This window comes from Vibrio sp. HDW18, from assembly GCF_011306175.1.
Lineage (GTDB): Bacteria > Pseudomonadota > Gammaproteobacteria > Enterobacterales > Vibrionaceae > Vibrio > Vibrio chanodichtyis.
This window is the reverse complement of sequence record NZ_CP049913.1, coordinates 2,363,558-2,421,228: the sequence shown is the minus strand read 5'-3', so window position 1 is coordinate 2,421,228 and position 57,671 is coordinate 2,363,558. Positions and strand designations below refer to the sequence as shown.

Annotated in this window: 47 protein-coding genes and 1 pseudogene (2 of these 48 running past the window's edge); 24 read left to right on the top strand and 24 right to left on the bottom strand. The window is 46.8% G+C overall.

All coding sequences use genetic code 11. The features are described 5' to 3' along the window. The 8 genes from nspC to G7083_RS11445 all read right to left on the bottom strand — a co-directional run. A protein-coding gene (gene nspC / locus G7083_RS11480; RefSeq protein WP_166014898.1) for a carboxynorspermidine decarboxylase crosses the window boundary here: on the bottom strand, nucleotides 1-890 show its 5' portion. The gene continues 244 nt to the left of window position 1, outside the view; only the first 890 of its 1,134 coding nucleotides appear in the window; the start codon lies at nucleotides 888-890; the stop codon falls past the left edge of the window. A gap of 115 nt (nucleotides 891-1,005) precedes the next feature. Further along, nucleotides 1,006-2,250: a carboxynorspermidine synthase gene (locus G7083_RS11475; protein ID WP_166014897.1), complete on the bottom strand. Its 1,245-nt coding sequence runs from the start codon at nucleotides 2,248-2,250 to the stop codon at nucleotides 1,006-1,008. Between the two features lie 13 nt (nucleotides 2,251-2,263). Continuing rightward, nucleotides 2,264-5,149: a pyridoxal phosphate-dependent class III aminotransferase gene (locus G7083_RS11470; RefSeq protein ID WP_166014896.1), complete on the bottom strand. Its 2,886-nt coding sequence runs from the start codon at nucleotides 5,147-5,149 to the stop codon at nucleotides 2,264-2,266. A gap of 621 nt (nucleotides 5,150-5,770) precedes the next feature. Continuing rightward, on the bottom strand, nucleotides 5,771-6,922 hold the full coding sequence (nhaA, locus tag G7083_RS11465) for a Na+/H+ antiporter NhaA (protein WP_166014895.1): 1,152 nt from the start codon (nucleotides 6,920-6,922) through the stop codon (nucleotides 5,771-5,773). A 238-nt stretch (nucleotides 6,923-7,160) separates the two neighbouring features. Then, nucleotides 7,161-8,279 carry a lipocalin-like domain-containing protein gene (locus G7083_RS11460; protein WP_166014894.1) on the bottom strand — a complete coding sequence of 373 codons (1,119 nt, stop codon included), beginning with the start codon at nucleotides 8,277-8,279 and terminating at the stop codon, nucleotides 7,161-7,163. Next, nucleotides 8,280-10,748: an ABC transporter permease gene (locus G7083_RS11455; protein WP_166014893.1), complete on the bottom strand. Its 2,469-nt coding sequence runs from the start codon at nucleotides 10,746-10,748 to the stop codon at nucleotides 8,280-8,282. Then, a complete protein-coding gene (locus G7083_RS11450) occupies nucleotides 10,729-11,400 on the bottom strand; it encodes an ABC transporter ATP-binding protein (protein WP_166014892.1) in 672 nt (223 codons plus the stop codon). Before G7083_RS11450 ends, G7083_RS11455 begins: the two co-directional genes overlap by 20 nt. Before the next feature lie 125 nt (nucleotides 11,401-11,525). Further along, entirely contained in the window at nucleotides 11,526-12,902 is a 1,377-nt protein-coding gene (locus G7083_RS11445; RefSeq protein ID WP_166014891.1) for an MATE family efflux transporter, read from the bottom strand. A 127-nt stretch (nucleotides 12,903-13,029) separates the two neighbouring features. Between G7083_RS11445 and G7083_RS11440 the strand changes: the two genes are divergently transcribed. Beyond that, complete coding sequence (locus tag G7083_RS11440) at nucleotides 13,030-14,469, top strand: DUF2867 domain-containing protein (protein ID WP_166014890.1); 1,440 nt, start codon at nucleotides 13,030-13,032, stop codon at nucleotides 14,467-14,469. A 52-nt stretch (nucleotides 14,470-14,521) separates the two neighbouring features. On the opposite strand, the gene G7083_RS11435 is transcribed toward G7083_RS11440, so the two are convergent. From G7083_RS11435 to rsuA, 3 genes are all read right to left on the bottom strand, one after another. After that, on the bottom strand, nucleotides 14,522-15,181 hold the full coding sequence (locus G7083_RS11435; protein WP_166014889.1) for a DUF2913 family protein: 660 nt from the start codon (nucleotides 15,179-15,181) through the stop codon (nucleotides 14,522-14,524). Continuing rightward, complete coding sequence (locus G7083_RS11430) at nucleotides 15,181-16,386, bottom strand: Bcr/CflA family multidrug efflux MFS transporter (protein WP_166014888.1); 1,206 nt, start codon at nucleotides 16,384-16,386, stop codon at nucleotides 15,181-15,183. The genes G7083_RS11435 and G7083_RS11430 overlap by 1 nt, the downstream gene beginning before the upstream one ends. A gap of 281 nt (nucleotides 16,387-16,667) precedes the next feature. Beyond that, the gene (rsuA, locus tag G7083_RS11425; protein ID WP_166014887.1) at nucleotides 16,668-17,363 is read right to left on the bottom strand and encodes a 16S rRNA pseudouridine(516) synthase RsuA; all 696 of its coding nucleotides are present in this window, start codon (nucleotides 17,361-17,363) and stop codon (nucleotides 16,668-16,670) included. A 133-nt stretch (nucleotides 17,364-17,496) separates the two neighbouring features. Here rsuA and G7083_RS11420 point away from each other — a divergent pair, with 133 nt between their 5' ends. From G7083_RS11420 to G7083_RS11410, 3 genes are all read left to right on the top strand, one after another. Beyond that, complete coding sequence (locus G7083_RS11420) at nucleotides 17,497-19,272, top strand: DEAD/DEAH box helicase (RefSeq protein ID WP_166014886.1); 1,776 nt, start codon at nucleotides 17,497-17,499, stop codon at nucleotides 19,270-19,272. Nucleotides 19,273-19,456: 184 nt separating this feature from the next. Further along, nucleotides 19,457-19,735 carry a 50S ribosomal protein L25 gene (gene rplY / locus G7083_RS11415; protein WP_166014885.1) on the top strand — a complete coding sequence of 93 codons (279 nt, stop codon included), beginning with the start codon at nucleotides 19,457-19,459 and terminating at the stop codon, nucleotides 19,733-19,735. A gap of 317 nt (nucleotides 19,736-20,052) precedes the next feature. Further along, nucleotides 20,053-21,744: a methyl-accepting chemotaxis protein gene (locus tag G7083_RS11410; protein ID WP_166015051.1), complete on the top strand. Its 1,692-nt coding sequence runs from the start codon at nucleotides 20,053-20,055 to the stop codon at nucleotides 21,742-21,744. Nucleotides 21,745-21,818: 74 nt separating this feature from the next. On the opposite strand, the gene G7083_RS11405 is transcribed toward G7083_RS11410, so the two are convergent. From G7083_RS11405 to G7083_RS11390, 4 genes and pseudogenes are all read right to left on the bottom strand, one after another. Beyond that, nucleotides 21,819-23,471: a response regulator gene (locus G7083_RS11405; RefSeq protein WP_166014884.1), complete on the bottom strand. Its 1,653-nt coding sequence runs from the start codon at nucleotides 23,469-23,471 to the stop codon at nucleotides 21,819-21,821. A gap of 11 nt (nucleotides 23,472-23,482) precedes the next feature. Then, nucleotides 23,483-25,234: an EAL domain-containing protein gene (locus G7083_RS11400; protein WP_277347131.1), complete on the bottom strand. Its 1,752-nt coding sequence runs from the start codon at nucleotides 25,232-25,234 to the stop codon at nucleotides 23,483-23,485. Between the two features lie 13 nt (nucleotides 25,235-25,247). Continuing rightward, nucleotides 25,248-28,678, bottom strand: a pseudogene (locus G7083_RS11395) (transporter substrate-binding domain-containing protein). 417 nt (nucleotides 28,679-29,095) lie between these two features. Further along, on the bottom strand, nucleotides 29,096-29,959 hold the full coding sequence (locus G7083_RS11390) for a DMT family transporter (protein WP_166014882.1): 864 nt from the start codon (nucleotides 29,957-29,959) through the stop codon (nucleotides 29,096-29,098). A 334-nt stretch (nucleotides 29,960-30,293) separates the two neighbouring features. On the opposite strand from G7083_RS11390, the gene G7083_RS11385 reads away from it, so the two are divergent. The 6 genes from G7083_RS11385 (at nucleotide 30,294) to G7083_RS11360 (ending at nucleotide 35,709) form a co-directional block, all read left to right on the top strand. Beyond that, nucleotides 30,294-31,547 (top strand): aromatic amino acid transport family protein, encoded by a 1,254-nt coding sequence (locus tag G7083_RS11385; RefSeq protein WP_166014881.1) that lies wholly within the window; start codon nucleotides 30,294-30,296, stop codon nucleotides 31,545-31,547. A gap of 216 nt (nucleotides 31,548-31,763) precedes the next feature. Continuing rightward, nucleotides 31,764-32,714 (top strand): HlyD family efflux transporter periplasmic adaptor subunit, encoded by a 951-nt coding sequence (locus G7083_RS11380; protein ID WP_166014880.1) that lies wholly within the window; start codon nucleotides 31,764-31,766, stop codon nucleotides 32,712-32,714. A gap of 26 nt (nucleotides 32,715-32,740) precedes the next feature. Continuing rightward, nucleotides 32,741-33,667, top strand: coding sequence for an ABC transporter ATP-binding protein (locus G7083_RS11375; protein ID WP_166014879.1), 927 nt, complete (start codon nucleotides 32,741-32,743; stop codon nucleotides 33,665-33,667). Then, nucleotides 33,664-34,761, top strand: a complete 1,098-nt coding sequence (locus G7083_RS11370; protein WP_166014878.1) for an ABC transporter permease — start codon at nucleotides 33,664-33,666, stop codon at nucleotides 34,759-34,761. Before G7083_RS11375 ends, G7083_RS11370 begins: the two co-directional genes overlap by 4 nt. A gap of 164 nt (nucleotides 34,762-34,925) precedes the next feature. Continuing rightward, on the top strand, nucleotides 34,926-35,141 hold the full coding sequence (locus tag G7083_RS11365; RefSeq protein WP_166014877.1) for a hypothetical protein: 216 nt from the start codon (nucleotides 34,926-34,928) through the stop codon (nucleotides 35,139-35,141). 124 nt (nucleotides 35,142-35,265) lie between these two features. Beyond that, nucleotides 35,266-35,709, top strand: coding sequence for an META domain-containing protein (locus G7083_RS11360; RefSeq protein ID WP_166014876.1), 444 nt, complete (start codon nucleotides 35,266-35,268; stop codon nucleotides 35,707-35,709). Between the two features lie 242 nt (nucleotides 35,710-35,951). Here G7083_RS11360 and G7083_RS11355 read toward each other — a convergent pair whose 3' ends face one another. Together G7083_RS11355 and G7083_RS11350 are read right to left on the bottom strand one after the other, a co-directional pair. Then, nucleotides 35,952-36,695, bottom strand: a complete 744-nt coding sequence (locus G7083_RS11355) for a TIGR01621 family pseudouridine synthase (RefSeq protein ID WP_166014875.1) — start codon at nucleotides 36,693-36,695, stop codon at nucleotides 35,952-35,954. Between the two features lie 141 nt (nucleotides 36,696-36,836). Beyond that, nucleotides 36,837-38,171 carry a sodium-dependent transporter gene (locus G7083_RS11350; RefSeq protein WP_166014874.1) on the bottom strand — a complete coding sequence of 445 codons (1,335 nt, stop codon included), beginning with the start codon at nucleotides 38,169-38,171 and terminating at the stop codon, nucleotides 36,837-36,839. A gap of 281 nt (nucleotides 38,172-38,452) precedes the next feature. Between G7083_RS11350 and cls the strand changes: the two genes are divergently transcribed. Next, on the top strand, nucleotides 38,453-39,907 hold the full coding sequence (cls, locus tag G7083_RS11345; protein ID WP_166014873.1) for a cardiolipin synthase: 1,455 nt from the start codon (nucleotides 38,453-38,455) through the stop codon (nucleotides 39,905-39,907). Between the two features lie 80 nt (nucleotides 39,908-39,987). Then, complete coding sequence (locus G7083_RS11340; RefSeq protein ID WP_166014872.1) at nucleotides 39,988-41,178, top strand: cystathionine beta-lyase; 1,191 nt, start codon at nucleotides 39,988-39,990, stop codon at nucleotides 41,176-41,178. Between the two features lie 115 nt (nucleotides 41,179-41,293). Here G7083_RS11340 and G7083_RS11335 read toward each other — a convergent pair whose 3' ends face one another. Further along, nucleotides 41,294-41,893, bottom strand: a complete 600-nt coding sequence (locus tag G7083_RS11335; RefSeq protein ID WP_166014871.1) for a DNA-3-methyladenine glycosylase I — start codon at nucleotides 41,891-41,893, stop codon at nucleotides 41,294-41,296. A 375-nt stretch (nucleotides 41,894-42,268) separates the two neighbouring features. Here G7083_RS11335 and G7083_RS11330 point away from each other — a divergent pair, with 375 nt between their 5' ends. Genes G7083_RS11330 through G7083_RS11310 form a run of 5 tightly spaced genes read left to right on the top strand, consistent with a single transcriptional unit; the run spans nucleotide 42,269 to nucleotide 47,507 of the window. Further along, nucleotides 42,269-43,891 (top strand): ABC transporter substrate-binding protein, encoded by a 1,623-nt coding sequence (locus G7083_RS11330; RefSeq protein ID WP_166014870.1) that lies wholly within the window; start codon nucleotides 42,269-42,271, stop codon nucleotides 43,889-43,891. After that, complete coding sequence (locus G7083_RS11325; protein ID WP_166014869.1) at nucleotides 43,891-44,853, top strand: ABC transporter permease subunit; 963 nt, start codon at nucleotides 43,891-43,893, stop codon at nucleotides 44,851-44,853. Before G7083_RS11330 ends, G7083_RS11325 begins: the two co-directional genes overlap by 1 nt. After that, entirely contained in the window at nucleotides 44,840-45,727 is an 888-nt protein-coding gene (sapC, locus tag G7083_RS11320; RefSeq protein ID WP_166014868.1) for a putrescine export ABC transporter permease SapC, read from the top strand. Before G7083_RS11325 ends, sapC begins: the two co-directional genes overlap by 14 nt. Continuing rightward, nucleotides 45,727-46,722, top strand: a complete 996-nt coding sequence (locus G7083_RS11315; RefSeq protein ID WP_166014867.1) for an oligopeptide/dipeptide ABC transporter ATP-binding protein — start codon at nucleotides 45,727-45,729, stop codon at nucleotides 46,720-46,722. Before sapC ends, G7083_RS11315 begins: the two co-directional genes overlap by 1 nt. Then, a complete protein-coding gene (locus tag G7083_RS11310) occupies nucleotides 46,719-47,507 on the top strand; it encodes an ATP-binding cassette domain-containing protein (protein ID WP_166014866.1) in 789 nt (262 codons plus the stop codon). The genes G7083_RS11315 and G7083_RS11310 overlap by 4 nt, the downstream gene beginning before the upstream one ends. Nucleotides 47,508-47,614: 107 nt before the next feature. Here the strand turns inward: G7083_RS11310 and G7083_RS11305 are convergent, their stop codons facing one another. From G7083_RS11305 to focA, 3 genes are all read right to left on the bottom strand, one after another. Beyond that, entirely contained in the window at nucleotides 47,615-48,004 is a 390-nt protein-coding gene (locus G7083_RS11305) for a DUF2750 domain-containing protein (RefSeq protein WP_166014865.1), read from the bottom strand. A 140-nt stretch (nucleotides 48,005-48,144) separates the two neighbouring features. Next, on the bottom strand, nucleotides 48,145-49,050 hold the full coding sequence (locus G7083_RS11300) for a manganese-dependent inorganic pyrophosphatase (protein WP_166014864.1): 906 nt from the start codon (nucleotides 49,048-49,050) through the stop codon (nucleotides 48,145-48,147). Nucleotides 49,051-49,411: 361 nt separating this feature from the next. Beyond that, complete coding sequence (gene focA, locus G7083_RS11295) at nucleotides 49,412-50,254, bottom strand: formate transporter FocA (RefSeq protein ID WP_166014863.1); 843 nt, start codon at nucleotides 50,252-50,254, stop codon at nucleotides 49,412-49,414. A gap of 283 nt (nucleotides 50,255-50,537) precedes the next feature. On the opposite strand from focA, the gene G7083_RS11290 reads away from it, so the two are divergent. The 6 genes from G7083_RS11290 (at nucleotide 50,538) to gspS2 (ending at nucleotide 53,559) form a co-directional block, all read left to right on the top strand. Beyond that, entirely contained in the window at nucleotides 50,538-50,771 is a 234-nt protein-coding gene (locus tag G7083_RS11290) for a TIGR02647 family protein (RefSeq protein ID WP_166014862.1), read from the top strand. A 132-nt stretch (nucleotides 50,772-50,903) separates the two neighbouring features. After that, entirely contained in the window at nucleotides 50,904-51,545 is a 642-nt protein-coding gene (locus tag G7083_RS11285; protein ID WP_166014861.1) for a YdcF family protein, read from the top strand. 149 nt (nucleotides 51,546-51,694) lie between these two features. Next, complete coding sequence (locus G7083_RS11280; RefSeq protein WP_166014860.1) at nucleotides 51,695-52,231, top strand: septation protein A; 537 nt, start codon at nucleotides 51,695-51,697, stop codon at nucleotides 52,229-52,231. 137 nt (nucleotides 52,232-52,368) lie between these two features. Continuing rightward, nucleotides 52,369-52,770 carry an acyl-CoA thioester hydrolase YciA gene (gene yciA, locus G7083_RS11275; protein WP_166014859.1) on the top strand — a complete coding sequence of 134 codons (402 nt, stop codon included), beginning with the start codon at nucleotides 52,369-52,371 and terminating at the stop codon, nucleotides 52,768-52,770. 92 nt (nucleotides 52,771-52,862) lie between these two features. Continuing rightward, nucleotides 52,863-53,159 (top strand): YciI family protein, encoded by a 297-nt coding sequence (locus G7083_RS11270; protein ID WP_166014858.1) that lies wholly within the window; start codon nucleotides 52,863-52,865, stop codon nucleotides 53,157-53,159. Between the two features lies 1 nt (nucleotide 53,160). Then, nucleotides 53,161-53,559: a GspS/AspS pilotin family protein gene (gspS2, locus tag G7083_RS11265; RefSeq protein ID WP_166014857.1), complete on the top strand. Its 399-nt coding sequence runs from the start codon at nucleotides 53,161-53,163 to the stop codon at nucleotides 53,557-53,559. Nucleotides 53,560-53,663: 104 nt separating this feature from the next. Here gspS2 and metE read toward each other — a convergent pair whose 3' ends face one another. Then, complete coding sequence (metE, locus tag G7083_RS11260) at nucleotides 53,664-55,949, bottom strand: 5-methyltetrahydropteroyltriglutamate--homocysteine S-methyltransferase (RefSeq protein WP_166014856.1); 2,286 nt, start codon at nucleotides 55,947-55,949, stop codon at nucleotides 53,664-53,666. A 392-nt stretch (nucleotides 55,950-56,341) separates the two neighbouring features. On the opposite strand from metE, the gene metR reads away from it, so the two are divergent. Continuing rightward, nucleotides 56,342-57,253: an HTH-type transcriptional regulator MetR gene (gene metR / locus G7083_RS11255; protein ID WP_166014855.1), complete on the top strand. Its 912-nt coding sequence runs from the start codon at nucleotides 56,342-56,344 to the stop codon at nucleotides 57,251-57,253. A gap of 24 nt (nucleotides 57,254-57,277) precedes the next feature. Here the strand turns inward: metR and G7083_RS11250 are convergent, their stop codons facing one another. Then, a complete protein-coding gene (locus tag G7083_RS11250) occupies nucleotides 57,278-57,478 on the bottom strand; it encodes a DUF4250 domain-containing protein (RefSeq protein ID WP_166014854.1) in 201 nt (66 codons plus the stop codon). Nucleotides 57,479-57,592: 114 nt separating this feature from the next. Next, nucleotides 57,593-57,671 carry the 3' portion of a hypothetical protein gene (locus G7083_RS11245; protein ID WP_166014853.1) on the bottom strand. 605 nt of this gene lie beyond the right edge of the window, so the window shows 79 of its 684 coding nt (coding positions 606-684); its start codon lies beyond the right edge, outside the window; its stop codon occupies nucleotides 57,593-57,595.

Below are 57,671 nucleotides of genomic sequence, written 5' to 3'. Positions count from 1 at the left end.
ATCACATATTCATATTGACCTTGCTCACTGGCTTCCAATACGGAGGCTGGCTCTTTATAAATCAGGGTATCTAAGCGGTGTGCTTCGGTCGCTGAATCCACGATCGCAGTTTGCATACCATTTTCAACAATATCCACCACGGTCACTACCAGATCAGTGGTCTTGGTGATCACTGCTTCGCCTGGCTCCAAATACAGCTGTACCGCGTGACGCTGTGCAAACGCTTTGAGTGCCGCGCCTAATTTATCCACATCGTAACCCGGCCAAGTAAAGAATACGCCGCCACCCAGGCTGACCCAATCTAACTTATCTAGGTAGTGCCCAAAACGTTGTGAAATCGCATCCAGTAGCCCAATAAAGGCATCCACATCTTTGTTTTCACAATTCATGTGGAACATTACGCCATCAATGCTGGCAAATACATTTTCATCAATATGATCCGCTTGCACACCAAGGCGGGAAAACTGACGCGCTGGGTTGGCTAAATCTTGGCTTGCATAGCTCACCCCGGGATTGATACGTAAACCCAGTGATGCTTTACCTTCGACTAAATGGCGGTAAGCCGCCAGTTGAGATTGTGAGTTGAAGATCATCTTATCGCAGATATCAACCACTTCTTTGACATCATCTTCACTGTAACCCACTGAATAAGCGTGGGTTTCACCACCAAATGTTTCATAACCCAATTTCACTTCAAACGGGCCTGAGCTAGTGGTGCCATCAAGATAAGGTTTGATGATGTCAAACACCCCCCAAGTTGAAAAGCACTTCAGCGCCAACACCATCTTCACACCAGAGATCTGCTTCAGATACTTGGCGATTTCAAGATTAGCGATCAGTTTGGCTTCATCAATCATGAAGTATGGGGTTTTTAATTGATTTTTTTGCATATCAGTTCCTATTTGCTACGCGATTTCCATCGCGGCTCAACGGTAGCCAAAATGGAAAAACAGCTATAACCATTATGGATATAGCTGTTGGAAGTTATAACTGTTTGGATATCGGTTATTGCAAAATTTGAATATCCGGTTGGCCAGGTTCAAGTTCCATCACATCCCAGTTGAGACCAAGCGTAGGCATGGTTTCCAGGAAAGGATCCGGATTCAACTGCTCCATGTTAAAGACCCCAGGCTCCGCCCATTCGCCACGGAAAAACTGTAACGCAGCGGTGATGGCTGGCACACCTGTGGTGTAAGCAATCGCTTGATGCTCAACATCCTGATAGGCCACTTGATGATCAGCATGGTTGTAGATAAATACACTACGTGCTTGACCATCTTTTTTACCTTGCACCCAAGTACCAATACAAGTCAGGCCTGTATAGCCCGGAGCCAACGAAGTGGGATCGGGCAACATGGCTTTTAACACCTGTAGCGGCTTAACCACCGTACCATCTTGCAAGGTCAACGGCGCTGGATTTAACAAACCGATATCGCGCATCACATTGAAATAATTGAGGTAGCGATCGCCAAAACCCATCCAAAACTCAATACGCTTAGCCGGAATAAACTCTTTTAACGAGCGCAATTCGTCGTGCGACATTGAGTAAACTTTGAATTTGCCACATTTAGGAAAATCAAACTCCAGCATACGAGTGTGGCAAGCGGCACGCTGCCACTCGCCTTGATCCCAATAGATGGAGTCTCCTTGAATTTCCAACAAGTTGGTTTCAGGGTCAAAGTTGGTGGCGAATTTCTTGCCATGATCGCCCGCATTAATGTCCAACACATCAATGGTGTCGATTTCGTCAAACAAATATTTGGCCGCGTAGGCAGCAAATACACTGACCACACCGGGATCAAACCCCGCGCTTAAAATCGCGGTGATCCCTGCTTGCTTAAATTTGTCACGAAACGCCCATTGTGCGTCATACGCTTCAGGAACTTGCTGGCCTTCGGAGCATAAGTCGACCGAAACTGAAGTGTCTAAATAAGATACTTTGGCTTGGTAGCAAGCTTGCATAATCGCAACATTGACCCAAGGTGGCCCAGCATTGATGACTAAATCCGGCTTAACTTGATTAATCAGTTGCACCAATGATTCGCTATCATCAACGTTAACCTGACGCGCTTCTAGTTTCTTGGTCGAGTCTTTCAGGTTGTTTTTACCTTTAATCGACTCAATGATTTTTTCACACTTCGCAATCGAGCGAGATGCAATCGTAATATCACCCAGTACGTCGTTGTTTTGTGCAGCTTTATGTGCCACTACCCAACCAACACCGCCTGCACCAATCTGTAGAATAGACATAATTCCTTTACCTTTAGTTCGCTAGTTCAGCGGTTAGCGTTTCAATTTTCGCCAGTAGCGATTCGAAATCCGACATCTGCAAGCATGGGTTCAATATGGTGAATTTTAAAGCGGTTTTGCCATCCACAATCGTTTCACCCAGCACGGCTACACCGCGCACCAATGCCTGTAGACGCACCACTTTATTAAGCTCATCCAGATCGGACGCCTTCTCATTGACCGTGCGGAACAATACCGTCGATAGTGAAGGTTCGGCTAACAGTTCAAAGCTTGGATGCTGACGCACCAATTCCGCCACCTCTAGCGTTTGAGCCAACAAATGATCATACATCGCACCCAGTTGTTGCGGGCCGACGTTTTGCATGGTCATAAACACTTTTAGCGCATCAAAACGTTTGGTGGTTGAAATCGACTTATCCACCAAGTTTGGCAACGTATCATGCTCACGGTTTAAGTAGTCTGCATGATGTAGCAGGTACTTAAAGTTATGCTTGTCTTTAAGCAACAACGCGCCACAGCTAATGGTTTGGAAAAACAGCTTATGGAAATCGACACTGATCGATTGCGCACGCTCAATCCCAGTTAGACGATCTTTATGGCTGCTAAGGATTAACGCACCACCATAAGCACTGTCAACGTGCATCCACAGTGTGTGTTTTTCTGCAACATCAGCAATCGTCGCTAAATCATCGATCGCACCGTGATCGGTCGTACCTGCAGTTCCCACAATCGCAAACGGAATGAGACCTTCCGCTTTTGCTTGTGTAACAACCGCTTCCAACTGACTCACATCCATCGTGCCGTTTGGCAATGCATCAACCGCCAGAATGGCTTTCTCGCCCAGTCCCATCCAAGATGCGGATTTTTGCACGGTGAAATGCGATTTCTTCGAGCACACAATACGCAGTTTATCCGCATAGTCAGGCAGACCCAATTTCTGAATTGAGTGGCCACTGAGGCGATCGGCAATCCAATCACGCGCCAGCATTAGACCCATTTGGTTACTCTGCGTGCCGCCACTGGTGAAAATACCGTCCGCTTGTGCGCCCTGCTGATATTTTTCACACATCCAATCAATCACTTTCTGCTCAACGAAGGTCGCAGCAGAAGATTGATCCCATGAGTCCATGGATTGGTTGAGTGAGGCAATCATCGCCTCCGCGACCACCGATGGCATCAAAGGTGGCGTGTGCAGATGCGCAATACAGTCAGGATGCTGCACCATGATCGAGTTTTTCGCCACCAGCTCCGCGGTTTCAGAAATTACGGCTTTTAAGGAAGCATTTTTGTTATCCAGATCCACCGCGTAAATCGCTTCTTCCAGCGCTTTCGGATCGATACCTGAATAAGGGGCTTTCACCTCTTCAAACACCGCTTTCATCGCTGCCGTGGTATGGTTCATCACTTGTGCGAACTCTTGACTACCCATGTGGCCGGTATGAATGAAGTGTTTTTTCCACTCTTGGTTAGCCGGCTCAGGATCTTTTTTACCGCCACCAGCGGCCAACATCGCTTCTTCTAATACGCGTAGCGCAAAATCCAACTGCTCAAACGAGATAATGACCGGAGGAAGGAAACGGATCACCGAGCCATCACGCCCGCCTTTTTCAACCATCAAACCGCGTTCAAGCGCTGCACGTTGAATAGCAAGGGTCAGTTGTGGGGCTGATTTTGGCTCGCCAAATTGGTTCAGTTCACCACTTGGATCTTTAATTTCCAGACCCAGCATCAAACCTTTACCACGCACTTCGGCGATGCAGTTAACTCGGCTTTGGATTTTTTCCAGACCGGCACGCAAATATTGACCCGCAACGCGTGCATGCTCAACTAGGTTATCACGTTGAATAATTTCCAACGCTTTAGCACCTGAAACCATGGCTAATTGGTTGCCACGGAAAGTACCGGTGTGCTCGCCTGGTCGCCATGTGTCGTGCTTTTTGTTGATCACTAAGATCGACATTGGCAAACCGCCACCGATAGCTTTGGATAAACACAGGACATCCGGAATAATACCCGATTCTTCAAACGCGAAGTTGTGACCGGTTTTGCCGACACCGCATTGAATTTCATCGAAAATCAGTAAAATGCCGTGTTCATCACAGATACGACGCAGTTCACGCAACCAGAAGGCTGGCGCAGGGATCACCCCGCCTTCACCTTGTACTGGTTCAACAATGATCGCAGCCGGTTTCATGATCCCCGCTTCATCATCGTTCAGCAGACGCTCAATGTAGCGAATGCTGGCTTTTGCGCCTTCATCGTCACCTAAACCAAACGGGCAGCGCAAGCTGTAAGGGAATGGCATAAAGTGCACATCCGACATTAGCCCAGTACGACGTGCTTTGGTATTTAGGTTGCCCATCATACCCATAGTACCGTTAGTCATCCCATGGTATGCGCCGCGGAAAGCAAACATGGTGTTACGACCAGTGGTTTGCTTGGCCAGTTTAATCGCCGCTTCAACCGCATCGGCACCCGATGGCCCACAGAACTGGATCACACAATCATCAGCCAACGCTTTTGGTAGAAAGCCTTTTACCGTTTTGATGAAATGGGTTTTCGCTTGTGTGGCAATATCCAGCGTCTGATACGGCAATCCCGAATCGAGCTGTGATTTCAGCGCCTGATTGATTTCTGGATGGTTATAGCCAAGCACTAGTGTGCCCGCACCAGCTAAACAGTCCAAGAAAATCTGTCCACGAGTATCCTCAACTAAACAGCCGTAAGCTTGTTTAATCGCGATTGGAATGCGGCGTGGGTATGAACGCACTTCCGATTCGTGTGCAGCTTGATCCAGCAGCACTTGATCAGGAGTGAGATCGTAAAGACCGTCTAATAACGGTACTTGAGTTGAAAATAAAGTTGCGATGTGGTTATCGACTTCAAAGGCTGTACTCATCTTGTTTCCCCTTGAGATGATTTATTTTCGCTTTTCTTGAGAAGGTAGTGAAAAAACGAATAGCAAAATGGCCCGTGTTTGCTAAAGCAAACCGGAATTTGGGTCATGGTTGATATGACGAAATTGTGCTAAATCAGGTGATCAAGGTTCTGTAATACTGCGATCCTGTTGAACAGGACAAAGAGGAAGTACAAAGCTGATTAGTATGCATAAGTTAAGTGAGTTCAATGTTGGGTTTCCCATGCACATGCTGCTTCGCAGCAAGAGTATCCCGTCTATCGACAAAAGGACTTGTCGATACCTACCCTACGTGATGTCACAATCAGCCTGAATGGTCACCACGCGTGTCCCCCAGAAGCTCAGTCTGAGATTGGCGCGAACATTAGCATAAAAGGAAAGTCAAGCGCAATCGTTTTTAATACTTATTCGCATCAGTCATAGGGTCTAATTGATACAAAAAGTTATAAGCCCGCACATGACTTATTTTGCCTAAGTGGACTCAAGTTATCCCCGTTCCGGTTGGCTATCATCAAAGACAACAAATTGTAGGATATTCAAAAAAATCAGCCATAAAAAAGCCCCCGCTTGGCGGAGGCTAGAGTTGTTAAATCGTGATAAGAATTACTGCGCAGCTTTCAGCGGTAATGAGAGACGCAATAGAGCGTAGCCCAATAATGCCGCAGTGGTAGACCCCATTAAGATCCCTAAGCGAGCGTAAGTATCATACGCTTGATTCGCTTCACCAAACGCCAACGATGAAATGAAAATCGACATCGTAAAGCCAATTCCACACAATACTGATACCGCAAAAATATGCTTAAAATTGATCCCTTCTGGTAGCTTCGCTACACCCAGCTTGACCGCAGCCCAGCTAAAGCTAAAGATCCCAATCGGTTTACCTAAGAATAGTCCGCACGCGACTCCAAGCGGTAACATTGAAGTCAAGCCTGCGATAGAAACACCTTGTAGTGAGATTCCCGCATTGGCAAAGGCAAACACCGGCAGAATCGCGAACGCAACATACGGATGCAGCGCATGCTCAAGGTGTTTCAGCGGAGAATGACCGTCTTTAGCGCCTTTGAGTGGAATAGCAAAACCAATCACCACACCAGCCAATGTGGCATGCACACCGGATTTCAATACTGCGAACCACAAAATCAAACCCGCGATAATGTAAAAACTCAGTTTGGTCACGCCCTTAGCGTTGAAAATAAATAACAGACCGGTCATCAGCAAACCCACAGCCAGAGCAATGATGGATAAATCACTGCTGTAGAATAGGGCAATAATTACCACCACACCGAGATCATCAATAATCGCCAGCGCAAGCAGAAATACTTTTAAGCTAATCGGAACCCGTTTACCGAGTAGCGCCATAATACCGAGCGCAAAGGCAATATCGGTTGCCGCGGGGATCGCCCAACCTTGAATCGCTTCTGGATCATTAAAGTTGAACAGCACATAGATTAATGCGGGGGCAAGCATACCGCCAACCGCAGCAATCGCTGGGAAAATCGCCGTTTCACGGGATTTGAGCGCGCCTTCTAACAACTCACGCTTTACTTCTAAGCCAATCAACAAGAAAAATACGGCCATTAAACCATCATTGATCCAATGTGATATTGACATACCCAGCACATAGGTATGTAGCAAGGCTTGGTATCCATCACCCATCGCTGAATTGGCAATCATCATGGCTATAGCAGCCGCAATCACAAGTAAAATGCCACCCGCAGATTCCATTTTGAAGAAATCTCGAATCATGTCAGGCATAAGTTTGTCCTTAAATTATGTTAATAATTGATTAACAACAGAAGCCCAAGAGTTTAGCTAGGCTTAGCTCGATGGAAAAATCGATTGTAATGAGGCATTGATTCGGTTTTTCCGAATGAACATTGATTTTAGTGTGAAATTTGACCGATATTATCGCAACACAATTCCTTGCCGTATTCACCACAAAAATCGTTCACACGCTTTCAGCGCGAAATCCCATCACCGTGATGTATCCCAATCAGTAGCCGGATAACTGTATAAAACCTGTTTGCGTATGTGAGCCTAAAATTTTAATCCGCCCCTCCCAGTAAGGGATCAGAAACGAGTGCCAAGCCTCTTTATCCAGTGGCTCAATCGTCACATTGATTTGCAACTTAGGGATCACCAGCCGCCAACGCAGTGGCAGACGTTTACCATTACTGAGTACCGATACAGAAAGTGCTTCGAGTTGAATATCTTGATCAGTTAACACCACGCTCGGAGCATGGCGCGAATGAAACATACCATAAACATAATCCGCGACGCCTTGATAGCGGACACGGTTAACTGTTAACCACTGCTCATCACTGAGTGGGATCACCAAGCGATCACTACCGATCTGTGCGTTGGCAACCAAATCACTGCCCCACTCTTTACTCAACCATGCTCGGCCAGTGACACGCCGTACCGGTTGCGTACCACTGAGGGCTAACTCTCCTTGCAGCACAATATTGGGTTGTTCAAATTGATAGCTGGCCAGCGCCAGTAAATCTTGCCGGACTTGATATCCCTGCTCACCCGCTAAGCGATAGGCCCCTTGAGCTAATAATTGTAGATTAAGGCTAAATTTATCCGTTACCAGTTGTAAATGGCCCGGAAACGGCCCAATACCAAGTGAGCGCCACGACCAATTATCAATCCACATCCGAAAAGGCTGCTTACCAATTCCAGCTTGGCCAATTCCACCACGAGCCATTTTTTGATCGCGCAACGCGATCTTTTGGCCATTAATCACAACCGAAGAGAAATAAAGCTGCGGGGTCTGCCAGCCGACACTATTGCGATCATCCTGCGCTAAACGCAGAAAATTCCACTGTACACTCAGTGACTTACCTTGTTCATCTTCCAGCAAGGCATATAGCGTCCACCACTCTTGGGCAAATTCAGGGCGCGAAAAAAAATCGCTCGGTAAACGTACCGGATGATTAGGCAGCACAGGTTCAAATACCGCTGGAGAAGTAGCACGTTGAGCATACGCAGTATTGTATCCTTGATTAAGATTTTCATCTTGCTCATAACCTACCCAGCAGCTCACGGCCAAGAGTATCGCGAGCGCAATCGCGAGCCATTGATAACCACGTTTATGCAGACCAAGCATTTATAGCGCCTCTCGCAATGATTTCATCGGTGATTTTCGCGCCAAGCGAATGACCGGCAAGGCTCCTGCTAGCATCAAAGCGACCATCGCCCAGCCGATAGTATGCAGATACTCTCCGGGCACAATTTGCAATGGCATCGTCCAACCAAATGAGGGTTTAATTACCAAATCAATCACCAAGTGAGCCAGAGTCAGCCCCAGTGGCAATGCGATCAAAAATGAAATCGCGCCAAACACCAATAACTGCATGCCACCGATCAACACTAACTCTTTGCCAGAAACACCAAGACAACGCAGTAATGAGATATGCCGTAAACGAGAAGTTTCACCGGCTAAAGTCGAGAAGAAGATCCCGCACACCGCAATCAACAAGGTAATGTTGCCGAGCGTACTAGCGATCGAAAAAGTACGATCAAACACGCGCATGGCATGACTATGTAGATGAATGTTATCGACCACCCGATCGGCGCTGAGCCTAAAAATAGCATTCAAACGTTGCTTAATTCTTTCACCGGCCGCCCCCTCACCCGTTACCCCTTCGTTCAGCACCACGGCTAACACCACATTGCCAGAGCCAGCAAACGCGTTGATCCAGTTCTGATGTGAGACCATCACTTGATAGTACGGATTTCCGTAATCGTAATAAACGCCGAGTACGGTCCAATTTGCCCCGATTGGCTCAGGCAGATCGAGCGAATCTCCGGGACGAATACCGAGTTTAAGCGCCATTGATTCACTGACCATCACGCCACGGGAATGATGTAAATGATACCAGTAGTTCATCACACCAAGTTTTACCGTCAGTGAGTCTAATTCACCTTCTGAAGGGCCAGTACTGACGATTTGTACCGAATCATGTTGCGAAGTAAAATCTTTTTGCCAGCGCTGCCATACCGAGTTCACCTCAGGTTGTATTTCCAGCCAATCACTCATCAGCGCTGAAACACTATTACTAGGATAGAGATAGAGATCTGCCGCTAGCCGCTGGCTTAGCCAGCGATCAGTGGTATCGCGAAAACTACCAACCATGGTTTCCACGCCGATATTGGCCGCCAACGCCACCATAAAGGCCATCGTGGCAACGCCGCGATAACTCATACTCGCTGCCGCATCGGCAAAGAACCAACGAACTTTAACCCAGCGTAAAGTGTAAGAAAAACTGGTGAACAACGTCCAAATTAGATATGGCGTAATCAGTGCCACGCTCAACAAAATTAAACCGATGATGGTAAAACCGGATTGCTGAGTTTGCGCGACGTGATAAAGGGCTATCGCCACCATCACCAACACACAAGCCAACAACGCTTGTAACTTGAATTCCTTACCAGCAAAACGCACCAGTGAAAGGCGGGCGGATAAACGAATCGGTTGCGAGCGCAATAAACGCACTAAAGGCCAAGCGCAAGAAGCCACTGCGGCAAATAGCGCCATCAATAAACTGTAGCTACTCCACGACCAGTTCCAAGCAATCGCCAAATCTATATTCGCGTTATACAAATAGCCCAAACTGCTTGCCACTGCAGGGATTAACTGATTGGCCAACAATAAACCGAATACATTGCCACATAGCCAGCACAGCAAAACTAGAAGCAATAATTCAACCAGCATTGCCTGCATGAGCTGCCAACCACTGACCCCGAGCTGTCTGAGCATTCCCACCAACGGCTGTCGTTGTACCATCGACAGTGACATCGCCTGATAAAAAATAAAGATGCCAACCAAAAAAGCCAACATTCCCATGGCGGTTAAATTGAGATGAAAAGCTTGGGTTAACGACTCTAATTCTGAACGGGTACTACGGGTTAAGGTTAAGCCATTGGGCAAATTTTGTTTCAGCCTATCCAGCTTGGCGGGCGGCATATCAGCACAGGCGATCACCGTCAGTCCTGAGCCTTTTTTCAATCTGCGCACCAAAGACAGATCGGCAATCACTCGCATCCCGGAGACTTGATTGTGGGCATCAATGGTAATCGGCCCAAGACTTGAATCATCCTCCAAAGCAATATGATCACCCTCTTGCCAGCCCTGTAATTTAGCCAACTCTTGGCTGACCATCACCGGATAAGGCGGCTGCATCAGACGCAATCCTGTTTGCTGGTTTAAGGTCTTACCACTGTCAAGTGAGAGTAAAGCAACAGGATCGACCCCTTGGAGCATGATATCCAGTCCTGCGCGGGTACTGATCCGATAATCATCAAAAGGTACACATTGCTCAAAGCCATCACGGCGCAATTGAATATAAAAACCTTGTGGAATTTTATTGGCGATCAGTTTAGAGCGGATTCGATAAGGCAGAGGGTTAGCAAACAATCTTTCGCCATGCTCATAGCTTTGTCTGGCATGGTGATTAATCGCGGTCACCCCAACCAATAACGAAACACCGAGTGTCAAGCCGAGCCAGACGAGAAAAATCTGTAATGGATAGCGTCGATAATGCCCAAGTAGTGCCTTAACTACGGGCCATAACATGCAGTTGTCCTCCTTGCAGGCGAATACAGCCATCCATATGCTGCGCCACTGTCTCACTGTGCGTGACAAGCAGCAGCGCACAGTTTAATTCACGGGTTAAGCTGGTTAATAAGCGCATCACCGCTTCGGCATTGCGCTCATCAAGACTACCGGTTGGCTCATCAGCGAGCAGGATCTTCGGCTCCATATACAAAGCCCGTGCAATCGCGGCACGTTGTTGCTGACCACCAGACACTTCTTCTGGGTAACGGCCAAGCAACGGCATTAAATCGAGTGCGGAAAGAATTTGTCGCCACAGTTCAGCATCTTCAGGCAACCCTTTAAGCTGGCGACAGAAACGGATGTTATCGGCAAGATTTAAGGTCGGTAGTAAATTATATTGTTGGAAAATCTGCCCGATATTACCACGCCGAAAGGCGGTACGCTGGCGCTCAGAGGTGCTATGCATTGGAAATCCGGGAAACCAAATTTCCCCAGAATCAGCACTATCAAGACCAGCAATCAAATTGAGCAGTGTACTTTTACCTGAGCCGCTTTCGCCCATCAGTGCTAACTGCTCCCCGAGGTTCAGTCTCAACTCAGCGCCCTGCAAAACCGGATGAAATTCATCGCCGTCTACATAGCCTTTGCATAGGTCGATTAGTTGTAGCATCAAACCACTCATTGCCGATAATGGAACTGGAACCAGAATCTACACCAAAACCCTAAGTGGAGAAAGTATTTTGGCTAGCCGATCACACCTTATGCATTAATTTGCAAATATCCAACAATTAATCTTTATTTTTCAATCAGATTTCTCATCCATTTTTTACTTTGCATACGGTGTAATGAACTCCCCCATTTCACCAACTCTTCGGTAAGAAACAGCCAATAAATCCATTCTGGATCAACTTTCAGCACCAACGCGGCAAACGCCGCCAGTGGGATACCGATACACCACTGCGCCACTATATCTTGAGCGAGACAGTATTTTACATCTCCCCCAGCACGCAGTGCACCGACAATCACCATCATCGGCAGTGAGCGCAGCACGATCCCGATACACATGATCACGATAAATTTCTCTGACAGCGCACGCGTCTCTGGACTCAACGCACTAAAGGCATCCAGTACTGGGGTTTGCACAGTATAAAGCGTGATCGCGACCAGAACTCCGACAATCACACTGCAGATTGTCACACCGATGGCTTGATAATAAACGGCTTGATAATTTTTTGCTCCCAGTTGATTGCCGACCAAGACCGAGGCGGCACTCGACATCCCAATCAATAAACTCAGTGAAATCGATTCAACCGGCGTCATCACCGATAATGCCGCGAGTCCCTGCACCCCAGTTTGTCCCATGATCGCATGGTAGGTAAATAGACCTGCAGCCCAAGCTAAAAAGTTAAAGGTGGTCGGTAGTGACAAGCGCAAAAAACGGCTAATTTTCGGCCAATCCAACACCGCTTTTATATCCAGCCAACCAAACGCCATTAAATGCTGTTTGCCATATAGATAACTGTACAAACAAGCAACTTCGATGGCACAACTCAACAAAGTAGCAATTGCCGCGCCTTCAATCCCCATCGCAGGAAAGCCGCAATGACCAAAAATCAACATCCAGTTCAGCACCACGTTGGCCACAATGCCGATACCGCTGAAAAATGTGCTCACACCGGGTTTATGCATCGCCCGTAGCCCTACCGCCATGCTGCTGACACATGCCACCGCAAACATGGTCAAAGCAGTGATGATCAAATACTGGCTGCCCAGTGCATTCACCTGCTCAGACTCGGTGGTGAGTGACATAATTTGCTGTGGAAAAAATAAAAACAGCAATACGGTAAACAACGCGAAGAAATTGGCGACTAACCAGGTCAGCGCGGTACTTTCACGTACCCCTTTGCGATCGCCAGCCCCCCAATATTGCGCCGTTAATAATGCCCCACCAGTGGTGACCCCAACCAGCATAATGGTGGTCACGAAAGTGGCACGCGCGGCTACACCGACCGCGGCAATTTCTGCTTCACCTAGCTGACCGAGCATCAAAACATCAACTAAACCACGGCTGGAGAACATGATATTTTGCAAGGTGATCGGCAGCGCTATCGCGATCAAACGGCGAAAAAAATCCCCTCGCATGTGGGATAAAACGTGAGAGACAACAGACACAAGATCACTCCAAAGCGTGATGCTCGTCCTTTTTCTAGGTTAGTGAAGGACATAGCAAGCAGAAAAAAACTGCGGCTATTATACTCATGTGAGCATAGTCACAACAAACGATTAAACAGGCGGGTAGATGAAAAAAGTATTAGTACTGGGAGCATCCGGTTATGTGGGAGCACAACTGCTGCCACGACTGCTAGAAGCAGGCTATCAAATCACTGCAGCTTCGCGCAGCATAGATGATCTCAATGCCCGTTTACCCACGCATCCTAACCTGACACTTCTGCGTTTAGATCTCGCCGATCGCCAGCAAACACTCGCCACCATTCCCGACTACGATTTGGTGTTTTTCTTAGTGCACGGTATGGCGCACGGCGGTGATTTTGTCGATTACGAACTGTCATTGGCCCACAACGTCAAACAGGCTCTCGATGTTAGCCATAGTCGGGTACAACAGGTCATTTATTTAAGTTCACTGCAGCCACAATCTCATCGATCTCCCCATCTGCAAGCGCGTTATGAAACAGGACAAATTTTACGTCAGTCTCATGTCCCAATCACTGAACTTAGAGCCGGAGTGATCATTGGTGCCGGTTCCGCTGCCTTCGAAATCATGCGTGATTTTGTGTATAACCTGCCCATATTAATCACCCCACAATCGGTCGACGCGCAAGCCAATCCGATTGCACTGAGCAACCTGAATACCTATCTACTCCAGTTTGCACAAGAGCAGCCCGCAACCCATCAAATTTTCGAGCTAGGTGGACCGGAGATATTGAGTTATCGCGAACAATTTCGCCAACTATGCCAACTGACAGGCAAACCCTTTCGGCTATGGTCAACTCGCTGGCTTACTCCTTATATCGCTTCACACTGGTTAGGGATAGTAACCTCAGTACCCAGCGCGATTGGTCGCTCTCTACTGGCCGGATTGACGCACGATTTCATCGCAGATAACCGCGCGATTAGCGCACGCTATCCACAAACCTTGTTGTCTTATCGTGACGCCGTCACTCAAGCCATCAATAGTGAGGGAACCTTCGTACGTAGCCAAATTTGGGGATTTGATCCTAACGCCATTCAACGCTGGCAACCGGGGTTTGGTTATTATCCTAAGCGAGCCGGAGCCAGTATCCACACCGAATTAAGCAGCCACGCATTATGGCAAGTGATCCAAACGATTGGTCAGCGCGATCAAGGCTATTTTTTTGCTAATGGCTTGTGGCGAATTCGTGAATGGTTAGATGTACTATTTGGTGGTAAGCCACCGATCCGACATCACCCTGCTGGTGCGGAATTGGAGGTTGGCGATTTTATCGATTCGTGGAAAGTGATCCGCTGCCAACCGCAGCAATTTTTGTCATTATTATTTGGTATGAAAGGCCCAGGTTTAGGCCGCTTAGAATTTATGATTGAAGATCTCGGTACTCAACGACGCCTTAGCATCACGGCGTGGTGGCATCCACAAGGTTGGCTAGGCTTGCTGTATTGGTATGCCATGATGCCAGCGCACCTGTTTATTTTTCGCGGTATGGTACGCGCTATTATCAAAAAATCCCGCCACCATCAGTGACGGGATCTCACATACCTGAACTTAACCAAAAGATGACTCAGATTAGAAAGCGTTATTCAACTCGAAAAGAGAGTGGAATTTCAGCCAACTGGGTGCCATGGTTGGCCGGAAAAATCAGGTACTCGCCGTGATATTTAACATTCGATTTATAATCGGTCTGCTTATGTACCATAAATCCAGCCGCAAACGCTTTTTCGATAAAAGCCGCATGGTGACCACGTACAAACCAATTCATCGGTTTAACCAACACTTCTCCGTCAAAACATGCTTCACATTGTACAGAGCACAGTGCCAGTGAATTTTGGCCATCAGTAAAAATCTGCACTTTCCCCGCATTGACCAACGGCTCAGAGGTTGAAACTTCCCAATCCGCTTGCTCCATCTCATCCAGAAAAGCTTCAATCTGCTGATCGGTGATCGGTTTATTGTCTTGTTCAGCAAAAAAATGCGCATAATACGCCGAAATCCGTTGAAAGGTTGGCAACAGTTGCGACTGGTTGCCTTTCGAACGCCCCGCTTTTTGCCACTGAGTCAAATCATCGCCCACACAGCGGTCAAAACGCTGGGCCTTGAGCGCTTTGGTTACCCAATGCACTAAAAAATGGTTATTCGCCACCGGTGCATTGGCTAGTTTGCCTGCTTTATGCTCCGCCGCGAGTTCCGCCAGTGCCGTATTGACCACTTGTTGAATTTCTAAATAGTAATTTGCCATTATGCATTTTTTCCTAACATCCAATAGAAGGCACCCGATAATACCGAGCAGGCCGCCATCACCAAGATCATCGGCCAAGTTTGCGTACCGGGTAGTGCTGAGACCACCACCCCAATCACCGATCCGGTACCAAAACGCAGTGTGCCGGCTAACGATGAAGCGGTGCCCGCCATGCGTGGGTATCGGCTCAGCAATAGCCCCATTGAATTACTGCCAATGGTCGAGATAGTGCCCACAAACAGCACCACAAACGGTACAATTCCCCACAAGCCCCAATTCAGTAACCAACCAATAAACAGACCAATCCCAGCCAGCAGTTGGATCAACAGTGCAAAGCGCAGCATATTGTGCGAGCCGACTTTTTTCACAAAGCGACCATTGAGGCTGGTCATCGCGATCATTGCGATAATATTGAGCCCAAACAGATATCCGAATTGATCAGGGCTAACACCATAAATATCAATATAAACAAACGCACCAGCGGTTAAGAAAGCGAACATGCCAGCAAACGAAAAAGCACCGGAGAAAATCAGCCCCATCGCGACCGGATTTTTGCACAGGTCAAAGTAGTTGCGCATGGTATTACGAAAACGTAGCGGTTGACGGTTCTCTTCGCTCAGCGTTTCTGGGATCTTCCACAGCACCATCGCAATCACTAGCACGGCAAACAGCGCTAACACCCAGAAAATCGAGCGCCAACCAAACCAGACCGCTAAATGACCACCGATCATCGGCGCGGCTAACGGGGCCAGCGTGATCACTAAGGTGACAAACGACATCGCGCGGATAAAATCTTCGCGATCAAACATATCGCGTACCACGGCTTGGATCACCACCGCGGCCGCGGCACCGGCAAAACCTTGTGCGGCACGAATATAGGTTAATGCTTCGATACCATTAGTGGTGGCGCTGGCCACGGCACCAATCCCAAACAGAAAAATCCCGCATAGCATCACCGGACGACGACCAAAACTGTCGGCCATCGGGCCATGCAGCAGTTGCCCGATGGCAAAACCGGCGGTATACGCGGTCAGGGTAATTTGTACTGCACCAGCATTAACGCCAAAATCACGGGCAATGGTCGGCATAGCAGGTAAATACATATCGATCGCGAGTGGCGTCAAAGCACCAAGCGCACCGAGCACAATATAAAGTAACAAGCTCATTTGAGGTGCTTGTTGAGCGTTGAGAGTTGGGGCTGACATAATTCTCCGTCAAGCTAACTGGTGGTATTAAAAATCATGTTTTAACATGTTATACCCTTGGTACTTGAAGCTGCAGCGGTGTTGGCTAGGTTCCTTCACCCCAATCACATAGTTTACCTATGCTCATGGGGACTCATTCACTTGCCGCCTACCTGCAACTCCAAGTGGTTTGGGTATAATTATGGTCAAAAACATCGCCATTCACCTGTTTTAATTGAGCAATCATCGATTTCAAAAAACCGTTTTTGTTGCCAAACTAGAGCGATTTTTCCTAACCAAAACTATTTCCAAACCGAAGCGATTTCAGATTCCGTTAAATAACGATACTCACCCGGCTCAAGTTGCTCATCCAACATAATTTGACCAATCCGCTCACGGTGCAAGCCGATCACTTTATTACCTAATGCTGCAAACATCCGTTTCACTTGGTGGTATTTGCCTTCGTGAATGGTGAGCAGAACCTCGGTGGCACTGATTATCTCTAACTGAGCGGGCAAGGTCAGTTCGCGTTCGTTGCGCAGTTCAATGCCTTGTGCAAATTGCTCAGCATAATCGGCTTGGATCGGATCAGCCAGCCACACACGATAAGTTTTTTCACATTTGTGTTTGGGCGATGTCACGCGGTGCGACCATTGCCCATCATCGGTGATCAGCAGCAAGCCTGTGGTATCAACATCCAAACGTCCAGCGAAGTGCAGATCGTGAATATTCACTTCATCGAGCAAGATAAAGGCGGTTTGATTAAACCCATCCTCGTGCGAGCACACCACACCCTCAGGCTTGTGCATCATAATATAGCGCGGGCCCTGAACGCTGATTTCACGCGCTTGCCACTCAACCCGCGAGTTCGGTTTAAGCTTAAACGCACCACTTTTTTGCACCACTGTATCAACGGTTACTTCACCGCTTTTGAGAAGCATCGTCGCTTCTTTACGCGTAGTACCGAGCGCATCACACAGGAATTTATCTAAACGCATGCTTACCTCATTGGCTGGAAGTCGGTTATTATACAGACCTGACAGCATAATTACCCAGCGCAATTACTTGCGATACACATCAAGCGGTGCAAAACCCGCCAATTGCCAACCTAACCTCGGTAACCCCCTGCGGATGTATACGTTACGACCTTATCAAACAGACTCGGTTAAAGCCGTAGTGCACTATTTTCGCCAGCATTCGACACCAGCAGTGATCGTACTACCGACCGGAGCGGGCAAAAGCTTAGTGATTGCTGAACTCGCCCGCCTTGCTCGGGGACGAGTCTTAGTGCTGGCGCATGTGAAAGAGTTAGTCGAACAAAACCACGCTAAATATGAAGGCTATGGTTTAAGTGGTGCGATTTTTTCCGCGGGTCTTGGCCGCAAAGAAACCGATCAATCGGTGGTGTTTGCTTCGGTGCAATCGGTGGTACGTAACTTAGCCGAATTTACCGATCCGTTCTCTTTGTTGGTGATTGATGAGTGTCATCGGGTACCGGATGATAAAAACAGCAGCTACCAAAAAGTCATTCAGCATCTTCTAGAGCTCAATCCTAATATGAAAGTGCTAGGACTGACCGCCACCCCTTATCGGCTCGGCATGGGCTGGATTTATCAATACCATACCCGAGGTTTGGTGCGCAGCGCCGAAACGCGTTTTTTTCGCGACTGTATTTTCGAACTGCCGATTCATTATCTACTCGATGAGGGCTTTCTTACTCCTGCCAAACTGATTGATACTCCGGTGATGAGTTACGATTTCTCACAGTTGAAACCCGCCAACACCGGCCGTTATCGTGAATCTGAACTCGATTTCGTGATCGAGCAATCACAGCGTGCGACCCCACAAATCATCGCGCAGATCATTGAGCTTGCTCACCAGCGCAAAGGGGTAATGATTTTTGCTGCCACTGTGCGTCATGCTGAAGAAATTTATCGATTACTACCGGATCAGCAAGCCGCATTAGTGATTGGTGATACGCCAACCCCAGAGCGCGATCGCATCATTCAAGCTTTTAAGCTGTGCCAAATAAAGTTTTTAGTCAATGTTTCTGTGCTCACCACCGGCTTTGATGCGCCGCACGTGGATTTAATTGCAATTTTACGCCCGACCGAATCAGTCAGCTTGTATCAACAAATTGTCGGGCGAGGATTACGGCTCGCCGAAGGCAAAACCGACTGTTTAGTGCTCGATTACGCTGGCAATCAATATGATTTGTATCAACCTGAAGTGGGCGATCCTAAGCCGGATTCAGACAGTGAAATTATCACCATCCCCTGTCCGGCTTGCGGTTTTAATAATAACTTTTGGGGCAAACTGGATGCTAACGGCTTTTTGCTTGAGCACTATGGTCGCCGCTGCCAAGGCTATTTCACCGATGAAGAGAGCGGCGAGCGCGAACATTGTGGCTATCGTTTTCGGGCCAAATACTGCAATCAGTGCGGAGCGGATAATGACATTGCCGCGCGCATCTGCCATGAATGCGATGCTACGCTAGTCGATCCGGATAAAAAACTCAAAGACGCGCTGAATCTCAAAGATGCCTTGGTGTTTGAATGCCTTGAGATGAGCTTGCTGGTGCATAAAGACGTGCAAGGCAAGAGTCAGTTACAAGTCACTTATCACGGAGACAATGGGCTGCAAGTTCACCACTTTTGGCCATTAACCACTGCGCGCCAAAAACAGCGATTTCGCGATCAATTTGTGCGTCCGCATTTGGCAGATAAACATCGCCCTTTTGATGCGGCAACGCCAAGTAAAGTGGTGGATCATCAGCACCGCTTTCGTCCACCGTTATTTGTGATTGCCCGTAAATCCGGTCGTTTTTGGGTAATACGCGATCACGTTTTTGCCGATGAGTTTACCTCCGACATCGATCACCCATTACGCTCAAGTCTAACCGCTTAACCGAACAAGACTGGCATTGGGGTAGCACACTGCGTAAATCGAGTTTTTTAGTTGCTCAATGGTTGGATGAATGCTAGTATCCGCGCTCGTTTCTCGCCCGTTCAAATGGGTTAGAAATTTGACGACATAGACAAGGTCGCATTGTCTTGTCACTCTGTTTTTTACTAATTTGAGAGTAAATACTATGAAATTCGAAGCAGTATTACGTACTGACCTAGGTAAAGGTGCGAGCCGCCGCCTACGTCACACTGGTTACTTCCCAGCGATCGTTTACGGTGGTGAAGCAGCTCCAGTGTCTATTTCACTGAACCACGATGAAGTGATGAACCAAATGGACAAGCCTGAGTTTTACCAAGCTATCGTTCTGGTTATCGACGGCCAAGAAGTGAAAGTGAAACCACAAGATGTTCAACGTCACGCTTATAAGCCAAAAGTTGAGCACATGGACTTCATCCGTATCTAATTCCCTACCTAGGAATTAATCGGAGCAAATCCAACCTTTTGCATAAATAAGATCATCGGTCTTACCAACCGAAAAGTCTAAAAATTCGAAACCCCGATAGCTACCAACTATCGGGGTTTCACCGTATTGGCCCGCAGCACTGGCATAACAGCACGATTACTGACATAGCTGAAATCGCGATCAATGCCACCTTAATGCCTTGATATGCCTCGCATAATTAATTGCCACATGCTCACACCGACTCGTTTGCAATAAAAGTGCAATGAAAATGCAATATTATCTTTACACCTTAACTTTTTTTACGGAACTGAATAATGATGACCCCCAACTCATTAAACCATTCTGCCACCAAGTTACCCCACTCACTGCACAGTGTTGCTTTTCGCTTAAAACTTATCGTCGTATTAATTATTGTATCGATCCTATTTTTAGGCTATGAAGGGCTCGCCGGCATGCGCAGCGCGGCCAATACCATTGAGATCATGCATGGGAAAAACATGCTGAACACCATCCGTGCTGGGCGTATTTTAGATGAGATCGAAACGGCGCGTAGCCAGTTGTTACTCTCCTTCCAACATGATCCGAGCTCAAAATTTGCCACTATGCACAATCACGCCGTTGAGATGCACAGTGATGCCATTACTCAGTCACTAAGCCATCTGCAACAAATGATTGAAACGGACATTTTAGCCAGTGAGCTGAGCGTGGAAGAACGCTCACTCGCGATCCGCTTAAAAGAGCAAATCATCATGGTGACTGAGCAAGGTTTTACCCCAGCACTCAATCAATTGGCCCAACAAGAGTTCGATGCCGCCAATCTGATTTTGCTGCAGCGCATCAACCCCTTACTCAGTGACATTAAGCAAAGTGCCAACGCATTTCTGACCCTACAAATTAGCGAAGGTAACCGCTATTTAGCGGCAGCCGAGCGAGATATTGACCAATTTAGTTGGGAGGTCGGCTTGCTCGGAGGATTGGCACTGATTGTCACCACCACCTTGGCACTGCTCATCACCCATCGCGTTAACCATGCAGTGGTGGAGCTGGCAAGTTCAGTCAACCATATTGCCAATGGCGACCTTACTCAGCGCATTCCAGTCACGGGCAACGATGAGTTTTCGACAATTAGTCAATACGTCAACCGGATTGTGGAAAGCTTCCAAAAGGTGATTGGCAGCAACCGCCACTCGATCGCAACCTTAGCCAGCGCCGCCGAAGAAAATGCCGCGGTAACCTTGCAAGCCAAGCAAAGTATTGTCGAGCAACAGGCACAAACCCAGCAGATCGCAGCCGCCATTCATCAATTTACCGCCACCGTGCATGAAGTCGCCCAAAATGCAGGCTTAGCCGCGCAAGCCTCAGAGCAAGCGGAACTGGCCGCACAACAAGGCCACCAAGTGGTTGGTGACAATATCTCTATGATTGAAGGACTGGCAGCCGATTTACAAAAAATGCGCTCCGCGATCCAGATGCTAGCGGCGGATTCAGAAGCGATAGGTAGTGTGATAGATGTGATTCAAAGTATTTCTGAACAAACTAATTTACTCGCGTTGAATGCGGCGATTGAAGCGGCGCGGGCGGGTGAGCAAGGGCGTGGTTTTGCCGTGGTCGCCGATGAAGTTCGCACGCTCGCTAGTCGAACCCAAGACTCGACTAAGCAAATTTTAGAGACGGTGCAACGTTTGCAGCAAAGTAGTCGTGATTCAACCCAATGGATTGAACAAGGTGTTGACTCCGCAAGCAAAGCGGTCGAAAAGGCCCGCTTAGCTGGTAGTGCGCTCAATGCCATCACCAGTAACGTGGATCGAATCTCAAGTATGAATCTGCAAATTGCTGCCGCCTCGGAGCAGCAAACCGCCGTGACCGAAGAGATTAATAAAAATATCATCGCCATCAGCGATATTTCCGACCAAACCGCAGCAGGAGCCGAACAAAGCTCAGCGGCAACAGTCGAATTAGCGCGATTAGCGGAAGAGATGCAGCAACAAGTCGAACGCTATAGAGCTTAATCATTTAACATATAAAAAGGCCGAAACATAACGGATTCGGCCTTAAAACTCGATTAGCTCAACAAATCATAAAGTTAAATATTCTCCTGCTCAGTACGGTGCCCCATCCGGAATGTGATGGCTTTTTTATACAATTCACTGTACTTGGCATTGACTAATTCTTCTTCGCTCATTAACTGCAGGATTGTACGGTGACAGTTTTTCAGTAACTCATCGGTTTCCGTACCCGTGAGTTTAGTTGGCCAATAGCGAGATAAAATGGTGATCACTTTCATACAAACCGTACGTAACGTCGGGCAACGATTTAAGATTTCAATATAAATATCCAGAAGCGAATCTATCGTTTGTTGTTTATTGCATAACGCTTGATAACGCTGTTCCAGCCATTGCAATTTATCCTCATTAGTTTGTTTCAATGCTTTACCCAATGCGATTTTGCTTTCCAGCAAAATCCCACCCTCTTGATTCAGTAATGCTTCATTACACCAACCGATGCATTTGGCAAATTCAGAATCAAATCCCATCACATTCAGCAGCCAAGTGAAATGATAGCGATCTTCAAATAACTCAAACGGTTTGGCACGATAAATCTTATTTAAGATATCCACCGATATGCCCAGTTCCCCCTCTTCCATCGCCAGATGCGCGGCAACCAATTCTAACTGAGGCATTAGCTCCTCATGCTGGCCCTTATCATACAGCCCTTTCAATATCGATTTTGCTTGTGACAACCATTGATCGCGCAGGGTCGGCTCTGCCTGACGCACGGCATACAATAAAATACGAATTAAATTAAGCTGCATATGGTGGGTATTGCGATAGGTTTCTTTATTTATCTCGGTATACAAACGATAACGCTCCAACGCAGAGATCGTATCGCCTACCGATAGACAAAGATTAGCCAGTACCCATTCACGATCCGAGTGCCCTGGCACAATTTGGTTGGCAATCTGTAAATGATGGATCGCATCTGGAATGGAGTTATTACTTAAACTGATACTGGCTGCTTCCACCCGAGCGCGCACATTATTGGGAGTACTGGCTAGCAGTTCTTGGATCACTTGCGTCGCTTCGACATGACGTCCAGTTTGTTTTAGCGCATTCGCCAGCCCGATTTTCGCCCAATCAAAGTCTTTGTGCTCTAAGGTTTCCAAATAGACTTCACGTGCACAATCAAAGCGCCGTAATTGGGTTAAAAAATCGCCGCGAAATTTTTGAATCACATAATAATAATCGTTGTTAAATGGCTCCAGTTCATCACACAAACTCAAACCGAGTTCAGCCTCTCCATCTGCCTCTGCTTTATATAACGCTTGCAGCGCATGTTTGCGCGCTATTGCTTGGGTGAGGCGATCTTGTAAAGTCAGAATATTAAACGGCTTCAGTATATATTCATCGGGTTTCATTTCTAAAATCGAGTGCACCACATAAGATGAGCTCTCGCCAGTCACGAGGACAAATACCGCTTCCTGTTTAAGCAGCTTATAGTGCTTCAACTCTTCAAAAATTTGCTTACCATTCAATTCCTTACCAAAGTTATAATCACAAATAAAAATATCAAACTTCTGACGCCCAGCCATAAATACTGCCGCACGTGGGCTTTTACTACATACCACATTCGGCTCTAAAAACCCCAACTTGAGCAACATACTGCGCAAACTGGTGAGCACGATGGGAGCATCGTCAATAACCAAAACTTTGAGTTCAGAAAATGAAGGAATTGCCATATCTCTAATATCTATTTAATTGTTACAAATCGCACCAACTCAACGGCTGATTTAATACCTAATTTCGTCATAACTCGGGTCTTGTAGGTACTGACGGTTTTTTGGTTAATATCCAGTTGCAGGGCAATTTGTTTGTTGGACAGCCCTTCGACGAGCATCTTAGCCACCGTCAGCTCTCGTTCTGAAAGCTGCTCGAGTTCATTTGAGGTACTGAGTAAGTGTGAGTTACAGCGTTCGGCTTGCTGCAAGATACGATTGGCGGTTTCCGCTAAGGTGCTCGCTTTCACAATCGTTGCACTCCCCTCACGGGATAAATCCTCCACAACTAAGCTATCTTGCAACTCCATAAACACCCCTTGATAATCAAGATCAAGGTAGTCACAAAAATCATCTACTTCAAGCGCCGATAGCAGCTTACTTTCCACCACCAGCACATTGATCGGTAAATCACGCAATATATGCTGAGCTTGTTCAACATCCTGCGCGATAAACACTTGGCTAACATTGACGGCTTTGCGCAGAATTTTTTGTAAGGCCTGTGCACTGGTCATTTGACTGTCGACCAACAAAATTTGCCAGCCATTATCCATGCTCTGACCATCTAAGTGCTGATGACGATTTTTGCTATACAGCTCACTCAGTTGTGCAATCGGCATCGGCTTAGCTGCGTAATAACCTTGGCAAGTATCGACCCCAAGATGGCGTAAATATTGCCAAGTTTCTTCAGTTTCAACCCCTTCCACCACACAATGTAACCCCAAAGATTGCGCCAACAAAAGGCACATATTAGTCAATTGCTGATGTTTGTAATTGGTGGCTAGATCGTGCACAAAACTACGGTCAATTTTCAGCTCAGTAAACGGTAATTGCGCCAGTTGCGCTAATGAAGCGTAGCCTGTGCCAAAATCATCAATCGACAAACCGACACCATACATGCGCAGTCGAGCCAGATTGGCAAGCGAGGTCATGGTGCCGTTATAAACTTCATGTTCGGTCAGCTCTAAAGTCAGCTGGCTAGGCGCAAAATGGTGTTGTTCACAAATCGCAAGGATCGGATCGCAAATCGCTTGCTGCAAATTAGATTGGCTAATGTTGATCGAAAGCTGCAAATCAGCGGCAATGCTTGCCAATGCGGAAATCGACTTTTCGAGTACGGTTAAAAATAGCTGATCATGCAAACCACATTGCTCAATCAGAGGTAAAAACACCGCAGGGCTAAGCGTACCGTGCACTGGATGCTGATAACGCACCAACGCTTCGACGCCGACCATCGCCCCAGTGCGAAAATCAAACTGCGGTTGATAATAATTAAAAATATAATCATGCTCAAAAGCGTGTTTTATGTCATCCTTAGTTAGACTCAGCGTTGAGTAGCGTTCACGCTCATCCTCCGCTTGAACTTGCTTATTAAAGCTGTCGATCACTCGCTGTAGCGAATCCAAGGCATAAGGTTTGGCTAAACAATCCACATAAGGAAAGCCGGCCAAACTGCACATATTGCGGGTCAGCTCAAGAATGGCATCCTCAACCGCACTCACCACCACTACCCCTAAATTGGGCACTTGTTGGCTCAGTTGTGATAACAAACTGATGCCATCCATTTGTGGCATACGAATATCACAAAACATCAAATCAACGCTCACGGTGTTACATAAGGCTAGCGCGGCCATTCCATTTTCAGCCCAAATCACCTCATGCAATCCAAGTTGCCTTAATTTAAGTTTCAGACTAGTTGCCTGGATCCGATCATCTTCCACTATCAGTATTTTCATCACGTTATTCGCTCTGATGCTGATTAAGCCACTGCTGTGCCTGCTCGACGACTTCATACATGGCATTGATCAATTGCTGTTTGTCTACCACCAGTTGTTGTGGTGCGTTTTGTTTTTCCACGGTTTTTGCGAGTTCTGCCAGTTGTGATAGTTGCAAAGCTCCCGCAGCGCCTTTGATCCTGTGCGCAAGCGCTTTAACATCACAGTCAGCTTGATTCAATAATGCGATGTCCTGAGTAAAAGAATCTACCACCACCGATGCCATCTCTTGCTGTTCATCCGGCTCATAGGCATCTAACCACGCGCTCGCTACAACGCCCACCACTTGAGTTGTCAAATAAAGGCTCAAGGTTTCTCTGAGTGTCATCAAGCTGTACGGCTTATAAATCACTTTATCCATACCCGACTGCTCAGCCTGCTCGGCCGCCAAACGCGAATCCTCCGCGGTACAACCAATCACACCCCTTGGAATTGAGGGATCTCTTGTTTGACTTTGCGGGTCAAGCTAAAACCATCCAACTCTGGCATGTGGCAGTCAGTAATCAATAAATCATACTGCTCGGGTTGTGCGGCGAGCTTGTCGAATGCTTGGCGACCATCGCTGACTAAGGTTGCGCTAATGCCCAGTTGATTTAACTGTTTTCTCATCAATAACCGGTTAATGGGATCATCATCGGCAACTAAAATGTGACCTTGTAGCTGAGTGGATTCAGATGGTTCGCCGATAGCATTCATCGTAGCACGAACTTTGTTAAGCAAAAGGTCTGGATAAATATTATGGCTACTCTTTTCAACCCAATACTGACTACCTGTAACTCGAAGACCTAACGCTTGAGCCCACAACAGATAAGGAGATTGGTGCGAGATTGCCAGAGTTTGATGTTGGCATTCGTCACAGGGTGCAACGGACACTGGCAAAGTGACTTTGATTTGAGTTCCCTGGCCAAATTGACTATCAATTTCAATATTACCTTGCATCAGTTCAATCAAGTTCGAGACTATCGACATCCCTAGTCCTGTCCCACCAAATCGGCGCGTAATACTGCTATCGGCTTGCACAAAGGGAGTGAAAATTGAATCAATTTGAGCTTGAGTCATACCATAACCGGTATCTTCTACCACTATACTAAGGTGTTGATCGGCCACCTCAATTTTGACTACTACCCGCCCTCGCTCAGTAAACTTAAGTGCATTAGAGAGTAAATTGGTGACGATTTGGTTAAAACGTAATGCATCGAAATTGACCAATAATAATGCACTAGGAGCCCAAATTAGTTCAAACTCAACTTGTTTGATTTTAGCACTGGCTTCAAAGCCACGTAATAAAGGGCCAAGTTCATCCGCTAAATTGTATTGGGCAATATCGAGTTGCAATTGCTGTGCCTCAATTTTAGAAAAATCTAGAATATCATTGACATGCGAATTTAATCGCTCAGCCGAGCTGATCGCATTGGTCAATAGTAATTGACTCTCACTATTTTTTAAACGAGAGGTCAACAATTCCATTAAACCCAACATTGCCGCAATCGGGGTACGCAACTCATGGCTAATTACCGCCATAAAATGGTTGCGTGCTTCTACGGCTTGCAGTGCTTGCTGATTAGAATCACGCAATGCCAGCTCTGTTTGTTTGAGTTCAGAAATATCGTTAAATAGGGTTAAATATACTTGCTGCTGAGTGAGCGGATAATAAATCGCCCGCCGCATGACATGAAAATGGCATCCACGGATGACACAGTTGGTCTCTGGCACTTGAATGACCATCGAGTATTCAGCATCTACCTCTGTCGGTAAGCCCATAAAAGCGCATTCTGGCCGTTGCTGTATACACGCATCATTACAACAGGCTTGATAACTGTTTCGATAGGCCGCATTGGCTAATATCACTTCCCCTTTTTGGTCGGAAATAAAAATCATATTTGGGATCGCATCAAGTAACCCCATCAACCAGCGTAATTGACCGAATGATAATTGAGCCACTTGCTCTGAGCTACGCAATTTTATACGCATATGATAAAGAGAAATGCTTAGTATAAGACCGAAACTCAGCACAATACATAACATCACCAACGCAGAAATTAACACCTGCTGTTTATCGTAACCCACATGTACCGTCACACGATCATAATTAGCTTTAACTGCATCAATCTCTGCTTGACTAAAGGTCGCCAATAGCTTTTGCAGCATACTTTGTAAAGCGTATGCATCCTTACCGACCAACATCGTAATGTCGGCTCTTAAATTTTGACCCGCACTCGGGGGTAGCTGCGTGAATGAATCTTGCTTTCCATCAAGCAACATCTGATTAATTAAAACTTTATTAAGCAAAGCATGCGTCACTTGACCACTATTTAATGCTTGTTCTAACTCATTCAGTGTGCGGTAAATTTTAATATTCTCCAAATCCATTTGATTAGCGAGCTGGAGATTAAATTTTCCGCTGCGATCAAGTATACCCGTAATTTGGATCGCATACGGTTTGGTAGTTTTAATATGACCGAATTCAAGCTCTGTATATTTACCTATGTCAATAAAATCTCGCCTATCGATATAGTCCATATTATAAAATGGCACGAAATCCACTTTACCAATCCGCAAAAGTTCATCGATATCTCGACCATAAGCAGGAACAAATTCAAATTTTAAGATACTTTTAGATTCCATTAAATCGATTAGATCATGTATGTAACCTTTGTATTTTTTCTCTTTTTCATCCCAATAGGATATCGGAAAAAGATCATCCTGCACACTATAGCGTAAAATTGTGTCATTCTTTTTACTACGTAATGATTTCAAAGCCACCTGATCATTAACAAAATAAACATTAGATGAATTTAATTTGTTATTGGTTAATCCATTTTTATCCGCCTCCATCACTTTATTAATTGCAGAAAGTAATAATGGCTCATTGATATTGATTAACACCCGATTAATTTGCGAGCCTAAATCTTGATCAAAAACAACCTTACCTAAAGTAAAACCGCTTTTACTTAAAAAGTGATTTAATGAAGCATAATTAGCAATCGTCGCATCGGCCACACCTTGATGGATCATTTCAACTGAACTGATGTAATTTGGTGCGATAATCATTTTCGGATAACCGCGTTTTTTTAGTATTTCACAATACGACGTATCTTTAATACAAACCCATCTTAAATTGGCGAGTGGTCTTTGGGCCATACTCTTTTCGCGTAACCAGATTACCAGTAAATTTTCATATAATGGCTCAGAAAATAAAAATTGACCTTCCCGCATCGGTGTATGCGCAAAACCGACCACCATGTCGGCATAGCCCCTTTTTACCGCGTTGAGTACCGCCTCTACAGAATTAAAGACCTTATAATCAATCGCCACCCCGAGTTCTTGGGCAAGTGCTGTGGCAAAATCATGTTCAATTCCTATCGGTTCTTGCACAGAACCGCCCCAAAAAGGCATCCATACGTCGTTCAGCACCGCGATGGTAATCGTGGATTTCTTTTTGAGATACTCGCGCTCGCTAGGATCCAGGTAGTCTGCAGCAACAGCAGTTGTCACAAGAAGACTTAACAACAATGTAAAGAAATATCGTTTCAACTATTACCAACCTATGGCAGAGATCACATTTATACCCAACATCATAATGTAATAGTCATAAAATGAGCAATGGTATTATTTGAAAAACATGAGAGTAAATTGAATTAATTTAAAGACATAGAACGCCTAACAAGAATTTTCCTACAAATAACAAAGGCCAATAAATCAAAAACAAAACATTAGCCAGAAACGCTAATTTTAATTAACAAGCTCATCTTTAATTTAAGCTATCTGGCGCTGCTTTTTTGTAATCGCTCTAACTCATCAGAACAATATTCACTAACGTAATCTTAATAAACCCAATCGATAGAACAGTAAAGAGACTAATAAGAATCCACAGCCAAGCAGCTTATTCAATGGCATGCTTTCATGATAAATCACCACGCTCAGCACTAAAGTCCATACTGGCTCAAGCAGCATTAGTAGTGCGGCATTGGTTGGGTTCGCGCTTTTCTGACCGATGGTTTGCAATAAATAGCGCAAACTGGTCGCCAGTAGCACACTCAGTGCAAACCATTGCCAAGTGATCATACTCACGGTTGTCGGCCAGCTCTCGGTGAACCACGATAAAGCGATGCCTAAACATCCTGTAGTGAACAATTGTAGTGTGGTCAATAGCATTGGCGGCAGTTGGCTAGAGAAGCGGCTATTAAAATTAAAGTGCAGTGCCAAGCAACAGGACGCGGCTAAAAACCATAATTGATTGGCGGCAAATTGCCATGTGCCATTCCAAGCTAATAGAAATAGCCCTATCACGGCAACGGGCAATGAAAGCCAAAACGCGCGGATCGGGCGCTGACCAAAAATAGGCCAAGCGAGCAGCGGGACAAACAGCATCGACAGGCTCATAATAAATGCGCCTTCACCTAAGGTAGCGCTGAGCGAAATGGCATGGATCCAACAAAACAGTGAAATCGCCAGTAACAAGCCAACCCCGATCGATTGCAGACACGCCTGACGTGAAGCTTGTTTCAATGCTGAAAAACAAAATGGTAGCAAGCAAAGTGAGGCTGCAATAAAGCGCAAGCCAATGAAACCAAAAGGGGGAAGTTCTTGAATGGCTTGCTTGGAGAAAACCCAACCACCAGCGGCCAACAAGGTGGTAACAACCAGCAGTAGCTCAGCGGGAAAACGTGTACGCATTAATCGCTTATTCAATCGGTGAGTCGTGGGACTGATTGTGCGCTAAATCGACGCTGCATACCAGTATTGGTACCCCGTTTAGTCTCCTCATACTGGCATTTGTACGAAAACCAAGCAAACAATCAAATTTACTAAAAAATATGATTTTTTAGCATTAAAAACCAGAATAAAGTCAATAATCAAGAACAATTATCCAACTTTTTCAAATTTTCACAATTTGAAAACTAACAGTAAGACAAAATGGCAGTGCTTATCACCAGTAACACAAAATGATCATAACCACTAATAGGAGTAGGATCCGCCACATTATTATTTTTAGATAAGTGATTTTTTAGTGAAAGACTCTCAGGAAGTAACCCATTTTAGTGCTGAGCAGACCGCACAATGGACCCAACACGACACCTATTGGCTGCTGAGCCTATTCGGTACCGCCGTCGGAGCCGGCATTTTATTCTTACCGATCAATATTGGTTTAGGCGGTTTTTGGCCTTTGGTTCTGATGGCGCTATTAGCGTTCCCAATGACCTATTTATCACACCGTGGGCTGGCGCGCTTTGTGCTTTCATCGCGACGTCCTAATGCCGATTTTACCGATGTGGTGGAAGAGCATTTTGGTCAAAATGCCGGGCGTTTAATCTCGCTGCTCTATTTTCTATCGATTTTTCCAATTTTGCTGATCTATGGCGTTGGTTTGACCAACACTGTGGATAGCTTTTTAGTCAATCAAGCAGAAATGGTATCACCGCCACGCGCCCTACTGTCTGGGGTACTGGTATTTGCTTTAATCGCGATTATGCTCAGTGGTGAAAAAATTATGCTGCGCACTTTTGCGGTGATGGTCTACCCGCTCGCGGCGATTCTCGCGCTACTTTCGCTGTATTTAATTCCTTATTGGTCAATGCCAAGCTGGGATTTTCCACCAACCAGTACATTTTTGCACACCGTTTGGCTGGCAATCCCGGTGGTGGTGTTCTCTTTCAGCCATGCCGCGGCCATTTCTAGCTTTGCCAATATTCAGCGCCGTCATTATGGTGCACAGGCTGAATACAAATCCGAACAAATTTTGCGTAATACCAGCGTAGTATTGATTCTGTTTGTGCTGCTGTTCGTCATCTCTTGCGTACTGGCATTGTCGCCACAAGCCCTGCAACAAGCCAAAGCGCAAAATGTTTCAGTGCTGACTTATCTGGCCAACGTAACCGATAACCCGTTTATCGCCACACTTGGCCCATTGGTCGCTTTTATTGCGATTACCTCATCTTTCTTAGGCCATTTCCTTGGTGCTCGTGAAAGCTTATCGGGGCTACTCACTAAAAACTGCCGCGTGTCACTGCGCTTGGCGGAGCGGATCACTATCGCCTTTTTGTTTATCACTATTTGGATTGCCGCCATCATCAACCCAAGCATTCTGGGGATGATGGAAGCGCTATCGGGCCCAGTTATCGCGATGATTCTATTTATCATGCCAATGATCGCGGTATTTAAAGTCGCTGCACTACAGCAGTACCAAAAACATATCAGTACCTTATTTATCTTGTTGATCGGTCTACTAGCGGTGTCGGCTCTGCTGTACAGCTTACTGGGTTAACACTTTATTTCGCTAGCCGATTAAGCGAAATCCTCTCCTCGACTCACACTTAGCGGCTCCCATCAGGGAGCCGAATTTTACCGCACCAGATTTTGATGGCATCAATCGAGTTCAATTGATCACCAAGATCGATCACAAAGTTGCGCAAAATCCGAGCATAGTGTTTTTCACACCACCTACACTCAAGTTAATGATTAAAGAGTAGATGGTGAAACAATGAATCGATTTCTGACCATTACCACATTATGCTCGCTACTACTGCTCACAGCTTGCTCACCAGATACCCCACCCCAAGCGTTAGGCACCTTGGAGCGTGATCGCATCACTTTTCGCGCCACCAGTAATGAGTGGATCCGAGCGCAACCCTTAGCACAAGGCTCCCCTGTCAAAGCCGGTGATATTTTGCTTAAGCTTGATAACCGTAGACAATCGATTTTGCTCAACCAAGCACTTGCTGAGCAAACAAAAGCTCAAGCCGCGCTCAATAAACTCATCCATGGTGAACGGCCAGAAGATATTGCCGCCGCCAAGGCTCGTGTCGCCAAAGCCCAAGCTTTCTATCAAGAGGCAGAAATTACCTTAACCCGCAAAACTGAATTACTCACTAAGCGCTCCATCAGTCAGTCTGAACTTGATAGCGCGCGCGCAGCCCGTGATTCAGCCCATGCCGAACGAGCTTCTGCCCACGAAGAGTTGAGCAAATTGACCACAGGGGCTCGCATGGAAGATATTGAGCAAGCCACAGCCGAGCTAGCGGCCGCGCAAGCGAATGTCGCGCTGCAACAACACCTGCTTGATGAATTAACCATCATCGCAACTCGTGATGGGATCCTTGATAGTTTGCCCTACCAGGTTGGTGAGCGGGTCAACAGTGATGCAGTAGTGGCGATAGTACAAGCAGATCGTACGCCTTATGCACGAGTCTATGTGCCACAAACTGCACTGGCACGATTTGCGGTCGGTCAGAGCGTAACGGTACATGTTGATGGGATCCACGAGGCGTTACAAGGCCAAGTGCGCTGGATTGCTAATGAGCCAAGCTTTACGCCCTATTACGCTCTAACCGAGCAAGAGCGCTCACGCTTAATGTTTCTCGCTGAAGTCGATTTACCAATCTCCGCCCACCAACTACCTTCCGGTCTAGCGGCACAAGTCGATTTACCCTAAGGAGCAATTTACGCTAAGGAGCCTTGATGAGCGATTACGCAATCTGCACTGAACAGGTGGTTAAACGGTTTGGCGCATTCACGGCGATAGATAACATTAATCTCAAAGTTGAACGTGGTAACATTTACGGTTTTTTAGGTCCCAATGGCTGTGGTAAATCAACCATGATCCGCGTGTTAACTGGTTTGCTGCAACCCACTTCGGGGCAAGTGAATGTGCTTGGATTATCGATTCCCAAACAATCTGAGCAGTTACGTCTAAAAATTGGCTATATGACCCAAAAGTTTTCACTGTATGACGATCTGACCATCGAAGAGAATTTGCAATTTATCGGCCAAATTTTCGGTATGAATCGCCTACAGCTTAAGCAGCGTACCCAAATCCAGCTCAAGACCTATGGGTTAGATCAGCGAAGTAAGCAGCGCGTATCGGGCATGAGTGGCGGACAAAAGCAGCGTTTGGCGCTGGCGGCGGCTACCATGCATCATCCTGAATTGTTATTTCTGGATGAACCGACTTCAGCGGTTGATCCAGAAAATCGCCGTGAGTTTTGGGAACAGTTGTTTGATCTCTCATCACTGGGTACCACCATTTTAGTGACGACGCACTATATGGATGAAGCGGAACGCTGCCATCGTTTAGCCATAATGGAAGCCGGTGAAATTCGCGCAGATGGTGAGCCAGAAAAATTGATGCAACAGATGGGTGTCAACGTGATCGAAATTAAAGCACCGGAACTTCGTCACTTAAAACAACACTTGCTGAGCTTAGCGCCGGTTCGTTCAGCCGCTCAATTGGGCATTCGCTTACGCGTCTTGATCGATCACCAAATCAGTGAGCCTATTGGATGGCTACGCAGCACTATCCCCTACTTAAGCAACGCCGAGTTAACCCTCGCACGCCCGAGTTTAGAGGACGTGTTTGTCACCGTCACCGGTAAGGGGCGTCAATGAACAGCCTATTTCGGATTAAAGCTGTACTCCTCAAAGAGTTTCGTCAACTCGCCCGCGATCGCCTTACTTTCGGCATGGTGGTGATGATCCCATTAATTCAGCTACTGCTGTTTGGATTTGCCATCAACACCGATGTGCGCAATATTCCGATTGGCATCGTCGATCAGAGCCATTCAACCCTTGCCCGTTGGTTGGTCGAATCGGTTAAAGTAACTCAAGTGGTGACCGTGAAGCAGGCCTACCTCACGGTAACAGCCGCAGAACAAGCGATCGAAAGCGGTGAAATTCGCGCGGCTCTGATCTTGCCTAAAGATTTATCAACCCGTAGCCAACAGCAACGAGAGCTCGGCCAATGGTTAGTTGATGGCTCAGATACCATGATCGCCAGTGCGTTGTCTGGGTTAAAAAATATGCCTGTTAGCGACTCTGCGCGCATGTTAACATCACCAAGCCCCGCCACTTTTCAAATCACCTTACTCTATAATCCGAGCCGCCGTTCTGCGGTTAATATTGTGCCTGGTCTGCTCGGGGTTATTTTAACCATGACCATGATTTTATTTACTAGCGCAGCGATTGTGCGCGAACGGGAGCGCGGTAATCTAGAGCTGCTGATCACAACACCAGTTCATTCGATTGAACTGATGATAGGTAAAATCGTACCTTACATTTTTATTGGGCTGATCCAAGTGGCGATAATTCTCGGCTTAGGACACATGATCTTTACCGTGCCGATCAATGGTTCGTTAAGCCAGATTTTATTGGGTACTCTGCTGTTTATCTGTGCAAGCCTAACTCTAGGTTTAGTGATTTCCACCATCGCCATAACCCAATTGCAAGCCATGCAGATGACGGTGTTTATTTTACTGCCTTCGATTCTGCTTTCCGGATTTATTTTTCCCTATGAAGGTATGCCTATTGCGGCGCAGTGGATCGCTGAAATTTTACCTGCCACCCACTTTATGCGTTTGATCCGTGGAATTGTATTACGCGGCACGGACTTAATCGATTTATGGCGCGATACCCTCTGGTTAGCGCTATTCACTTTGTTTGGATTACTGATTGCATCATTACGCTTTAAAAAATCGCTCGATTAAGCCCCCAATTGGGCAAACTGCGTTATTGAACTGAATATTATGAAAGGGATAGCCTAATCACACACTTAAATTCCATTAGAAAATGTACGGCAAACCATCATTGACGATAGAGCGAGTGAGTTCTAGTTTTTTAATTCTGTCGATCAAAAAACGGAGGTTTGCCAATGAAACGCAGCAGTAAAAACTATCGTCTGAACATGATTAAACAAGTCGCCCTGCGTAAACAGCAAGTGGACAATTGCAGTGATCCGATGGCCCGTTATATCTATGAAGTGATGCATCAAGTTAAAAAGCCGAGTGCCAAGCAAGCGCACAAATTTGCGGGCAATCACTACGATGATCACGTAGGTGGTTGGGTAAGTGATTCGTGGTCAGCGTAATCCAGTGAACACCGTTCAATAAAGCGACTAGGTTCAAATTTTCATAGACAACATCACCGGATACTGACAAGAACAGTGTTTTATTGATTATACTGTGCCAATTCCCAGCCTCGGAGTGAATAATATGAATTTTAGTTCCAAATCATTACTCGCCGCAATCACCCTGCCTGTGCTAATCAGTGCTTGTGCGAGCAACAATAATAATGAACCGATTACCGTTCAAGATCTTCAACATCACAATTGGCAATTGGTGCAAATTGATGGTAAAGATGTGACGAAAGATGAACAGCATCAAGCACCACGTTTAGAAATTGGCGAACAAATGATGGCCAGTGGTAATGCGGGCTGTAACAACTTCTTTGGCAAAGCCGAGCTCAAAGATAATCAATTTCGAATTGAGAAAATGGGCATGACCATGAAAATGTGTCTGCCTGAAATGATGGATACTGAGCAAATGGTATCAAAAACCTTAAGCGATTGGAGCACCATCACCTTAACCAACCAGACTTTGACGCTGAAAAATGATGTCCATACCCTGACATTTACCCTGCGTGATTGGGTGAACTGATTTTGCGTTGTTATACCCAAACAACTTGGAGTTGCAGGTAGGCGGCAAGTGAGTGAGTCCCCATGAGCATAGACAAACTCTGTGATTGGGGTGAACGAACGTAGCTAACACCGCTGCAGCTTCAAGTAGGAAGGGTATAGTCATTTCTGGTATTGCATATTCTGGCATTGATAGCTTAATGTTTAACGGCAGCCAATGGCTGCCGTTGTTGTTTCTCCCAAGCCAAACCTCATATAAGCAAACTAAGGGTTGGATTTTATCGGGCAGATTTCAGTCTTAACGCGCGAGGAACCCAGTTTTAGCTCCGGCCAAGCTAAGTCCCATGGCGTTAACCATCCATCGAGTGTTTGACTCACTTCTGGCTGCTGCCATTTATCACCAAGATGTGCAAACTGACGTGGATCGCACAGCCATTGGTAAACCTCACCTTGATAAGTAAAACGCAGCGCAAAGGCGTGTAGATAACCGCGATCAGCACTCTGTCCAGCGTTATAAATCGGGTCACCGACAATTGCGGATCCAATCGATTTTAATGCTACCCGTATTTGGTGCGTTTTACCGGTATGGGGTTTGCACAAAAATAGCCGCTCTCCCTGAGTGGCAGATGCAGAAAAAAATTGGGTGACCGCAGGATTATGCTGAGAGTTGAGGAGCATCCAAGCTGAACGACGCGAACGCTGCATATCACCGCTAATCAAACCCTGTTTTTTCTTGGGCTTTTTACTGCCAATGGCGAGATAAAATTTTGCCACCTTACGCTGAGCGAAACCTTGTGCAAGCTCGCTTGCCGCGGCGGCATTACGTGCCAGCAATAAAATGCCGGAGGTCATTTTGTCTAACCGATGCACTAAGTACAGCTGGCGATCCCCGCTGCGCTCAGCCACCTCTTGCAGCAACATAGTATCACCATCATCTTTATGCACTGACACATTAGGATGTTTGTTAATCAACAAAAAATCGGGATGGGTAAACAGAATATCAAACATAAATACGCCTCACTTTACGGCGCGATTATACTGCAAAGCCTCACTCTACCAACCAATAATCACACGTATCGACGTGGGTTTAACGATGGCAGCAAAAAGCCGCACAAAGGCGGCTTTATCTAACGTTGGCAGAGTGACTGATTAAGCAAAGAACACCATCAGCATCAATATTGGGCATACTAAGCGCACATACCAAGGCCAAATCTTCCAAAACCAGCTGTTGGCTATCTCTGGGTAACCTTGCTGTAACTCAGAGAGGATCTGATGACGATTCCAAATCCAGCCTGCGATTAAAGTGATCAGCAACGCAATGATTGGTTGTGAATAAACCGTCGTCAGCTCAATCACAAAGCCAAACATGCTCGAGAAATTCAGCACAATCCCCCCTGAAATGAGCATGACTAAGCTGCCAATCCACAGCACTGCGGTGGTACGTTTTTGCTGTAACTCTTCTACTGCGCAAGCGACTGGAACTTCCAACATCGAAATCGATGAAGTGAGCGCGGCGATAATCATCAATAAGAAGAAGATCATCCCGATCACGCCACCGATAGCCCCCATGCTATCAAACATAGCAGGCAGCACAGTAAAGACTAAAGTGTCGGAGTTGAGCAGCTCACCCGAGGCAGAAAAAATCTCAACGCCATTATTTTTGGCCACAAACATCGCCGGTAACACCATTAAACCGGCGATAAACGCCACACTGGTATCAATTAAGGCTACTTGCGCCGCAGTTTTCGGTATGTTGGTATTTTTATTCAGGTATGAGCCATAGGTGGTCATCACACAAACACCGAGTGACAAAGAGAAAAAGGCTTGCCCCATCGCATTGACCACTAAACCTGGCGTGAAGTGGCTAATATCTGGCACTAAGTACATTTTCAGTCCGTCAATAGCTCCTGGCTGAGTAAAAATGTACACCGTGAGTAAACCAAACAAAATAAACAGCAGTGGCATTAAACGGCTCGACCATTTTTCAATACCATTGGCAACACCATTGCGCACCACAAACATGGTTAACGCCATAAATGCCACCATCAAAATCAGGTTTCGTTCGGTGCTAAAAGTGGTTAGCCATTGGCTGGCACTCTCTGCGCCAAGCAGAGTTAAACCACCGCCAAACAGTGAACCGACCAACCAGCCAGCCACAATGGCATAAAAACTCAAAATCAGCGACACCACTATCATGCCCGCGATACCGAGTAAAATGGCACCAAATTTTCCCTTTGGCCATACGGCACGAAATGCTCGGATCGGGTTAGATTGCCCATAGCGACCAATGGTTAACTCCGCCACCAGCATTGGGTAAGCCAGTAAAAACACCATACATAGATAGACCAACAGAAATACGGCACCACCATTACTCGCGGCTTGGGTTGGAAATCCCCATACGTTACCTAGCCCCACCGCAGAACCTGCTGCGGCCATAATAAACCCGAATCGAGAGGTAAATTGACCTCTAGAACTACTTGCCATATTTGCTACCAATTAATTGTGTTTGTCTGAACAGTCACTAACAAGTGTAAAAATAAAATTACACTCAATCGAATATTCACTAAGCCTCGTGGGATAGCAAGTAAATCAGTTTAAGAATAAGATTGGAAGACCAAACGGTCTATTTTGCTACTAGAAGTCTGCTTTTCTAGTGCATTTGTTTATTTCTTCACCAAAAGCCGTCATCTTACACTCTTCTCTTTCTTCTCCTATGCTTTGGCTTTACTATCAATGACTAAATTTTGCTTGATGATCGGATCCGCATGGACAAGGTTTATCACTTCCTGACACTGCTCAGCATTGCTGTCTATTGGTTACTCGTGGCTGGGGTCACAATACGTGTGGTTCTCAAACGACGCGCGGTCAGCGTATCACTGGCTTGGTTGATGGTGATCTACATCATTCCTATCCTAGGCGTATTCTGCTATTTCCTGTTTGGTGAACTCAATCTTGGTCGCAAAAGAGCAGAACGCGCCAAAGAGATGTTTGCCCCTTTTGGCGACTGGTTTCGCTCGCTGAATGATTGCCAAGCCCATATTCACGAAGGTATGGGGGCGCATATCGCGCGAATTGATGATCTGTGCAATAACCGCATGGGTATCCCCGCATTGAGTGGCAATACATTATCGCTTCTCAATTCGCCACATGAAATCTTACATGCCGTGATTGATGATATTCAACGCGCCCAATTTCAAATTCGCATGGTGTTTTATATCTGGCACCCCGGTGGCTTAGCCGACGCGGTAGCGGAAGCATTAATCGATGCCGCCAAACGGGGGGTGGATATCAAGCTGTTACTCGACTCTGCAGGTAGCCCACGCTTTTTCCGTAGCCCTTGGCTCACCATCATGCGTGACGCTGGCATTGAAGTGGTACAAGCGTTAGAAGTCAGCCCTTGGCGGATTTTCCTGCGCCGCTTAGATTTGCGCCAACACCGTAAGATCATTGTGATTGATGATAAAATTGCCTACACCGGCTCAATGAATATGGTTGATCCGGCTTACTTCAAACAAAATTCCGGTGTCGGACAATGGGTTGACATTATGGTGCGCATCACCGGTCCCACCGTCAATGTTCTCTCCGCAATTCATTGTTGGGATTGGGAAGTCGAAACCGGTTCACGTAAACTCCCCAACAGCCCAGAGTGTCCTATCGAGCCCCGCCAGCCGGATCACCCAATCCAAGTGGTACCCTCAGGTCCCGGCATGCCAGAAAATTTAATTTCTCAGGTGCTCACCTTAGCTATCAACCAAGCGAATCAGTCGGTCTGTATTACTACTCCATATTTTGTGCCGAGTGCCGATTTGTTGGCGACCTTAAAAATGACTGCTCAACGCGGGATCAAGGTCGAGATTATCATTCCGAAAAAAAATGATTCACTGATGGTACAGTGGGCATCGCGAGCATTTTATAGTGAGTTACTCGAAGCTGGTGTGTTGATCTATGAATTTGATGGCGGCTTATTACATACCAAGTCGGTCGTGATTGATCAGCAATTTTGCTTAGTCGGTACCGTGAATTTAGATATGCGCAGCTTATGGCTGAATTTCGAACTGACTTTGGCGGTGGATGATATTGAATTTACACAACAAATGGATTGGTTACAGCAGCAATACATTAGCCAATCAGATTGTGTGATCAGCCCCGAGTGGCAACAACGCCCTTGGCACAACCGATTTTTCGAGCGTGTGTTTTATCTGTTTAATCCACTTCTATAATTTTGCAGCACCTAGGCTTGCGATTCGATGGTACAAGCCTAATTTAAATTATCTTTGATAAAATCAGACAAGGACAGCGGATGTCACAAGGAAACAAAACCCGTCTCGTCAATGCGGGACGCAACAAAAAATGGACGCTTGGCGTGGTCAATCCCCCCGTACAACGCGCTTCCACAGTGGTATTTGATAGTGTGGCGCACAAACATCAAGCCACTTTAGATCGTGCCAATCACAGCTTATTTTACGGCCGTCGGGGCACCACTACCCATTTTGCTTTTCAAGAAGCCATGGTTGAAATCGAAGGCGGTGTCGGTTGTGCACTCTACCCTTGTGGAGCCGCAGCGATCAGCAATGCTATTTTGTCATTCGTTGCCCAAGGTGATCATATTTTGATGGTCGATACCTGTTACGAACCAACTCGCGACTTTTGCGAAAAAGTCCTCAAAAAACTAGGGGTCAGCACCACCTACTACCACCCGATGATTGGCGAAGCGATCCGTGAACTGATCCAACCCAATACCAAAGTGCTATTTACTGAATCGCCGGGTTCATTGACCATGGAAGTACAAGATATTCCTACACTGGCGCGCATTGCTCACCAGCACGATATCGTGGTGATGCTAGATAACACTTGGGCCGCAGGTGTATTATTTTCGCCATTTGAGCATGGGGTGGATATTTCGATTCAAGCGGCCACCAAATACATTGTTGGCCACTCCGATGTGATGCTCGGCACGGCGGTCGCCAATCAGAAATGCTGGGCGCAATTGCGAGAACACAGTTATCTGATGGGACAATACGCCTCGCCAGATGATGTGTATATGGCGATGCGCGGCTTACGCACACTGGATGTGCGCATGCGTCAACATCAAGAGAACAGCCTACAAATTGCCAAATGGTTACAAGCACAACCAGCAGTGGATCATGTGCGCCATCCTGCATTGGCTACCTGTCCGGGGCATGAGTTTTTTGAGCGAGATTTCCAAGGCAGTAACGGATTGTTCTCGTTTGTTTTAAAAACCACTCATCCGCAAGCGACCACGGCGCTGCTCGATGGTATGCACCATTTTAGGATGGGTTTTTCATGGGGCGGCTTCGAAAGCTTAATTTTAGCCCACGAACCCAGTGCTTTTACCTCATTGCGCTCAGTGGCGGATCCACAACTGCCCGGCACCTTGATCCGCGTGCATATCGGACTCGAAGATCCCGAAGATCTGATCGCCGATTTGCAAGCAGGCTTGACTCGCTACCAGCAGATCCTGAATCAATAAACGAGGAATAATGCAGCTTAAATATCACTTAAGCCGCATCACTGCTGATATTTTCAGTGCTGATATTTTCACTCATAACACTTTCCACTAATAATACTTTCCACTCATGATACTTTCACTGACAGTCGCGGGATTGACGGTGGCTAACCCGCGTATGTTGCGGACAACTGACCAAGTGGTCATTAACCAAGCCGCAAGCCTGCATAAAGGCATAGCAAATGGTTTCTCCGACAAACTTAAAACCCCGTTGTTTGAGAAATTGACTCATGGCTTTTGATTGTGGGGTTGAAGTTGGCACTTCACGCATGCTCTGCCAATGGTTGATGATCGGCTGGCCATCAACAAACTGCCATAACGCCGCATCAAGTGAACCAAACTCTTGCTGTAAAGCTAATGCGGCTTGCGCATTGGAAAATACCGAGGCAATTTTGCCGCGATGTTTGATGACATCAAAATTGGCGATGATAGAGGCAACGTCGCTCTCATCACACTGAGCCAAACGCGATAAATCATAACCCGCAAAGGCTTGACGATAACTGGCGCGCTTTTTCAAAACCGTCAGCCAACTTAAGCCCGCTTGAGCGCCTTCCAACGTCAAAAACTCAAATAATTGCGTATCATCATGGACCGCAATCCCCCACTCGTGATCGTGATAAGCACGCTCTAACGGGTGGTGAATTGCCCATGCACAAATCGGTTCCGCACTACTCATCATCACTCTCCGTGATTAATCCTATTATTCGATGGATTTCACTGCTGACTTATCCGTCTAGAATCCACCTCTCTTTGTGTTATCACTCAACAATACAACTTTACCACTTACCCGCTTAACCGCAGCGTGATATTGATTCATGCACTCTGCTTAGCCCAATTTAACCAAGGTCAGGCTGCACAATGGCCAGCTCTAAGCTATCATCAATGTCGAAGCGTGATCAGAAAACACTGGCTGAACAGCCGTGAAAATAACTGACACACAATTCAGCAATCGACAGCAAATTCGCCTTTTCAATTGGTTTCGCCCGAAAAACAATGGTAAATTAACCGGATTTTGAGGCTGACAGCGCTCGCCTCGCGACTAACTCCAATCACTATGAATGCATTTATACGATTTACCCTAGCACTGTGCAGCACCAGTTTGCTGGCTGGCTGCGGAGAAAACATCGATCACCGTGACATTCACAGTAGCGGTTTTGTCTATTGTGGTGAAAGTGCACCAAGCACCTTTAACCCACAATTGGTGGAAAACGATATTACTTCACACGCGCTCAGTCCGCAGTTGTACGACACCTTACTCACTATTGACCCCGATACGCATTTGCCAAAAGCTAGTTTGGCCAAGCAATGGACTGTGAATGCCAACCATACTGAGTATATCTTTAGGCTACGCCCAGATGTGACATTTCAAACCACAGCTTGGTTTACACCAACACGTCCCCTCAATGCCGATGATGTGGTGTTCAGTTTTAAGCGAATTATCGACCCAAGCCATCCTTACCACACGCTAGATCAAGTTCAGTATCCTTGGTTTCAACGCATTGATTTTCAAGATCTACTGCAGGATGTTATTGCACTCGATGACCTAACGGTAAAGTTCGTTCTACGCCATGCTGATAATAGCTTTTTATCCAATATTGCCACCACCCATGCGGTGATCCTCTCCCAAGAATACGCTAACCAACTGCTCATTAATGATGAAAAAAAACAATTGGATACGCAACCTGTTGGCAGTGGTCCATTTTATCTAGCCGAATACCACGCCCGTGATTTGGTACGTTTAAAACGCCATGCAGACTATTGGAATGGGGTAGCCAAACTTGAGCAAGTGGTGTTTGATATTTCACAGCGTGGCACTGGCATGCTGGCCAAACTGCTACGCAATGAATGCGATGTGCTGCAAGCGCCGATTTCAAGCCATCTGCCTGCGATTGAACAAAATCAAGCCATCACCCTCACCACCACTCCAGCCATGAATGTGGCTTTTATTGCTGTCAAGACCCAACATCCAGCGCTACGTGATAGCCGAGTGCGTAAGGCACTGAATTTTGCCATCAATCGACAAAATATTTTAGATTCAGTCTACTACGGTACTGGCAGTATCGCTTTTACCATCTTGCCTCCCACCTCGTGGGCTTACCAGCAAGATGCAGTACAAATTCGTTACGATCGTCATTATGCGCAGGCGTTGCTGCGTGAAGCCGGATTTGCGACTGGATTGGAGTTAACGCTACTCATCCCACCGACGCCAAAAGCCTACAATCCGAGCCCGAGTAAAACGGCAGAGCTTATCCAAGCCAATTTGGCGGATATTGGTATCAAGCTACGCTTAATCAATGAAGAGCGTTCGGAATATCAGGCATTAAGTGAACGGCCTAATATCGACCTATTCTTAACCGGTTGGACAGCAGACAATGGCGATCCCGATAATTTTTTACGCCCTTTACTCTCATGCGATTCCAATCAAGCTGGACTCAATGTGGCAATGTGGTGTAATGACGACTTCGATGAGCTACTAGACTTAGCTCGCGAAGCTAATAACCCGCGTTACCGCTTAAACCTTTATCATCAGGCGCAACATCTGCTCAACCAAGAGTTTCCGGTCATTCCGCTCACTCATGGCATACCGTTTATCGCCTATCATCAATCGCTCACAGGAGTACATTTGAGTCCCTTCAATGTACTGCCATTTAATACCGTTGAGAGGGTAACCGAATAATGTTCGTCTATACGGTACGAAAATTTAATCTGTTTATCATTACCTTGCTGATATTAACTCTAGTCGGTTACCAGCTCGCCAGATTGGACCCTCATTCACCTTGGAATTTGTTCCATTTTTGGCAAGGCTGGTCAATCTACTTGGTACAGTTGATGGAACTCAATTTTGGGCTCAACAAATCCGGTGTGCCAATCATCAATGAACTCACCATAGTGTTCCCTGCAACCCTTGAACTGTGTAGCATCGCTTTTATTATGTCGCTACTGATCGGTATTCCTGTCGGTACACTGGCAGGAGTGCGGCAAGGTAAATGGTTAGATACCATCATTTCATTTATTTCGATGGCAGGTTACTCAGCACCACTTGTCTGGCTAGCGCTGATGATGATCATGGTGTTTTCCCTCCACTTCCAAGTGTTGCCTGTGGCCGGACGCTATGACTTACTGTACCAAATCGAACCCGTCACTGGCTTTGCACTGATTGATGCTTTTTTATCAAGATCGGCCTATCGCGGCCAAGCGTTACAAAGTGTAATCGAGCATTTGGTCCTGCCCTGTTTAGTGCTGGCTTTGGCTCCGACCACCCAAGTCATCGGGCAAATGCGCGCCTCGGTGGCTGATGTGATCAGCCAAAACTACATCCGTGTAGCGAAAATTCGTGGCTTATCCAATTATAAAATCATCACCCAGCATGTATTACGTAATGCGATTCCTCCGATGATCCCTAAATTTGGTGTACAGCTTTCAAGTATGCTCACCTTAGCGATCATTACCGAATCAATTTTCAATTGGCCTGGGATTGGACGTTGGTTACTCGATGCGTTAGCCAATCGTGATTTTATGTCGATTCAAGCGGGTGTGATCGTCGTCGGCGTGTTGGTGTTAACGGCAAATATTGTATCCGATTTGATTGGCGCCGTTGCTAACCCTTTGGTAAGGAAAGAGTGGTATGTCAAACGGTAATATCTATCAAGAAGAGCTCATTCCAACCCAGTTCGAGCGCTTTTGGCGCAGCTTTCGCGCTAACAATCTGGCAATGTTTGGTTTATGGTCACTGCTGTTAATCACCCTAGTCACAGTTTTGTCACCTTGGATTACCCCCTATGATCCGCAAATGCACTCCAGCGTGTTGCTACTTCCACCCTCATGGGAACCAAGTGGGACGGTGGATTATTTCCTCGGTACTGATGATCTCGGGCGTGATATTCTCTCGCGTTTGATCGACGGCTCACTACTCAGTATCGGTGCTGCGGTGCTGATCACTTTGCTTGCCACTCTGATTGGTGGCGGTATCGGTGCATTAGCCGGCATGACCAACGGTTTGCTGTCTAGCACACTCAATCATCTACTTGATACCGTCATGTCGATCCCTTCACTGTTATTGGCGATCATTTTTGTGGCTTTTCTCGGCGCTGGTGAATTCAATATCCTACTTGCGATTGGGCTTGCGCTGATCCCGCGCTTTATCCGTTCCGTGTATATTGTGGTGCACAATGAAATAGAGAAAGATTATGTGATGGCAGCACGCCTCGATGGTGCCAATGAATTTTATCTGCTCTGGCATTCGATTTTACCCAATGTGCTGCCTGTGATTGTCGCTGAAATTACTATGGCACTTTCGATTGCGATTCTGGATATTACCGCACTTGGCTTCCTCGGACTCGGTGCACAATCACCCAGTACCGAATGGGGAGCGATGCTCGGCGATTCGGCTGAACTGATCTATATCGCGCCGTGGACGGTCATGCTGCCAGGTTTAGCGATTATGTTTACGGTCATGATGATTAACCTAGTGGGTGATGGCATACGTCAAGCACTCAATGCCGGAGTCGAATAATGCCTATTCTTGATATTCGTCACCTGACGATTGAAATTGAGACGCCGCAAGGGCTGGTTAAAGCGGTGGATCGCATGAGCCTCACCATGAATGAAGGTGAAATTCGCGGTTTGGTCGGCGAGTCCGGCTCAGGTAAGAGCTTAGTCGCCAAAGCAATTGTCGGTATTTGTAAAGAAAACTGGCGTATTACCGCGGATCGGATGCGACTGGGTAATATTGATTTGCTACAACTGACGCCGCGTGAACGCCGCCGCGTGATTGCGCGAGACGTGGCGATGATTTTTCAAGAGCCGTCAGCCTGTCTCGACCCTTCAGAAGAAGTCGGTCACCAGTTAATTGAGGCAATCCCCTTTCGCACTTTTGAAGGCCGTTGGTGGCAACGTTTTACTTGGCGTAAAAAACAAGCCATCGCCCTATTGCACAAAGTGGGGATTAAAGATCACAAGGACATTATGTCCAGTTACCCTTACGAGCTGACTGACGGTGAATGCCAAAAAGTGATGATTGCGATGGCGATTGCGGCTAAGCCTAAATTGTTGATTGCCGATGAGCCAACCAACGACGTTGACCCGATCACCCAATCGCAAATTTTACGTTTATTGAGTCGCATGAATCAGGTTAACAGCACCTCGATTTTATTGATCGGCCATGACTTGACCACCATTACTCAGTGGGCGGACCGCATTACAGTGATGTATTGCGGTCAATCCGTTGAATCAGCGGATACGCCCAAACTCGTCAGCGAACCCAAGCACCCTTATACTGCAGCACTGCTCAAAGCGATGCCGGATTTTAGTGATTGGATCCCTCATAAGCAGAAACTGCAATCACTGCCCGGCTCGATTCCACCACTGCAACATTTACCTATTGGTTGCCGTTTAGGGCCTCGTTGTCCTTACGCACAGCGTCAATGCGTCGAAGTACCCCATTCGCGCTGGATAAAAAACCATAAGTTTTCTTGTCACTTCCCGCTCAATATGGAGTCACCACAATGAGTGCGCTGTTAGAAGTCATCGATCTGCATAAAGACTTTGTCACTCGCTTTGGTTTTTTACGTAAACAGATCCAGCACGCGGTGAAACCGGTTAGCTTTACACTAGAAGCAGGGCAAACCATTGGTTTTATTGGACAAAATGGTTCAGGGAAATCCACATTAGCCCGAATGTTAGCCGGCATGGTTGCGCCAAGCGGTGGCGAGATCCGCGTGAATGGCGAGCGATTAGAGCATAAAGATTACGCGACACGTTGTAAGTTAATTCGGATGATTTTCCAAGATCCCAACACTTCACTCAATCCACGGCTACAAATTGGCGCAATTTTAGAAGGGCCGCTGAAACGTAACACCAACATGCCGCCTGAAGCACGTCAGCGTCGGGTAAAAGAGACCCTGCAACGAGTTGGTTTGCTGCCGGAGCATGCCTATTTTTACCCGCAAATGCTCGCCACCGGGCAAAAACAGCGGATTTGTCTTGCCCGTGCGCTGATTTTACAGCCATCGATCATTATTGCTGATGAGGCGTTAAACGGTTTAGATATGGCGATGCGTTCACAAATTCTCAATCTGTTTTTGGAACTACAAGAAGAGATGGGGGTGTCGTTTGTCTATGTGTCACAGCATATTGGCGTGATCAAACACATTACCGATAAAATTATCGTCATGCATGAAGGTGAAGTCGTTGAATCGGGCAATACCCACGAAGTGTTGGCTGATCCACAGCATCCGATCACCCAGCGCATGATTGAAAGCCACTTTACCAAAGCGCCAACGTTTAAGTATTAAGCCGAAAATATTAAGCGGTGAATGATTAAATCGTTAACTGCTCAAAGTTAATCGTGAATCATGAGCGATGCGGCACGGCTGTCCACATCGCTCAAGTCTGCTAATCATTAGCGGCGATGAGCGCGTTTTTTTAGCTCAACATCAAACTCATCAGGGAATAAAATCACCCCTTCCTGATCATCATTAGGAAAAACAACCACTGACAAATCATCTTGCTCTAAGCCTTGGGTCCAGCGGCTGAACCATTTATTGAGGCCTATCGCTTCTGGGCTACATTCCGCCCATTCACCGGTTGCCCAAGCTTGAGCAAACTCGCGCTGTGGCCATACAGGAACACAATCTTCTTCATCAGTATTGAGCATCACACAACCATGCTCATCTTTTAAAATCCACACTTGCTGATGAGCAACAATCTCTGTTAAGCAGTAATTAAAGCGCTGCTCTTGATCATATTGATTAATCAGCGCGATCTGCTCTGCGGTCAATGGATTAGACATTTGGTTTCCCCATGTAAATAAACCACTCTGGTGAGCGATAAAATGGTAGGCCAACACCTAACCTACCTCCAGAAATAAAAACGCCCACATCAAACTGACGTGAGCGTGACTTTAGTAAAATGTTAACCGTGAAGCGAAGATCACGCCAGCTCTGTTTGCAGCCAAGGCCAACCTTGTTTTTTACGGCTGAGGGTGTTTTCCATCATCAGCACGCCATCTTGTTGGTGTTTAGTCAGCTTTTCAGCCCACTCACCTTTAAACAGCAAACGAGTTTGCGCAGTGGTGATATCGGTCAGCATCAATGCGGCTAACGCCAGTGACTCTTGCTCACAACGGCGTTGCAGATCCGCTTCTAGCGCATCAATCATATCCGCCACTTGCTCTAAGGTTGCCAGCTCAATTTGGCCCACCACCAAATCGCGGCCATTGAATGGGTAAGCTTTGAGATCTTTTTCAATCAGTTGTGCCGCGCTTAAACCATCAATATCGGTTTTGGCGATCAGCAGCGCTTTGATAAAGCTATCCAGATCCGTCACACCCGCCAAGACTGCCAATTCAGCAACCGCATCTTGATCTTTTTGCGTACAAGTCGGAGAAGCAAAACCTACGGTATCAGACAAAATCGCTGACATCATCAGCAGTGCCAATGGACGGGTGATCGGCGTGTTTTCCATCTTGAATAAGTTGAACAAGATAGTGCAGGTACAACCTACCGGCCAAATCCACGCTTCCAGCGGATTGACGGTCATCACATCACCCAAACGATGGTGATCAACAATACCCAAGATCTCAGCTTGGTTAAGATCGTCAGGAGCTTGCGCCAAATCGCTGTAATCCACCAGCCATACCTGCTGACCGGCCACTCTAGTGCACAGCTCAGGCTGTTCAACGCCAGCCACATTTAAAATGTGCTGAGTTTCACGGTTAATCTCACCTTGGCGTACCGCTTTAGCCGCCAAACCGCGGGCTTTCAACAGTTCTGCGGCGACTAATGCGCTGCAAATGCTGTCACTATCTGGATTCTTATGACCTACAACTAAAATCATGTTATTACCTACTTTTTCTTTTTGCCGTTGCGCATAGCCTTACCGGTTGATGCTACAACAGAGTTAACCACCGCCAGATCTCGTTAGATTTATCAGGCGTCAATCGAGGGAGTTCGTGGGAGGATTTTATCACAAGCTTGACGAGCTAGCGCCCTAGCAACATGCATCTGCACAACTAATGTGCAAGATTTTTAAGATAATTTTGTTGATTCAGGTTACTCACGGCGTTTACCCCAAGTTATCCACAGAAAATGTGGATAACGCGAAACCGTTCCGCTAGCACGATTCGCAAAATCGGCTTAAAAAAATCCCCAAGCCAAGCTCAGGGATTTGGGTGCCTAAAGTCAGTTTATACCATCGATCAATCTTTCAGATAAATCAGCCAGTACCACAAACCAACAAACACGCCACCACCCACAATGTTGCCAAGTGTCACAGGCACCAAGTTGTTAATAATGAAATCAACAAAATTCAAATCTGCATAATTAGCAATATTGGCACCCGTCATCGCCCAAAAGCTTTCAGGCGCTAAGTATTTAATGCCAATCGCCATCGGCACTTGAAACATGTTAGCGATACAGTGTTCAAAACCTGACGATACAAACATCGCCACCGGCAGGATCATCACCATGACTTTATCGGTCAGCGAACGCGCACCAAACGTCATCCACACCGCTAAACAGACCAAAATGTTACACATCAGGCCCAATGCAAAAGCTTGTAAAAATGTGTGATGCAATTTGTGCTGGGCAATCGCCATGGTATTCAAACCAACTTGACCACCCGCTTCCATAAACTGACGAGTCGCGAGCATGATCATGACTAAGATCACCGCACCACACAGATTACCTAAATAGACGACTGTCCAGTTACGGGCCAGTTGCTTCCACGAGATTTTACCACTCGCTTTGGCCACTAAAATCAGCACTGAACTGGTGAACAGTTCACCGCCGGTCACCACCACCAAAATTAGCCCTAGGCTAAAAGCAAGCCCACCGAGTAATTTGGTGACACCGTAAGGCATATCGTATCCACCGGTTGTGACCAAGGTGTAAAACACGAATGCAATCCCGATATGGATACCAGCAGCAATGGCTAGTAGAAAAGATTTATACGCAGGTTTTTTGGCTTTCTCGACACCGATATTGGCAGCACGCTCGGCCATTTGCGGAGGCAGAAAAGAATCGAATTGGCTATGGTTCATGGGACGATGATAATTTAACACAAACAAAAGAGGGTCGGGATAATCGCTCTATTTCCTTTTTAATTCAAGGGCTATTTACGATGTTCAATCAAAATCTTGCTTGGTTTAATTTTCTGCAATTCCAGCCTGTTCGGTGACCATCCAACCTCGCTCTCTCAGCCAAGGAAAAGTGCCGAAAAAAGCACCAAATCGGCTTAAGCTAACAGTTCTATTTACTCGATGTTGCACCTTATCGTTAGGCAACCTATTGTTGCGCCAATCACCGCTAAAAAAGGTAACGCTTATGAAATTTACTCCCCTGCATATCGATGAGCTTAATTTACTGCTGCAATTTGATTTAAGTAGTGCTGCCACAGGGATAAAAGTCCGCAACGATGCTTCTGACGCGATGCAAACCGCAGTCGTACGTTTGTATAACAAAGGGTTATGCACTCAAATCGATGGTGGCTATCTAACTGACGAAGGGATCGAAATGGCCCAATACGCTGAACGAGTCCTACGCGTATTAAACGCTTAGTCTCTCGCGAATCCGTTTATTAATGAGCGCTTAATGCGCTCATTGTGTTTGTTGCATCTGGTTGATGAGATAATCGACTATCCACTAGCGTCGATTAGCACTGATTGCCCAGCTTGGAGGATAGAAGTCGTCATGCGTAAACCACTGTATCAGCAGATTGAAATCCTATGGCACTATTTGCAGCTGCATCAACCGATTGAGCCTGCCGATGTGATCGTTGTGCTGGGCAGTAATGACCTGCGCGTCGCCGAACATGCCGCCAAGCTCTATCACCAAGGCCTGGCACCATGTCTGCTATTTTCCGGTGGCTATGGCCGCTTTACTCAAGGAGTATTCTCCGAACCAGAAGCGCAACTCTTTGCCGCGATAGCCAAAGATGCTGGCGTACCAGCGCATGCTATATTGCTGGAAACCCAATCCACGAATAGTGGTGAAAATATCCGTTTTAGCCATCAATTATTAGTCGAACGATCACAGCCCGCCAAACGAATTTTATTGCTCCACAAGCCATATATGGAAAGACGTGCTTATGCCACTTTTATGCAGCAATGGCCTGACCCGGTTGATAGTGTGCAGGTCAGCTCAAGCGCGGCAAGCTTTTTTGACTATTTAACCCACGAACTGACCAGTGATGTGGTGTTAAGTACCATGTTAGAGGACTTTGAGCGGATCCGTGACTATCCGGCCTTAGGCTTTCAAATCGAGCAGCCAATTTCGCCCCAAGTCATGCAAGCCTATCAAGCCCTGTTGCCATTTAAAATCAACGCTGAATAATCAAACTTGACCGTACCGCTTGAATGGCTGACATCTCAGTAACCAATAGCCGTCAACCATGTTGACCAAAAAGTAGCATCACACGCCTATTTTGCTGAGGCTAAACTTTGGTTAGACTGTGCTTTCTCACCTAACTGGACGCTAGCTTCATGAAACAACTGCTTGATTTTATCCCGCTGATCATCTTCTTTGCCTTGTATAAACTCTACGATATTTATACAGCCACGGCAGCTTTGATCATCGCCAGCGCACTGCAACTGCTGATCACCTATGCAATTTATAAGAAAGTTGAAAAAATCCAGTTGATCACCGGTGTCATGGTCGCTCTATTTGGTGGCATGACCTTAGCGCTGCACGATGACAACTTTATCAAATGGAAAGTCACCATTGTTTATGTCGTATTTGCCTTCGGTTTAACCATCAGCCATCTGATCGGCAAATCAGCCATCAAAACCATGCTTGGCCAAGAGCTTCGCTTACCAGACCGTGCATGGGCCACCATTAATTGGGCGTGGGTGAGCTTTTTCAGTCTGTGCGCCGCTCTTAATTTATACATCGCTTACCAACTCCCGTTGGATGTATGGGTCAATTTCAAAGTGTTTGGCTTACTGATCGCCACTCTGCTGTTTACTCTGCTCACCGGTGGTTATATTTATAAACAGCTGGCCCAGCAGCCTGAGCAATAAACACACGGCATAGAGAAGTTAAATGGTTTATTACAAATGGTGCTAAGGGGTGCTTCCGCCTACAAATTATGGTTATAATCCCCTCTCACCCACAGCGACCGAATTCGGTCGTTGTTTGATTTGCAATGGATAACCAAATGGATCAAAGTGTGAACACCCCCAAAGGCCAGCTTTTGCTGCGCACTCTCGCCATGCCAGCCGACACCAACGCCAACGGTGACATTTTCGGCGGTTGGATCATGTCTCAGCTCGATTTGGCTGGAGGCATTTTGGCCAAAGAGATCTCCTGTGGCCGGATTGTGACGGTTTCGGTCTCCAGTATCACATTTAAAAAACCGGTCACCGTGGGTGATGTGGTATGTTGCTACGGTGACTGCATCAAAATTGGCCGCACCTCGATGACCATTAATCTTGAAGTTTGGGTAAAACCAGTTAAAGAAGATGGTATTGGTGAACGTTTCCAAGTTTGTGAAGCAACCTTCAACTACGTGGCGATCGATGTGAATGGCCGTCCCAGAGCAATAAGCCTTCATGGCTGATCACAGAAATCGTGTTAACCGGCTGTGTTTAGCAAAGCAGTTGCGTAAAATTGTGATTTTGCGTTTGGCTTATCGATAAGGAATAACGAATTATGTGGTATGTGATTTTTGCACAGGATGTCGAGCATTCATTAGCAAAACGCCTTAGTGTGCGCCCACAACATCTGGCGCGTTTACAACAGTTGCAAGACGAAGGTCGCCTACTCACCGCAGGTCCGATGCCCGCCATTGATGCCCAAGATCCTGGTCAAGCGGGTTTTACTGGCTCGACCGTGATTGCAGAATTTGCGTCATTAGCCGCAGCGCAAGCTTGGGCGGATGCCGACCCTTATGTTACTGCGGGCGTTTACGCCCACGTGACGGTGAAACCTTTCAAAAAAGTATTCTGATATGAAAAAAATTGTTCTGTGCAGCGTGCTAGCATCGACGCTGATCCTCGCAGGTTGCAGCTCTGGCGCGGCCGATAAGCAACGTAACCTTGAACTACTGGCGGGCAATCGCGCGAGTTTACTCGCAACTAAGCTGCCGCTGGAAGCTGGCCCGCTAAATATTCTGCGCGCAACCGCTAAAGGCACCAGCATTGAATTGGTCATGGTCTATAATGATGACGCGATCGATGCTAAACCGACCGAGCAAGTGTTAAACCACGCACTCAATCGCTTCTGTACCAATAACGACACTCGTTCCAACCTCGATGTCGGTCTTAGTTATCGCATTCAAATGCGCAACTCTCGTGGTCAGTTGATGGCCGATCAGTGGGTGACGAAAGAATTCTGTGCTAAGCGCTAACCGCCAGCATTAAGTCATCACTGGTTCGTTGACCGCAACAACTCGATTATCCTTTGCATCAAGGCCTCTGTACGAGGCCTTATTGATTGGTCTGGACACGAGCGTTAAGCGACCCATTGCTCACGCAGCGCTTGTGCAGCATTAACCATATTGCTCAGTGCCGCCTCAACTTCTGGCCAACTGCGCGTTTTCAAGCCGCAATCAGGGTTAACCCACAACCGCTCGACGGGAATTTTTTGCGCCGCTTTACCAAGTAACTGCTCAATCCACGCTTGGGTTGGAATATTGGGCGAGTGAATGTCATACACCCCAGGTCCGATCGCATTTGGGTAGTTAAACGCTTCAAACGCTTTAAGCAGCTCCATATTCGAACGCGAGGTTTCAATGGTGATCACATCCGCATCCAACGCTGCCACCGATTCGATGATGTGATTGAACTCGCTATAACACATATGGGTGTGGATTTGTGTTTCTGGACGCGCACTGCCTGCGGCAATCTTAAACGCTTGCACTGCCCAATCCAGATACTGCTGATGATCGCGTTTTTTCAGCGGTAGCCCTTCTCGGATCGCCGGCTCATCAATTTGGATAATATTGATCTGCGCATTTTGCAAATCACTCACTTCATCACGCAGCGCCAGTGCTAATTGCTGCGCAATGGTTTGGCGAGCAATATCTTCGCGTGGGAAAGTCCAGCACAGGATCGTGACCGGCCCAGTTAACATGCCTTTCATCTGTTTTGCAGTCAGTGATTGTGCATAACGCGACCACTGCACCGTGATCGGTTGTTCACGCTCAATATCCGCCACCACAATCGCGGGTTTAACACAGCGTGAGCCGTAACTCTGCACCCAACCAAATTGAGTGGTTTGAAAGCCGGCCAGATGCTCAGCAAAATATTCCACCATATCATTGCGCTCTGCTTCGCCATGTACCAGCACATCTAACCCAAGCGCTTCTTGACGTTGCACCGCATCAGCAATATGCCCCTGCAAGGCTTGCTCATACTGCGCCTCACTCAATTTACCTTGCCGATAGGCGCTACGCTCACTGCGGATCTGGGTTGTTTGCGGAAATGATCCTATGGTGGTGGTTGGTAACAGAGGTAAACCTAACACTTGAGCCTGATGATGCGCTCGTTGACCATACGGCGCACTGCGCTCTGCCAAAGCGGCAGTGATGGTATTCAACCGAGCTTGTACCGAGGCTTTATGCACGGTTGGTGAAGATCGCCGCGCCACAATCGGCTGACTATAAGTCTCACACGCCAAGATGGCAGAGGCATCGCCTTGCAACGCACGCCCAAGCAGCGCAACTTCGCTGACTTTTTGTTTGGCAAAGGCAAACCAGCTATGGGTTTCTGCGCTCAATTGCGTTTCCAAGTGCAGATCAACCGGGCTGTGTAACAGTGAGCAAGAACTGGCGATCCACAACCGCTCACCCAGTTGCGCTTGTACTGGCTGCAACCGCGCAAGAAGCGCGCTGAGATCGGCTCGCCATACATTACGCCCATTGATCACCCCGGCGGAAAGTACCCAATGCGCTGGCAAACGCTGAACAATCTGATCGAGTTGATCTGGTGCTGCCGAAACATCGACATGTAAACCATCCACCGGCAAAGTCACAATCTTATCGAGCGTATCCAATACCGAATCAAAATAGGTGGTCAACAGCAGTTTGACCTCGCCACGCAGCACTTGATAAGCCAATTTAAATGCCTCTTGCCAGTGAGGCTCCAACTCTAGCGCTAAAATCGGCTCATCAATCTGTACCCACTCTACTCCCTGTTTGGCTAATTTAGCCAAAATGGCTTGATAAGCACTCAAAAGGCGCGGTAGCAGGGTTAAGCGATCCAATCCCTCTTCGACTTCTTTACCCAAATACAGATAACTGATCGGGCCAAGCAGCACGGGCTTTACCTGATGCCCAGCTTGCTGAGCTTGATTGATCTCTTCAAACAGCTGTGGCCAACTGAGGTTAAATGTGTCCTCGGCGCTGAATTCCGGCACGATATAGTGATAGTTAGTATTAAACCATTTGGTCATATCCGCCGCGGCACTGTTCGCGCTACAGCCACAAGCGTGATGTGATTGGCCACGCCCGATCCGAAACAGAGTGTCTAAATCGGGGAAACCGTGGCGGTGACGCTTAGGTACATGGCCGAGCAGTAAGCTGGTGGTTAACACATGGTCATACCAAGCAAAATCACCGACGCTCACAAAATCCAGTCCGGCCTCTTGTTGCACCGCCCAGTTTTGTTGACGAATGTCGCTACCCACTTGCTGCAATGTGGCCTGATCAATCTCGCCACGCCAGTACTGCTCCAGTGCAAATTTCAGTTCACGGTGTGTGCCAATTCGCGGATAGCCAAGAATGTGTGTCATGGTCATAAAAAATCCTTCTCAATAATCAAGATCGTGCAAGTTCTATGGTTGATGGTTGATGGTTGATGGTTGACTCAGCACATCAAAAGATGTCTGGATGGCTAAAATATCAAATATTCAGAGCGACAGAACAAGGTCCATTTATTCAAGTTCTTGATTAGAAATTTTCATGTTAAGCCGATTGATGATTAGTTTATCTTAAATTATTTAGCCATCCGGATGTTTACACGCCCATAATATCAGCGTAACTTATCCCCAAACCACTTGGAGTTGCAGGTAGGCGGCAAGTGAGTGAGTCCCCAACCACATAGGCGAACGTAGCCAACACCGCTGCAACTTCAAGTAGCAAGGGGATCGCCAACATGACCAATGAGCTTAAGGAACAATGAGAGCCACTCATGATAGAGTTGAAACATTTAAAAACGCTGCTGGTATTACGTGAGACCGGATCGCTGACCGCGACAGCAACGGCGCTACATCTCACCCAGTCTGCCCTCTCTCATCAAATTAAAGATTTGGAGGCGCGTATCGGTGGCCAACTGTTTTTACGTAAAACCCGCCCTGTACGCTTTACCGCGGAAGGGGAAATACTGCTGCGCTTAGCCACTGATGTGCTACCCAAGATGACGCGTGCCGAGCATGAACTCGCCAGCCTGAAAGAGGATGTGCATGGTCGCCTGCACATGGCAATTGAATGCCATTCGTGCTTTCAGTGGTTGATGCCAGCGCTGCGTGAATATCAGTCTCATTGGCCGAGTGTCGGCTTGGATTTTTCCTCCGGCTTCGGTTTTGAACCACTACCAGCATTGTTAAGCGGTGAGTTGGATTTACTGATCACTTCCGATATTTTGCCGCGTTCTGAAGTTCACTACGAACCGTTGTTTGATTTTGAAATGCGCCTGATCACGGGAATAGCTCACCCGTTGGCTGATAAAGCGCTAATTGAGCCACAAGATTTAGCTAATCAAACCATGCTCACCTATCCGGTCCAAAAACAGCGCTTAGATGTGGTCAAACACTTTTTGCAACCCGCCGGAATAGAGCCTGCACGCTGGAAGCAAGCGGACAACACCTTGATGCTGGTACAAATGGTTTCTGCTGGTTTAGGCGTCGCCGCCCTGCCTAATTGGGCGATCAGTGAGTTTTCACGCCAAGGTTTGATCACCAGTAAGCCGCTGGGCCGTGGCTTATGGCGACGCTTATTTGCGGCAGTTCGCCACAGTGAAAAAGACAAGCACTATCTACAAGCTTTCTTTGCCACTGCCCGCCAGCAATGCAAAAGCCATCTTGAGGGGATCAAGATGGCTTGATAGTAAAGCTCATGTATAACCAGTCTAGTGCGGGTAGGATTTGAATTGATTAGACGAAGGATCGTATTGGTAGCCAAGCCCATCGAACTTGCTAACCAGATGTTGCATATCCATTTCATAAGTACTGATCAATTCATCCAAACTGGCGCACTCTAAGCGCAGCTTTTCATTAACGATGCCCAATAAAATCACACTATTAATATTGCGTAGGTTACTCAGATCCATCACATCACTCCTGACTGAATATTTTCACTCAGCGTTTCCGCCGCCAATCTCATTAAGCATAGTCGCTATTGGCACAACGGAAAGTGATCACGCAAACCTAGGTGCGGCAGAGGCTTAAACCAGAAAATAGAGCGCGTACAAACCACTCGCCGCCTTGAGCTGCAAACACAGTGCAGCGGCTAATTGCCATTTA

Bases quoted from the DNA above. Each gene is read 5' to 3' on its own strand.
- G7083_RS11470 (WP_166014896.1), bottom strand. From the start codon at position 5,149: ATGAGTACAGCCTTTGAAGTCGATAACCACATCGCAACTTTATTTTCA.
- G7083_RS11310 (WP_166014866.1), top strand. From the start codon at position 46,719: ATGAGTGCGCTGTTAGAAGTCATCGATCTGCATAAAGACTTTGTCACT.
- G7083_RS11455 (WP_166014893.1), bottom strand. From the start codon at position 10,748: ATGTTATGGCCCGTAGTTAAGGCACTACTTGGGCATTATCGACGCTAT.
- G7083_RS11290 (WP_166014862.1), top strand. From the start codon at position 50,538: ATGAAATTTACTCCCCTGCATATCGATGAGCTTAATTTACTGCTGCAA.
- G7083_RS11270 (WP_166014858.1), top strand. From the start codon at position 52,863: ATGTGGTATGTGATTTTTGCACAGGATGTCGAGCATTCATTAGCAAAA.
- sapC (WP_166014868.1), top strand. From the start codon at position 44,840: ATGTCAAACGGTAATATCTATCAAGAAGAGCTCATTCCAACCCAGTTC.
- G7083_RS11435 (WP_166014889.1), bottom strand. From the start codon at position 15,181: ATGGCAAATTACTATTTAGAAATTCAACAAGTGGTCAATACGGCACTG.
- yciA (WP_166014859.1), top strand. From the start codon at position 52,369: ATGGATCAAAGTGTGAACACCCCCAAAGGCCAGCTTTTGCTGCGCACT.
- G7083_RS11420 (WP_166014886.1), top strand. From the start codon at position 17,497: ATGTATACGTTACGACCTTATCAAACAGACTCGGTTAAAGCCGTAGTG.
- G7083_RS11280 (WP_166014860.1), top strand. From the start codon at position 51,695: ATGAAACAACTGCTTGATTTTATCCCGCTGATCATCTTCTTTGCCTTG.
- G7083_RS11360 (WP_166014876.1), top strand. From the start codon at position 35,266: ATGAATTTTAGTTCCAAATCATTACTCGCCGCAATCACCCTGCCTGTG.
- G7083_RS11405 (WP_166014884.1), bottom strand. From the start codon at position 23,471: ATGGCAATTCCTTCATTTTCTGAACTCAAAGTTTTGGTTATTGACGAT.
- G7083_RS11370 (WP_166014878.1), top strand. From the start codon at position 33,664: ATGAACAGCCTATTTCGGATTAAAGCTGTACTCCTCAAAGAGTTTCGT.
- G7083_RS11460 (WP_166014894.1), bottom strand. From the start codon at position 8,279: ATGCTTGGTCTGCATAAACGTGGTTATCAATGGCTCGCGATTGCGCTC.
- focA (WP_166014863.1), bottom strand. From the start codon at position 50,254: ATGAACCATAGCCAATTCGATTCTTTTCTGCCTCCGCAAATGGCCGAG.
- G7083_RS11340 (WP_166014872.1), top strand. From the start codon at position 39,988: ATGTCACAAGGAAACAAAACCCGTCTCGTCAATGCGGGACGCAACAAA.
- G7083_RS11355 (WP_166014875.1), bottom strand. From the start codon at position 36,695: ATGTTTGATATTCTGTTTACCCATCCCGATTTTTTGTTGATTAACAAA.
- G7083_RS11330 (WP_166014870.1), top strand. From the start codon at position 42,269: ATGAATGCATTTATACGATTTACCCTAGCACTGTGCAGCACCAGTTTG.
- G7083_RS11475 (WP_166014897.1), bottom strand. From the start codon at position 2,250: ATGTCTATTCTACAGATTGGTGCAGGCGGTGTTGGTTGGGTAGTGGCA.
- G7083_RS11285 (WP_166014861.1), top strand. From the start codon at position 50,904: ATGCGTAAACCACTGTATCAGCAGATTGAAATCCTATGGCACTATTTG.
- G7083_RS11440 (WP_166014890.1), top strand. From the start codon at position 13,030: ATGAAAAAAGTATTAGTACTGGGAGCATCCGGTTATGTGGGAGCACAA.
- gspS2 (WP_166014857.1), top strand. From the start codon at position 53,161: ATGAAAAAAATTGTTCTGTGCAGCGTGCTAGCATCGACGCTGATCCTC.
- G7083_RS11300 (WP_166014864.1), bottom strand. From the start codon at position 49,050: ATGATTTTAGTTGTAGGTCATAAGAATCCAGATAGTGACAGCATTTGC.
- G7083_RS11335 (WP_166014871.1), bottom strand. From the start codon at position 41,893: ATGATGAGTAGTGCGGAACCGATTTGTGCATGGGCAATTCACCACCCG.
- G7083_RS11390 (WP_166014882.1), bottom strand. From the start codon at position 29,959: ATGCGTACACGTTTTCCCGCTGAGCTACTGCTGGTTGTTACCACCTTG.
- G7083_RS11410 (WP_166015051.1), top strand. From the start codon at position 20,053: ATGACCCCCAACTCATTAAACCATTCTGCCACCAAGTTACCCCACTCA.
- G7083_RS11430 (WP_166014888.1), bottom strand. From the start codon at position 16,386: ATGTCAGCCCCAACTCTCAACGCTCAACAAGCACCTCAAATGAGCTTG.
- G7083_RS11305 (WP_166014865.1), bottom strand. From the start codon at position 48,004: ATGTCTAATCCATTGACCGCAGAGCAGATCGCGCTGATTAATCAATAT.
- G7083_RS11380 (WP_166014880.1), top strand. From the start codon at position 31,764: ATGAATCGATTTCTGACCATTACCACATTATGCTCGCTACTACTGCTC.
- G7083_RS11350 (WP_166014874.1), bottom strand. From the start codon at position 38,171: ATGGCAAGTAGTTCTAGAGGTCAATTTACCTCTCGATTCGGGTTTATT.
- G7083_RS11325 (WP_166014869.1), top strand. From the start codon at position 43,891: ATGTTCGTCTATACGGTACGAAAATTTAATCTGTTTATCATTACCTTG.
- rplY (WP_166014885.1), top strand. From the start codon at position 19,457: ATGAAATTCGAAGCAGTATTACGTACTGACCTAGGTAAAGGTGCGAGC.
- rsuA (WP_166014887.1), bottom strand. From the start codon at position 17,363: ATGCGTTTAGATAAATTCCTGTGTGATGCGCTCGGTACTACGCGTAAA.
- cls (WP_166014873.1), top strand. From the start codon at position 38,453: ATGGACAAGGTTTATCACTTCCTGACACTGCTCAGCATTGCTGTCTAT.
- nhaA (WP_166014895.1), bottom strand. From the start codon at position 6,922: ATGCCTGACATGATTCGAGATTTCTTCAAAATGGAATCTGCGGGTGGC.
- G7083_RS11250 (WP_166014854.1), bottom strand. From the start codon at position 57,478: ATGGATCTGAGTAACCTACGCAATATTAATAGTGTGATTTTATTGGGC.
- G7083_RS11375 (WP_166014879.1), top strand. From the start codon at position 32,741: ATGAGCGATTACGCAATCTGCACTGAACAGGTGGTTAAACGGTTTGGC.
- metR (WP_166014855.1), top strand. From the start codon at position 56,342: ATGATAGAGTTGAAACATTTAAAAACGCTGCTGGTATTACGTGAGACC.
- metE (WP_166014856.1), bottom strand. From the start codon at position 55,949: ATGACCATGACACACATTCTTGGCTATCCGCGAATTGGCACACACCGT.
- G7083_RS11450 (WP_166014892.1), bottom strand. From the start codon at position 11,400: ATGCTACAACTAATCGACCTATGCAAAGGCTATGTAGACGGCGATGAA.
- G7083_RS11315 (WP_166014867.1), top strand. From the start codon at position 45,727: ATGCCTATTCTTGATATTCGTCACCTGACGATTGAAATTGAGACGCCG.
- G7083_RS11365 (WP_166014877.1), top strand. From the start codon at position 34,926: ATGAAACGCAGCAGTAAAAACTATCGTCTGAACATGATTAAACAAGTC.